The sequence below is a fragment of the Sulfurimonas sp. RIFOXYD2_FULL_34_21 genome (assembly GCF_001830805.1).
Classification (GTDB): Bacteria; Campylobacterota; Campylobacteria; order Campylobacterales; family Sulfurimonadaceae; genus Sulfurimonas.
The window spans coordinates 1-57,671 of record NZ_MICH01000001.1; the positions used below are offsets into that span (position 1 = coordinate 1).

A 57,671-nucleotide genomic window follows, 5' to 3' on the forward strand; every position below is an offset into this window, starting at 1 on the left:
AAAGGATTAAAATGGCTAAATCAGATGTTATCGAAGTTGATGGCAAGATTATAGAGGCTTTGCCAAATGCAACATTTCGTGTTGAGTTAGAAAATGGGCATATTATTTTATGTCACATTGCAGGTAAGATGCGTATGCACTATATTAAAATATTACCTGGTGATAAAGTTAAACTGGAGTTGACACCTTATTCACTTGATAAAGGTCGTATCACTTACAGATACAAATAAAAAGAGAGGTCTATACCTCTCACTTCTGCTTTTTACATGTAAAGAAAAAATTTAACTTTATATAAATTAAGTAACTACCTTGTATAATCATCCTAAATAGTTATGAAGGATTAACAATGCTAAACTCCCTCTTTTTTCGTATGCGCTTTGTGCACTATGTAGGCATAGTCTTGCTTTTAATTAATGGAACATTTTTTACGGATAATATAATTGGACAAGTGATTCAATATGTTATTGCGGTTGTCATACTTATACATGACTTAGATGAAAAATACAACGGTGTTGATATGACAAAATCTATGATTATGCAGCTTGAAAATCTTGAACATGGAGAAAAAATAGTTTTAAAAAATAACTATAATTCCGAGTTAAGTGAAGCAGTCGTTAGCATTAACAGATTTCAGACAATTTTCTTAGAGGCACAAGATACTAAAGAAAAATCACACACTATTGAGACAATAATAAATAAAATAAACAGTGACTATGAAAATACAAATAGTATAATAAGTAATGAAAGAGAGCTTTTAGCTACAGTTGTTTCAATAGGTCAAAAATTAAAGCTAGTGTTAAATGATGATTTAAGAGATACATGTAGAGCAAAAGAGAACATCGTAGAAATTAATAAAAATTTAAACAGTATTAAAAGTGAAATTTCAAGTATCGTTGATAAGCTTCAAGATGCATCAAGTTCGCAAAATAGCTTAGCTGAAGATTTAAGTAGAGTTTCTACTGATGCAAATCAAGTAAAAGAGGTTATTTTAGTTATTGCAGACATCGCAGATCAGACAAATCTTTTAGCACTAAATGCTGCAATTGAAGCGGCGCGAGCAGGTGAGCATGGACGTGGTTTTGCCGTAGTAGCGGACGAGGTGCGAAAACTTGCAGAAAGAACACAGAAATCTTTGACGGAGATAAACGCAACAATTAATATTGTTAGTCAATCTATAAACGATACAAGCACACAGATGAATGACAATAGTAAAATAATTGAGTCTTTGGCAGAAGTTTCTATTGAAGCATCACAAAGAATGGATAGTATTAGTCATGCTATAGATAACGGCGTTACTTTAGCAGAGAAAACAGTTTCTAGCTATACGCAAAATACTGCAACTACGGAAGAGATAATTAACAATATTATAAAAATTGATGAGTTGTCACAAAAAAGCAATGAAAGCGTTAAAATTATAAAAAATAGTGTTGAGGGTCTGAGTAAAATAATTTAATAAAGCCATTTTTGAAAAATGGCTTTATTACACAAGGAGCATTAAAATATTTGAGTATTTCTAAACTCGGATATTTCGGTTTCTACCATCTCATTTATCATAATTTTGAAAAGGTCAGAAATCATATTTGGAGAGACGTCGGCTTTTATTGCTGCATGGCGGACTTTTTGTAGTATAAAATCAACTCTATCTTCAGCTTTTACCTCTTCAATGCTATTTTTAAATAAGGCAGCTTGACGCACAAGATGACTTCTTTTTGAAATAAGCTCAACAATGGAATCATCAATCTTATCTATCTCTTCTCTAACTTCATTTAATGAACTACATTTTTTAATTTCTGACATGATGTTTTGCTCCATTTTTAATAAGACATATTATCTAAAAATAGATAATAGCTATTTAGTTAATATCTATTTACGCTATATTAAACTGCTCTTTATAACTATTTTCTAACGATATATTTCTATGTTTATAATCAATAACTTCTCCAACCTCTATCTCAATTATTTGCTCTTTACTAGAATCTTTTATTGCAGATTTTAATATTTTATCTGCTTTTGAGCGGATAAAAATAGGAAGAATCGGGAGTCTGTTTTTTAGTGCAATTATTTGGGAACCTTCTTTAAACTCGCTAATAACAAAGTTTGTATTGTTTCTTGTACCTTCGGGAAAAATAAAAATAGAACTTCCAGCCGCAACAGAAGTTTTTATATCTTTAAAAAATCCACTCATTTTAGAGGCTTCTCTATCTAGTAGAATTGTTCCTGAATTTCTAACAAACTTTCCAAAAAAAGCTGAGTTATAGAGTTCTTTTTTAGCAACCCAGTGTCCAAAAATATTAGTATTTTGCGTAGCAGTTTCTATGATTAGAGGGTCAATGATGCTTCTATGGTTTGATATCAAAAGGTACTGTCCATCACGAGGAAGTCTATCTTCATTTACAACTTTAATTTTTATATTTAGTTTATTTAACAATTTTGTAGAATATTCAATCCTTAACTTTTTTTTGTCACTGAACTTTTTAAATTTTGTCAGCTTAAATCCGTAGTAATTTGTAAGAATTGTTGAATAAATTGCCATTTTAATTTTATTGAATGTCAAAAAGATTCCTTATTATTAGTTTGGTTTGATGATTTTTTTTATCTCTTTTGGCAAATGGGCAAAAGGGATATTCTTTACTCCTTCTTTTATGCCGTTTTCAAAGACCATTACATCTACACTCATCTTTGTAGGAAAAAAGCGTATAACATTATATAAAGTACGCTCTAATGTAAAAGAGATTTTTTTATCAGATAATTCTATGCTTTTTTTCTCTTTTGCCATATTAGTTCTTTAGATATATGCCGCTATCTTTGACTTCAATCTCCCCACTATCTTGTAGAGCGGTTAAAGAGCGCTTATAGGCTTTTTTACTTAATCCAAAAACATTCTGAATTAATTCAGGGTCACTTTTATAGTTGTACGGCATTGCTCCGGCATTTTGTTTTAATAATGATAAAACTTTTTGACATGAAACATCTTTTTGTTTTACCCCGCCAGCTTGCAAGCTCAAATCTATACAGCCGTCTTTTCTGATAGTTTTTACATGTGCTTTTTTTTGGTTACCTATATCAATTTTTTCAAATATTTCGTTATGGTATATGAGACCTTCGTACTTACCTTCAACAAGACATTTAAAGCCAAGAGGAGTTTTTGTAATTATAGTTATATCTACCTCTTTATGCGGTACTATTCCTTTTGGCTTTTTATCAAAAATATTGCCTAGTTTTTCAGTTCCCACAAGGCGGTGAGTTTTTTCATCGTAAACTACTTTTAAAAATCTCTTATCGCCGATTTTAAATCTCTCTTTTTGAAACATATTTGGTACAAATAAATCTTTGGCAAGTCCCCAGTTTACAAATGCTCCAAACGGTGCCACATCGACAACTTCAAAAAGGGCAAACTCATCAAGCATCGCTTTTGGTTTAAGTGTTGTTGCAATTAATCTATCTTCTGAATCGGTATATAAAAAAACTTCCAAAAGTGTGTCGTCTTGCATTTCGTTTGTAACATAAGATTGCGGTAAAAGCACATCTTTTTCATCAAGTGACTCTAAAAATATACCATGCGGGGTATGTCTGTCAATTCGTAAGCAGTTTATTCGCCCCAATGTTAAATGTTCATTTTGTAGCAAACTATTTCCTCAAAAGCGAATTTTTTTGACATTATATCTGTTTAATATTTATTTATCGTAGAGATAGAGCTTGTTGTATTTAATCATACTGCTTAAATCTTGCGTATATTTTGCTCCGATTTCAGAGTATTTATCTAACTTTTGTACCAAAATCAGAGGGTCGTCTATTTCCATTTTAAGCTCTCTAAAATCTTTGTAGGCGCTTGAGCGGGCAAGTGTCTTATAGTAGTCTCTTACGGAATCTTTTATATTTGAGTATTTTTTAAGCCAAATTGTTTTTTCGCCTCTCATAAGAGAAGCTGCTATTCGCGGTTTATTTTCATTAATAGACCACATGCCAAAAAGATTGTTAGCTTCTTTAAAAAACCTTGATTTTCCCCATGCACTCTCTATCGCAGCTTGAGCGATAGCTATACTTATAGGATGCGGTTTTAGTGCCATAAGCAGTTCCTCATTACTCTCTACTTGATAAGATTTTTTTAAATCAGAAATTTTCTGGCTATACTCATCGTTTGTTAAATTTTCACAAATATCATAGTATTGAAGTTCAAGTTCATCATGAACTTCATTTATAGCAGGTACAATTAAGTTACAAAAATGCTCTTTTTTCTCAGATATGCTAACCACATCGCTAATTAATTTTTTTTCTACTTTTTTAATTTTAGTGACATGTGCTTTTGGCATTTCAGGTTGCGAAAAAGCATATTCAATATTAACAATAAGCAAAATTATTAAAAATGAGAGTATCGTATTTTCAGATAAAAATTTCAAATTAAAAACTCCATATCTAATTTCTTTGAGTAAGCTCCAAGCATCGCTCTTTCAAAATCGTTATTTGTTGAGTATTGGTATCCAAATGTCTTGCCCCACATTTCATGCTCTTCCATGCACAAATAGAAAAAAACATCATTATGCCATGGTTTAAAAGAGTCGTAAGCATGTTTAAACATCTCTACTTTTGTTTTATCGGGATAGGAGTTTTTGCCGCTTGCATTTTCAAATGGCATTTGGGTTATTTTGCTTTTAAACTCTCGTTTTCTTAACTGTTTAATAACAGGTTTTATAAAAGTCAGTGTGCCGAAACTAACTAGTACTACCTCGCTGCTTTTAAACTCTTTTATTAATCTTTTATAAACATCTTCATACTCGTTTAAGTAGTTTTCATATTCTACTATCGGATGAAAATGAAAACCGACTTTTATACCTTTGTCTGCAATATCTCTTGCCGCTTTTATACGTTTATTTAGTGAAGCCGTTAGATGCTCTTCGTTTTCTATAATTATTTGTGTATTAAGAGACCATGTGCATATTATATTTTTAGGCACCTCATTTTCTAAAAAGTATTTGATATTGTCAGACTTTGTTTTAAACTCTAATATAACATTTGGATTTGTTTTTGCAAAAAGAAACAGAGCATCTAAAATGCCCTCTTTGTTTCCCCATAAAAGAGAGTCTGAAGATTGACCTGTGCCGATATGGTAAGTTTTGCTTTTATCAAGATCTAAATTTTGCAGTTTTGTTGCAAAACTACTATCAAACGTAATCGTGTTTTGGTTATAAAATGATTGTATAGAGCAGTATGAGCAGTCAAAACCGCAACTCTGCACAGCATCAAGAGTCATAAGGTTACAGCATCTTGTTTTTTGGCTCGCAACCGGACATAATCCTAATCCAAAACCATCTTTGTCTTCTGTCTTAAAGCTAAATTTTTGTTCATCTCTTACATGTTTTAGTTCAAAATTTTTATATGAGTTTGGTTTTCTTCTTATATCTTCGTAAGTTTTTATAATTTTTTCAAAGATAACTTTTTTTTGAGTATGATTGGGAAAAATCTCTATAATTGTCTTTTCATTCCACATCCCCAAGTCTCTGGTGATATCGATTAGTTGTCTTATTTGTGAAAAAGAGAACTTAAATTCAATCGATTTTTCTTTTATAAACACCTGCTCGTTTACCGGAAGTTTATGAAAAATCGTACTTTTTATAGAGTTCTCAAATTTGATTAGATTTAAATTCATGGCGGAATTTTATCTAATTTTTTTGAATATTTACGTTTACAATTACTTATAGAGCTTTTTATTGTACATGTGATCTAGTGCTAAAACAAAAGAAAGAGCGTCTTTCTCTAGTTCTAAATCACTCTCGATTGGCGTTAAATGATTGCTTTTATCAAGATATGTTTTTGGATTTTTATATAAAAATGTAAGCGGTTTTTGTTCCGGTCTGACAATTGCTACTTTATCATCTACCCTTAGGGCATAGGAAGTGTGAAATTGCATTAAAGAGATATTTTGTTTTTCATTACTAAAGATAGAGTGACCCATAATCGGGTATTTTAAATCCAAGCCTATTAAATCTAGTGCCGTTGCTAACACGTCTGGTTGAGTAGCTATTTTATCATAAACTATAGGTTTTATTCCTTCGCCTAATATCATGGCGGGAATATGAAACATATCAACAGGAACCATGTCATCTCCGTAAACTCTTACATTATGATCTGCAACGACTACGAAAATAGTATCTTTATAGTACGGCTCTTTTTTTGCGAGTTCAAAAAAGCGCCCAATTGCATAGTCTGCATACTTGATTGCATTTTTAACGCTGTTGGCGGGAACATCTTTTATCAGTTCAATCTTTTCGCACGGAAACTCAAATGGTGAATGGTTTGACTGCGAGAACATAACGGTAGCAAACTTTTGCCCTTTTACATGTAGCTTTTTAAACTCTTCATTTGCTTTAACAACCAAATCCTCATCACAAACTCCCCATGGAGCTACAAAAGTCGGGTTTTCAAATTTTGGCTGATCTACAATCTCATCAAATCCGTTTCCTAGATACCAACCGCGCATATTGTCAAATCTGCTCTCTCCTCCGTAAATAAACGAGGTATGGTATCCAAAGGGTTTAAGAGCTGAAGCTATAGTAAAAAAATCGTTTTGTGATTTATTTCTTTTTAGTACTCCCACACCTGGAACTGCAAGATTTCCTGCACTGACTCCTGCAAGTCCTCTAACGCTTCTTGTTCCGTTAGAGTACAAATCCTTAAATAAAATAGCCTCTTTGCTTAGAGCGTTAAAGTGAGGAGTTATTCCATTTTCTCCGCCGACTGCATTTACAAATTGGTATCCCATGCTCTCTTGAACAAATATAACAAGATTTTTTGGCTTATCTGTCTTGAAGTTGCTTTTTACGACTCTTGAGAATGAAAAATTATCATTATCGTTTGACTCAATATTGAGTCTTTTTTTTACTCTATCAAACGCCTCTTTCATATCCATTTTGCCGTACTGTTTTACTTTCTTGCCTTCATGTACGTTATTGCTGTATATAGCATAACCTATGCTGTAGAGTGAATTTTTTGTTATCTCGTTTACCATTCTGTTTGTGCTGTACATAGCATCTGATATATTTGCCCCTCTATGTCCAAACGATGATCGTACACCGATAAAAAGAATTAATAAGATAGGTAAAAATAGTAATATACGTTTTTTATAGCCTATCTCCAATATATCTACGACACTATCTTTTGCATATTTCAAATATAAATAGATAAATATCCCAATCATACTAAAAGCGATAAAAAGCTCTAGTCTATAATCTGCAAATATCATTGAAAAAACTTCTTTAGGATATATGAGATACTCTACAAAAAGATAGTTAGGACGAACATCATATTGAGCTATAAAAGGAAAAGTCGCATTTTCTATATATATAAGAATTGATAAAACTATTAAAAAATAGTATTTTAGAAATTTGCTAGTAAAATATTTTAGTTTATTGGGAGTGAACGAGAGAAAAATAAGAGGAATTACCAAAAGTATAGAAGCTGTTATAGTGTCCATTCTAAGCCCATGGATAAAAGTTAGCCAATAGTTCACGTCGCTGTTTTTAAAATTGTCAAAATATAGTATAAAGAGAGACAGTCTTCCTATAAAAAATATTGATATCATGTAAAAATAATATTTTAATAATTGTTTAAACATTTATAATTTCTCCGTTGGTTTAAATATTACAAAGTATATCTTTTAAATAAACAAATATATAAACAATAGTTATAAATAAAGGTATTAAGGATAAAATTTCACACTTATAGTAACCAAGAGAGTAGTTATGTTGCACAAAAGAGGTTTGATATATATGAGAGTCGAAAAACAAATTCTAATTACATCATTTGTTTTGATAGGTATTTTCTTTTTATTTGAATTAAGCAATATTGATATATTTGTTCAAGAATTTTTTTACAATAGTACAACTCATAAGTGGTTGCTTGAACATGTAAAAGGAAGTATTTTAGATATTGTATTTTATAGCGGTATAAAAAAGGCAATTATTGTTTTTGGAGTTCTCATACTTTTTATATATATTTACTCTTTTAAAAGCGCATCTCCTCTTTTAAAAAGTTACAGAGGCGGTTTACTTATTGTTTGGTTAAGCATAGCTATTGTTCCGATGATAATAGGCACACTTAAGGCAAACACTAATGTGCCTTGTCCATGTGATTTTATGCATTTTGGCGGCGAATATCCATATATAAGAGCTCTTGATAGTATGCCCCAGGAGATTGTAAAAAAATTTAAATGTTATCCCGCAGGACATGCTAGCGGAGGATTTGCTCTTATGTCTCTCTTTTTTCTTTTTAAAGAGAAAAAGAACAGCTTTATCGCTTTTGGAGTTGCCATGATAATCGGATGGAGCATGGGGATTTATAAAATGCTAATAGGACACCATTATTTAAGCCACACTCTAATAACTATGATTTTGGCATGGTTGCTTATACTGGTAATTTATAAAATAACCAAACGCTACTCTTTATCGTAAAGTTATTTTAGTATAATCAAAGGTGTTATATTTTACATGTAGAGAGGGCAATAAAATGTTTAGATACATACTTATGTTGATAGGGTTGCTTGTTTTTATGACTGGATGTTCTTTAAAAAAAGCTGATATAGATTTTGACCCTGCATTTGATATCGGCAAATTAGAAACATTTAACGTGAATTATAAAAGTAGCGACGCTTTAGCTTCTTTAAATCAAGAGAGAATATCTGAGGCAATTAAAAACGAGATTGTATCAAAAGGATATATAAACAGACTAAATGACGGAGCTGACTTTTCTATAAAATTTGAGACTTCAGCAAAGATAGAGTTCTATCCAAATACAAGCCTCGGATTTGGTATCGGTACATTTTCAAGAAGAATGGCAGTATCAATGGGAAATAGTTACGATGTAACGCAGGAGAGGGAGAGTTTAAATATTAATATGATAGATACGAAAACAAATAAAATATTTTGGAGTTCTCTTTTAATATATGATACCTATGAGACAAAATCGCCAAAAGAGCGAATAGAGTATTTCAATAAAATAGTATCCAGAATGTTAGAGGAGTTTCCTTCTCGTTTAGTTCAAAGTAAAAAGTAACAATCTAATTTGTATTGCAATTTGTCATATTATTAATCATTTTTTATAAAAATAGTTAAGATACTGCTATTTTTAAATCTTTAGGAAAAGAGATGATTTTAGGAATATGTCCATATTGCGATGGCGGCAAAATTGAAGTAAGAGATAAAGAAGTAGGGGGCAAAAAAGTTAAGCTATACGCATGCTCAAATGCAAACTGGGAGACGCAAGACGGCGAGATGTTTGAACTGAGCAAAAAATCTACATGTAGTTTTAGAATTTGGCAAAACTCTCTCTCAAGATACGGAAAGTGGTTTACATATAAAGAGATAAGAGAACTTTTAGAGCAAAACAGTATAGAAGTAGAGTTTTTAAGTAAAAAATATGGCAAAAAAATATACTACAAAAAAGAATTAATCTTAGATAAAGAGTATGGAGTGAGTGTATTGTGGGATTAATTTGTAAAAAAAAGAGTTAATTCTTACTGAAATTGCATAAAATAAATCAACTTAATAAATCTTTTACATTTGTTTGTGTATAATCCTCATCCGCTTTGCTGTTTTGACATGATAGTTGAGTATTTTTACCTATATAGCAATATATAGATAAAAGTATTGGCAAGCAAAATTGTTTGCCTAAATGCAGCAAAGATTAAATAATAGGAGCTTTCTATGAAAGTACGTGCTTCAGTTAAGAAGATGTGTGATGATTGTAAAGTTATCAAAAGAAAAGGCATTGTAAGAGTAATCTGCAAAGTTAAAAAACATAAACAGAGACAAGGATAACCATGGCTCGTATTTCCGGTGTTGATTTACCTAAGAAAAAGAGAATAGAGTATGGACTAACATACGTATATGGAATTGGTCTGCATGCGTCACGTCTAATTTTAGATGCAACGGGTATAGACTATAATAAAAGAGTTTACGAACTAAGCGAAGATGACGTAGCGGCAATCACAAAAGAGATTCGTGCTAATCATGTTGTAGAGGGTGACCTTCGTAAACAAGTTGCAATGGACATTAAAGCACTTATGGACTTAGGTTCATACAGAGGTCTTCGTCACCGTCGTGGTCTTCCATGCCGTGGTCAAAAAACTAAGACAAATGCGCGTACTCGTAAGGGTAAACGTAAAACTGTCGGCGCAGCGTAAGGATTAACAGATGGCAAAAAGAAAAGCTGTTAGAAAAAAAATAGTAAAGAAAAATATTGCTCGCGGTATAGTTCATATCTCTGCATCATTTAACAATACTATTGTAACTATTACGGATGAAATGGGCAACATGATTGCTTGGTCTTCTGCTGGTAGTCTTGGTTTTAAAGGTAGCAAAAAATCTACTCCGTTTGCAGCTCAAGCAGCTGTTGAAGCAGCAGTAGAAAAAGCTCAAGTACATGGTATTAAAGAACTTGGTATTAAAGTTCAAGGTCCAGGTTCAGGTCGTGAAACTGCAACAAAAGCAGTAGGTTCTATTGAAGGTATCCGTGTTACGTTTATGAAAGACGTAACTCCACTACCACATAATGGTTGCCGCGCGCCTAAGCGTCGTAGAGTTTAAGGAGATTACTGATGGCAAGATATAGAGGTCCAGTAGAAAAAATCGAAAGAAGATTTGGAGTTAGCCTTAACCTAAAAGGGGAGCGTCGTTTAGCAGGTAAATCTGCATTAGAGAAACGTCCTTATGCTCCGGGTCAACATGGTCAGCGTCGTAAAAAAACGTCAGAGTACGGTTTACAATTAAATGAGAAGCAAAAAGCAAAATTCATGTATGGTGTATCTGAGAAGCAATTCCGTGCACTGTTTGTTGAAGCAAAAAGAAGAGAAGGTAATACGGGTACAAACCTTGTTACGCTAATCGAGCAAAGACTAGACAACGTAGTTTATCGTATGGGATTTGCAACGACTCGTCGTTTCGCACGCCAGCTTGTTACACACGGTCACCTTCTTGTTGACGGTGCTAAACTTGATATTCCTTCTTACCGTGTAAGACCGGGGCAAAAAATTGAGATTCGCGAGAGTAGCAAATCAAACGTTCAAATTACTCGTGCATTAGAGCTTACAAACCAAACTGGCTTAGCTCCATGGGTTGATATTGATGCTGATAAAAAATTCGGTATCTTTACTCGTTTACCTGAGCGTGAAGAAGTTGTTATACCTGTAGAAGAGCGTTTAATCGTTGAGCTTTACTCGAAATAATAGTTAAAAATATAAAAGGCGTAAGAGATATGAAAAAGATTAAAACTACTCCACTTGCTCCTCAAGAATTTGAGGTAGAGCAGATTAGTGAGAATGAAGCTAATGTTATGGCATATCCGTTTGAGACGGGTTATGCTATCTCTTTAGCTCATCCACTTCGCCGTTTCTTGTTAAGTAGCTCGGTTGGTTATGCTCCGATTGCTATTAAAATTGAGGGTGCTAAGCATGAATTTGATTCAGTTCGCGGTATGCTCGAAGACATTTCAGATTTTATATTAAATCTTAAAGAGATTCGCTTTAAATTGCTTGGCGGTGTTAGTGAATCGGAAATTCGCTACAGCTTTGCAGGTCCTTGTACTATTAAGGGAAGTGATCTTTCAAACAGTGAAGTAGAGATAGTGACTCCGGATGCTTATCTTGCTACATTAAATGAGGATTCTACACTTAATTTTAGTATTAAAGTTGCACAGGGCATTGGCTATGTTGCAAGTGAAGATACTCACGATGAACTTGAAGAGGGTTATATAGCACTTGACGCTTATTTCACTCCTGTTCGCAGTGCAACTTATAAGATTGAAAATGTACTTGTAGAAGATAATCCTAACTTTGAGAGAGTAATTATAAACATTAGAACTGACGGACAGATTTCCCCGCTAGATGCTTTTAGAAACTCTTTAGAGGTTATGTATGCTCAGTTAGCGGTATTTAATAGTGAAATCAGTGTAAAAGCACCGACAACTATTGAAAGAGCTGAAGAGAGTCCCGATCTTAAAAAACTTGCTATGCATATCGACAGTTTAGGTCTTAGTGCGAGAAGTTTTAATTGTCTTGATCGCTCAAGTATTAAACTAATAGGTGAAATAGCATTGATGAGTACAAACGATCTTAAAAATGTTAAAAATCTAGGTAAAAAATCATATGATGAGATTGTTGAAAAACTCCAAGAGTTCGGCTATGAAGTCGGCGGCGATCTTGCAGATGATGTTGTTAGTGCATTAAAAAAGAAAATAGAAGCTTTATAAGCTACATAGAGGAATTATAGATGAGACATCGTCATGGATACCGTAAACTAGGTCGTACAAGCTCGCATCGTGCAGCTTTACTTAAAAACCTAAGTATTTCGTTAATTGAACATGGTAAAATTGAGACTACTGTTGAAAAAGCAAAAGAGTTACGCTCTTATGTTGAAAAACTTATTACCGCTGCAGGAAAAGGTGATTCAAATGCTCATAAAGCAGTATTTGCGGCGCTTCAAAGTAAAGAAGCAACTAAAACTTTAGTAAATGAAATAGCTCCAAAATACGTTGATCGTCCAGGTGGCTATACTAGAATTACTAGAACACGTATTCGCCGTGGTGACGCTACTACTATGGCATTTATTGAATTAGTATAATTCAATACAAATAACAGTAAGCTCTGTCTTGCTGTTATCCCCTTATACTTCCACATCCCAAACTACTTAAAATAAGAAGTGAGACATTATGAGTAATTTCGCATTTGGAACCTACAGAATAAGTGATTTAAATCCTCTACATGTAGAAGCATTAAGAGAAGCGATTGAATCAGGTATAACAATGATAGACACCTCTTCAAACTATATGGATGGCTCTGCTGAGAGAGCTATTGCACTTGCATTTAGAGAGTTTGATAAAGATAAAAAGAATCAAGTTGAGATAATTAGCAAATTTGGATATATTCAAGGAACAAATTTGTTAAATTACAAAGAAAACACTTCTGCTCTTGATGAAAAAGAGATTGTAAAGTATAGTGAAGATTGTTATCACTCAATCTCTAAATCTTTTATGCGTCAGCAATTGAGCCAATCATTAAAAAGATTAGAGCTAGAAAAACTTGAGTGCTATTTAGTACATAATCCAGAGTACTATCTTTTAGACGCGATTAACAAGGGTATTTCTAAAGATGAGAGACTTGATGAGATGTATAGAAGATTGCAGGATACTTTCGTCGGATTGGAAGAAGAAGTAAAAAAGGGAAGAATCCTATCTTACGGCATTAGCTCAAACAGCTTTTCACTTTTAGCATCAGATGATGAGTTCTTGCCTTATGAAGATTTACTTACATTGGCACATAATGCGGCAAAAATTATTGGTAATGAAACTCATAGCTTTACGACTGTAGAGCTGCCGGTTAATATTTTAGAACAAGAGGGACTTAAATGTGCTTCATGGGCAAAAAAAAACGGTTTGAGAGTTTTGGTAAACAGAGCGCTCAATGCAAAGTATAATGATAGAATGTTTCGTTTGGCAGATTATGATGAGAGTAAAGAGTATTATAACTATTTAAATGAAATTCTGGAAATTTGTGATAATGAATCTCTCAAATTGCTCTATAATCTTATTGAGCAGCTTGATACCAATAAGCATAAATTCGGTTGGATAGGTGATTATGATATCTTCATGTTTACTCAAGTTATGCCACATGTAAAAAAAGCGTTAAGATTAAGAGATGAGAATGAAATTGAAGTTATACTTAATTTAATTGATTTGTATTTTCAAGAGCTTAGAAAAATGGTCTCTTATGAGTGTTCAAAAAAGACGAGAATTGAGTTAAAAGAGTTCTTTGATGAGTGTGTTTTGCCAATGCAAGAGTGTGCAATTAGGTTTTTAATGCAAAAAGAAAGTGTCGATTACATACTTGTAGGTATGAGAAAGCCTTTGTATGTGCATCAAATTCTTTTATTGCAGAGATAAACAATATTTTTTATCACTTGTTAAGCGATATTTTCATATCTTATGAATACAATAAACATATAAATTTTAAAGGATGGACATGATTCCATTTACAGACGAAGAGTTAATGAATCCAGTAAGAAACGTTATAGAGAAAGTTCGTCCTTCATTAGCGCTTGACGGCGGCGACATAGATTTTATAACGGTTAAAAATTCAAAAGTGTATATACAACTAAAAGGGTCTTGTATCGGCTGCGCAAGTAGCGGAACAACACTGAAATACGGTGTAGAGAGACAGCTTAAGATGGACATACATCCTGAATTAACAGTAATAAATGTACCTGTTGGTATGGAAAACGATATAGACAATTTATAAATAAGTGTAGAGATATTAATGGCAATAAGTAAATTTAAAACATTATCACAAGCAAAAGAGAGTTTCTCAAAGAGCGATTACAAAAATGCATTGGAGAAATTTGCGGCAGTTTTGCAAAATTTTCCTAATTCAAAAGAGGCTTATAACGGCGTTATTCTTTCTGAAATGGCTATGAGTGGAGAGGGCGGTGCAGAGGCTCTTTTTGATTATTATGAGATTTTAAAAGAGGAAGATAAGGAACAAGCTGACGTTATAATGACCAATATTTTACAAAATATGGACGGCTCTATGGAGAGACTAAAAGAGGTCTTTGCCGAGCCTTTGCGTGATAGACTAGAGTTTGAAGACGGGATTCTTTATAAAGATTTTAAAGCCTTAATAGATGAGGGCGGAAACTTTAAAGAGATATTTGAAAACATAATGTTTTCAACAAAAGTAATTATTACTCAAAAAGAGGATTTTATAGATTTTTTAGAAAATCTTATAGAATACGGCTTTGAAGAGATGGCTTTGACATATTTGGAAAACGCTTTGAGTGTTTATCCAAGCGATAAACTGCTTAAAAAACTGCTTAAAAAGTTGGCGGAAGGCAAAAAAATTGAAAATTGAATTTAGCAGTGAAAAGTTTAGGTACATAAGCGAAAACTCTGCAGAGTGCGACAAAGAGACGGCTTTCGTACTAACTCCGCAAAATGAAAAATTTCTTCAAGATGCCAAAGAGAGGGGTGCTCATTCAATTATAAATATTAAAGATGTTGCAAAGCTTTTTGGAATTGATAAAATAAAGATTGTCGGCATTACCGGTACAAACGGTAAAACAACGACAGCAAGTGCTATATACTCTTTTTTGCTTGATTTAGGATACAAAGCTGCTATGCAGGGAACACGCGGTTTTTTTATGAATGATGAGATGTGTGAAGGAAAAACACTTACAACTCCATCAGTGTTAAATACATACAAACACATATATCAAGCAGTACAGGCCGGTTGTGAGTTTTTTATTATGGAAGTAAGCTCACATGCTATCTCTCAAAAGAGAATAGAAGGCTTGAATTTTGAGTTAAAGATACTTACTAATATTACTCAAGATCATTTGGATTATCACAAAACTCTAGGTGAATATATAGCAGTAAAAAACAGTTTTTTTCAAGATGAAGGAAGAAAACTTATTAATAAGGATGAGCCAAAAGCATCGTTTAATTTTAAAAATACTTTTACCTACGGTATAGAAAACCCTGCTACATATAGACTTATCGCTTATTCGCTAAACAATGCGACAAGCGGAATAATTCAGCACTTTAAAGAGGTAGTCCCTTTTACTGCCGCACTACATGGTTTTTTTAATCTTTATAATCTTATGGCGGCAATCTCGGCAACGCACCTTTTAACCGGCAAGAAACTTGAGGATGTGTGCTCTGTTGTAGATAACTTTGCAGGTGTGAGCGGACGGATGGAGCAGGTAAGCGAAATTCCAAACGTAATAGTCGATTTTGCGCATACGCCTGATGGCATACAGCAAGTATTAAATGCACTAAAAGAGAAAGAGCTTTTGGTTGTGTTTGGTGCAGGCGGAGACAGAGATAGAACAAAAAGACCTTTGATGGGCAAAGTAGCCGCTAGTTTGGCAAAAAAACTCTATGTAACAAGCGACAACCCAAGAAATGAAGACCCGCAAGATATAGTAAATGATATTTTAGAGGGTATTGAGGATAAAAGTTTAGTTAATGTAGAGTTAAACAGAAAAAAAGCAATAGAGATGGCTCTTAAAGATCAACAAGAGGATGAAGTTGTCGTTATTTTAGGAAAAGGCGATGAATCTTTTCAAATTATTTATGATGAAAAGTTCCCTTTTGATGATAGAGAAATAGTCAGAGAGTTGCTGAAATTAAGATAATTTTACTCTTAATTATCAAAACTTCTTTTAATGCATTAGAGTATATGGGATTATTTTTGCTATAATTTCAAAAAATTTTTATAAGGGTGATATTTATGGGAATTCCTCAACCGGCATTTTATATATTTAAGTGTGAGCAATCAGCTCCTCCAGGTATGCCAAAACCCTCATGTGTTACGCCGGAAACTCAGGATTTATTTCAACATTTGGCACAAAAATTGATGAAAGAGGGCGTAATGGGAACTGTTCAGCCTATACGTACATCATGTTTAAATCGCTGCAGTTCAGGTCCAGTTATGCTTGTAGAACCGGGGCATTTTATGTATGCAGCACTTACAAAAGAAAAAATTGATAGAATAATAGAAGAACATATTATAGGTGGAAGTGTTGTTCAAGAGTATTTAATAGGCTCTGACATGTGGGATGAACCTATTTCTCCATGTGATATGAAAAAACAGATGGGAATGTAAAATGACGATTGAGATGTTGTACAGTAAAATTCATCGTGCTACCGTAACGGATGCTAACTTAAACTATGTTGGTTCAATTACAATAGACGAAGAGTTAATGGAAGCCGCTAAAATGAGGATTGGACAAAAAGTTGAAATTCTAAATATCAATAACGGTGAGAGATTTTCAACATATGTTATCTTAGGTGAGCGTGGAAAAAGAGATATCTGTTTAAACGGTGCGGCTGCTAGAAAAGTTCATAAAGGCGATAAAATAATTATTGTAGCTTATGCAACTTATGATGAAGCAGATTTGCTAACTTATAAGCCAAAAGTTGTGTTGGTAGATGAAAATAACGATATAGACCAAATACTAGAAGAGATTTGATATTATGTTTGGAAAAATAGGCGATATGAGTAAAATGCTTGAAGGAATGCAAGAGAATGCTCAAAAGCTTGAATCCGAGTTGGCATCAAAAATATTTAGAGTCAAAAGTGGCGGCGGTTTAGTTGAAGTGGTTATAAACGGTAAAGGCGAAGTCATCGATATTAATATTGATAATTCGCTACTTAATGATAAAGATTCACTGCAGATTTTACTAATTGGCGCACTAAACGATGCAAATAAAATGGTTGAACAAAATCGACAAAACAGCGCACTCGGAATACTAGGCGGTATAAATCCGTTTGGAATGGCTTAAATGTTACGGCTATTTATAGCTATCAACATACTTATACTAAATATATACGCATGCAAGGATGGTTTTGATGCATGCAAACTTAAAGTTATCGACTCAGAATCCATAGTAAACGAAACACTCCAAATACCTATTCAAAACAATCAAAGATTAATCTTCTCTACAACTCCTCCAAAATCAAAAATTATTAAGCATGACCCATATCTCTCGCTATACCTCATAGAAGATACAAAAAAATTCAAATACCCTTTTAGAATCAATATGAATATCTCTTCGGGGACAATAGGTATTGACGGCAAGAGCGTGATTGAGGGAAAAATTGTAAAAAATCAAGTTGGATTAAACAGTTTCGCAACATTTAGCGAACCTCTTAGTGCCCCGAGTTTGCTTTTAAATAGCTGTTGCGCATTAGAGGGAGTTGTTACACCGCTTGGGATAATAGAAAAAGAGTATATAGAGAGATTCTTAAAAGTAAAAGAGGTTTCATATTCCGATATCGGAATAAGAGTCAAAGACGATAAAAATATGGTTAAAGTTAGCGGCAGTAACCCTTTTATGAAAGATAATCCTTTTGAAATAGATGACATAATTTTGGAGCTTAACGGAAAAAAAGTGAAAAATAGTGCTTTGTTTATGAGAGAGATACTTTTTAGTAAAATCGGCTCAATTCATAAAGTTAAAATAAAAAGAGCCTCAAAACTATTTACTTTTGTAGTAAAGAGCCAAAATAGAAAGGGCGGCGGTTTTTTAAGCGATACTTTTTTGGAGTTCTTTGGAATATCTTTTGATAAAAATTTATGTATCATAAAAATAGAAAAGAATGCAGAGCATTACGGAGTTAAGTTGGGGGATAAACTTCTTGAAGTCAATATGAATAGAATTAAAAATGCTCAGGATATATCAGGGCTAGTAGATAATTGTAAAAAGTCTGTAAATCTTCTTTTTCAAAGAGAGCAATTTCAGTTTTTTGTGAAACTAAATTAGATAGAATTTCGTATGCAAAACTTTGAAAATTTCTTATTAAATCACTTGCCGATTTCAAAAAGCATTCACCCTACGTATGAGGAAGCACTGCAAAAAATGCTTCTTGCCGGCGGGAAGAGATTTCGTCCTGCACTTTTGTTAGGCGTTGTCGGTGCGTACAATCCTCTTTTGATAGGCGGAGCGTATCATGCCGCTTATGCAATCGAGCTTCTTCATACATATTCACTTATACATGATGATTTGCCTGCAATGGATAATTCACCGCTTCGCAGAGGTGAACCTACGCTACATGTACTTTTTGATGAAGTAACTGCAATCCTTGTGGGAGATGCTTTAAATACATACTCTTTTGAAGTTTTAAGTAATGCTCCTTTTTCTGACTATACTAAAGTTGCACTTATAAGGGAGTTATCGGTAAACGGTGGACTTAACGGAATGGTTTTAGGTCAAGCGATTGATTGTTATTTTGAAAACAGACCGCTTTGCTTGGAAGATGTAAAAACTCTGCATATAAATAAAACCGCTAAACTTATTGCCGCATCACTTAAAATGGGCGCTATTATAATCGGCAAAGAAGATTTGGGAGACGCTCTTTATGATTTTGGTATCAGACTTGGGCTTTTGTTTCAGATTCAAGATGATATCTTAGATGTTACTCAGAGTTCAGAGGAAGCAGGAAAGCTTACAAACAACGATGAAGCTAAGAATAGTTTTGTCACACTATTAGGTCTTGATGAGGCATTAAATCAAGCTAACGCTTTAGCGGATAAGTTAATGTTAGAGTTAAACGGTTTTGATGATAATTTAAAATCTGAACTTTCTACACTTCTTACACAATATATAAACAGACATAAATAAACATAACAAAGGTAATATAATGAGTAATGCAATGCGTCAAAAAATGGCAAACAGTATAAGATTTTTAGCTGCAGATATGGTTCAGTCAGCAAATTCCGGACATCCGGGCGCACCCATGGGGCTTGCGGATATTGCAGTAGTTTTAAGCGAACACTTAAATCACAATCCTAAAAATCCATTTTGGTTAAATCGCGACAGACTCGTTTTTTCAGGCGGACATGCAACAGGTCTTATATACTCTCTTTATTATCTCTGGGGATACGGTTTAGAGATTGATGATTTGAAAAACTTTCGTCAGTTAGACTCTAAAACACCGGGACATCCGGAGTTTGGACATACGGCAGGTATTGAGATTACTACGGGACCTCTAGGACAGGGTATTGCAAATGCAGTCGGTTTTGCAATGGCTTCTAAATTTGTAGGTGCTCAAACTAACTCTGAGACTGCTAAGTTAATTGACCATAATGTTTACTGTCTATGCGGTGACGGTGACTTGGAAGAGGGCGTAAGTTATGAAGCTTGTTCTATTGCAGGACATAACAAACTAGATAACTTGATTCTTATATATGATTCAAACCGAATTACAATTGAAGGTTCAACCGATTTAAGTATCAGTGAAAATATCCGCGGCAGATTTGAGTCTCAAGGCTGGGATGTACTGGAGTGCGACGGACATAACTTTGATGAGATAGATAGTGTAATTACCGCTGCAAAATCAAACTCTAAACCGACCATTATTATTGCAAACACTATGATTGCAAAAGGTGCAGGCATTATGGAAGGTTCACACCATGCGCACGGTGCACCTCTTGGAAAAGATGTAATTGCTCAGGCAAAAGAGGATGCAGGATTTGATACAACTAAAACTTTTCATGTTGACGAAGATGTAATGGCAAGATTTAGATGTGCGATTGAAAAGGGAGATTTGTTAGAGCGCGAATGGGTTCACTCACTTAAAACTCTTCCTCTGATGGAGCAAAATGAGGCTTTAGCTGCACTTCAAAATCCTGATTTTTCGCGTATTGAGTGGCCTACTTTTGAAAAAGCCGATGCTACTAGAAATACAAACGGCAAAATTATGAATGCTATAGCAAGAGCTATCCCTAGCTTTTTAGGCGGAAGCGCAGACCTTAGCCCGTCAAATAAAACTGAACTTGTTGACATGGGTGTTTATCCAAAAGGTAGAAATATCTACTTTGGTATCCGTGAACATGCAATGGCTTCAATTACCAATGCTATTGCACTATATGGTTCTTTAATGCCTTTTAGCGCTACATTTTTTGTTTTTTCTGACTACCTAAAACCTGCTGCTCGTATAGCGGCACTTACCGGAATTCAGCATTTTTTTGTATGGACGCATGACAGTATCGGTGTAGGCGAAGACGGACCTACTCATCAACCAATTGAGCATTTAAGTCAGTTTCGCTCACTTCCAAACTTTTATGTTTGGAGACCTGCTGATGGTGTTGAAAACGTTGAAGCTTGGAAAACGGCACTAGAGATGAAAAAATCTCCATCGGCATTTGTCTGCTCACGTCAAAATCTCTCAGTTCTTCCTCTTGCAGTAAAAGGAATTATAAGTAACGGCGGATACCTTCTCTCAAGCGATGAAAATGCTACAATAACTTTAATGGCAAGCGGTAGTGAAGTAGAACTTGCTCTTAAAGTTAAAACGGCATTAAATGAAAAGGGATTACATGTAAATGTAGTTTCTGTTCCGTGTTATGACCTTTTTGTAGAACAAGATAAATCATATATCGATACTATTATTAAACCAAATACCAGAAAAATAGCAATCGAAGCTGCTCGCGGTTTAGAGTGGTACAGATTTGCAGATGAAGTAATAGGTATGGATACATTCGGCGCATCTGCTCCGGCGGATAAGCTTTTTGAGAAGTTTGGTTTCTCCGTAGAGAGTGTTTTAGCTAAAATCATATAACTCTGTGTGACGGTAAAAAACACCCCATACCGTAAGGTTTTTTGGAGTAGTATTTTTTACCGTGTTCTACAATAAGAGCATGAAACTCTTGGTAAGTTATAAGAAGCTCTTTTTCATCTTTTATGCACTTTTTTAGGGAGTTTTGCATAAGAGACTTTATCTCAGCGTATTTTGCTCTCTCATCTACAAAGCCCAAATGAACAAGCATTCTCTTTGTATAGGCATCAACTTTAAACTCAAGTTGATTATAGCCGTATAAAAGCATAGAATCTGCCGTCTCTTCGCCGATACCTTTTACATGTAGAAGTGCTTCTCTTGTAGGAGTCTCACCGTTTAGGGTTTTGTAAAATTTGATAAACTCTAAAATATATTCTGCTTTTTGGTTGTAGTATCCAGATGGTCTGATGGCATCTTTTAGCTCATCTATATCCATTCTCTCAATCCTATCTACATGTAGAGCATTTTTAACATGTAGATTGTTTAACGATTTTACAACAGATGTAAAAGTTGTATTTTGCGTTAGAATCGAGCCTAAGCAGACTTCAAATTTCTCATCTTTATTTCTTGGAAACATATAATCGAGTTTATGGTATCCGTAAACTGTAATCGGCCACCAACCTTGTGCACCGTAAGTTTGATATAGAGTTTTGTACATGTTATATATTTTGCTCATAAATAGCCTAAAACCCTGATACCTATAAAAATCACGCCTAAAAAAAGAAGTGAGGAGATAAATACGAGTGCAGTTACAACTTTCGGTTTACAATCATAAAGAGAAGCAAAATTTACATTGGCAATTGCCAAAGGCATAAGAAGCTCTATAAAGATTATCCCTTTTATCATACTATCCATCTCAATACTATAAAGAATCAAAAAAGTAACTGCCGGTAAAAATAGAAATTTAATACCGATAACCCACAGTGTAAGTCGCTTACCAATCTCTTTTGCTTCACTGCCGTAAAGATAAAGACCAAATAACAAAAGCTGCATAACAATAGAAGTATAAGCTCCCATCATAAGAACTTTCATTATCTCATCACTCGGTTTATAGCCCTGCATACTAAGGATTATTGCCGCTGCTGCTGCCCATAAAATAGGGAGTTTAACTATATTTTTTAGTGAAGTTTTAACGTCAAAACTCCCTCTTGAGTAGTAGTAAACCCCGATAGTATATACCACAAACACGTTCATAAGATTTATAATAGTCGTGTAAGGGATGGACTCTTCTCCGAAAATAGCAATATTTAGAGGGATGCCCAAATTTCCAGTATTTCCTATAATAGCCGCAACTGTAGCAATGGAGTACTCTTTTTTATCCGAAAAAAGCTTTTTTGCAACAAGTGCTGAGATAACCAAAACAATAACAACTATAACGAAATATACGGACGGTGCATAAAGAAGCGTAACATCGACAGGGCGAATAAGCAGTCCCCAAAATGTTAAAAAAATCTGTAAAAAATAGACATTTATAAGTGTTATAGTCTTATCATCAATAGCTTCTTTGAAGCTCATCTTTGCGACAAAACCTATAACTATAAATATATATATGCCGAGTATGGAAAATATTATTGAACTCATAAAGGGATTATAACAGATAGTGTATAATTTCGTACCAAAAAAAGAGGTTTTAAACAATGCAAACAATAGAAAATATTAAAAAAACAATAGATGAAAACTTAGCCGTTGTGGTTTATTTTTCCGCACCTACATGTAACGTTTGTCATGCGCTAAAACCAAAGCTTTTAGAAGCGATAGAGAATAATTTTGAGAAGTTTGAAATAGTAAGTATAGACACTTCGATAGATCAAGAGATAGCCGCAAGTTTTAGCGTATTTGCAATTCCTACAGTTTTAATTTTTCTTGAGGGCAAAGAGTTTTTGAGAAAATCTCGTCACATGAGCATCGATGAGGTTATAAGAGAGATTAAACGACCGTATGAGATTATGATGTCATAATAGTTTTAAACTGTTATAATTTATTTTATTTTTATTATTAAGAGACTATAATTTAACAAATTATATTAAAGGAAGTTAAAATGAAGTTGTTATTATGGTTGTTAATTGGATTTACTCTCTCTTTTGGAGCAGTTGATATAAATAAAGCGGATAAAAAAGAGCTAATGAGTATTAAAGGCATTGGGGATAAAAAAGCGGATATGATTCTTGATTATAGAAAAGAGCATAACTGTTTTAAAAGTGTAGATGAGATAAAAGAGGTTAAAGGTTTTGGAGATAAGTTTTTAGAAAAAAATAGAACAAATCTTACTGCTAGCGAGTGTAAGAAAAAGTAGGTATCTAGTTATTTTTGCTCTAGTCTATTACGCCCTTTTGCCTTTGCCATGTAGAGTGCATTATCGGCTCTGGCAAAGGCACTGTCTGAATTAATATCATCATAAGACAGTGCCGTTAAACCTATGCTAACTGTAAAATTTATATCTTTTTTATCAATAGTTATTATTTTATTTGAAACTTCTTCTCTAATTCTATTTGCTAAAATTGAGGCATTTGTAATATCCGTATTTGGTAAAATCATAGCAAACTCCTCTCCGCCTACTCTTCCTGCTATATCTGTTTTACGCAGATTTTTTTTGATAATATCTGCAAACTTTTTTAGTACAAAGTCTCCCGTTAAATGACCAAGCGTATCATTGATTTGTTTAAATTTGTCCAAATCAAATATCATCAAAGAGGTTGTACTGTTTTTATCGCGCTTTATTTTTAAGACCTCTTCTTCTAAGCGGCTTGTAAAATATCTTCTGTTATAAAGCTCTGTAAGATAATCCATAGTAGCTTGTTTTTCAAGTTTTTCTTGCATCTCTTTTTGTGCCGTAATATCCAAAATACTCCATATCATCGCAGTTGAGTCTTTTGTCAACTCTATTTGAGAACCGACAAATTTGCACCAAATAAGTTTGCCGTCTTTTCTTTTTAACTGATGTTCCATGTTTATATAAGAACTTTTGTCGGTATTTAAAATTTTTTCTCTGGCGGTGTTGTAAGAGATATCATCTAAATAATAAATTATTGCATTTTGTCCTACAAGTTCAGATTTTGAAAAACCTATAATTTCGCAGAATCGTTTATTAGTCATCAAAATTTGGCAACTGTCGTCTATAAGCAATGTTCCAGATGCGTTATTTTCAAAAATCATTTCAAATTTTTGTTTTTCTAAAGATAGCTCGTCGAGAACAGATTGTCTTTCCAAAAATGAGCCTGCCCATCGAGATAACAACTTCATAAACTCATCATCTATTTTATTGTATTCTAAATGTCTGGCTTGTGCCGAAGAGAAGTTTATAGTTCCATATACTTTCGAGTTTACTCTGATTGGAGCACCTATGTATGATACAAGATTAAAATCTCTATGACATGGATGACCGATATATTTTGATTTTGTTACATCGGTAATTGCTAAAACATCATCTATCTCTAAAGTAGTTTTACAATATGTTGAGCCAAGCTCAAACAATTGTCCGTCAAATAGGGTATCAGGCGGTGATGATTGAACATCCACCGTATAATCTTCTCCCACTATATGGCTGACAATGCCAAACTCTAAACCAAAATACTCTTTTCCTATTTCTAAAGCTTTTCTCAGTGTCTCTAACGGGCTTATATCAGATATAGCTGCAATCTCGTTAAGTTGGTGCAATGCATTGTTTTGGCGTTCAATTATTTGTAGTTTATCAGGCAAAATATACATCCTATCACTCATTATATTAAAAGAGTAACAGAATATATCTATAAAATATATAAAAAAAGGTATATTTCATAGACTATATATAAGAAAAATGTTATTTCATAAAGGCAATGAGTGAAGCGGTAACAGCAACATTTAGTGATTCAACGCCTCTATTCATAGGGATACTTATTGAAGTGTTACATATTTTCTCAACTTCTTTGCTTACTCCTTCACTTTCGTTTCCCAAAATAAATATGGATTTGTCACTTTTTTGCATATCATATATACTGTTTTTGGCATGTGAAGATAGAAGATAGATTTTTGTATCTTTTAACTCTTTTAGGGCTTCATCTAAGGTATTGCAGTAATAAATCGGAAGTTTAAAAAGTGTTCCGGCACTCGCTTTTATAACAAGAGGAGAGATTTTTGCACTATTTTTCTTAGGAAGAATAATCCCATCGACATATCCTGCTGCACATGAACGTATAATCATTCCGAGGTTTTGAGGATTTTGGATACCGTCAAGTGCTATAAGTTTGAACTTTTTTAGAGTCTTTATCTCTTTTGCGTTTTTGTAAGACGAAGCAATAATATCTATCGCAACACCTTGATCCTGCTTTGCATTTTTGCTTATACGGCTTAATGCATTTTTATCATGATAGGTTACTTCAATGCCTCTTTTTTTTGCGAGAGAGAGTATAGTTTCAACTGCACCGTCGGTTTTATTGCTATTTGACATGTGGAGCTTGTGTATCTCTATAGTAGCATCTTGCAAAACCTCTATAATAACATTTCTGCCGTAAAGTGTGATTATCTTTTCAAAGTACGCTCTTTTTTCTAAATACTCTTTTGAATCTTGCAAATTGGCACCTTTTAGTTATATATGGAATTTTACACTATTTTTCTGTTTTATTTATTTGCGTAAAAAATGCTTAGTTGATAAAATAGTGCTATACTCTAAAAAAGAAAAGCGGATAATTTGTATGAGTACAAGAATAGATGAGATAGTAGCGCAAATAAAGAGCCTTGAAGATGAACTTGTGGAGGAACTTAGAAAAAAGCAGGATGAATTTCTTTATACGCTTGAGGATAAAAAGGTAAAATTTCAAGAGAGCGTTATAAAAGAGGGAAGGTCTAGAATTGTAAGTTCCATAAAATACTTATCCTCTTTTCCTGTTTTGGCGATTTTTACGATTCCCTTTATTTGGTCGATAATGATTCCCGCGTTTCTTGTCGATATCTTTGTTAGTATCTATCAAATAGTCTGTTTTCCTATATACAAAATACCAAAAGTTAAAAGAAGTGATTATGTAGTCATAGACAGATATAATCTTTTTTATTTGGATAGAGTTGAGAAGATAAATTGTTTGTATTGTGAATATTTTAATGGTGTAATAGGTTATACAAGAGAGGTAGCGGCAAGAAGCGAACAGTTTTGGTGTCCCATAAAACACTCAAAACCGCAATTGGATATGCACTCAAGATATGATAAATTTTTTGATTTTGGCGATTATATCACATATAGAAAAGAGCTTGAAGATAGAAGAGCAGATTTTAAAGATTTACAAGAGGAAACAGAAGTGACTCAATCTTAATTAAATAAGGATGGCAACAATATGAAGAGTGATTTAAATAAAAAACCCGTTCAGCTAAAAGATCCCGTTTGCGGTATGAATGTTTCTAATGATTCTAAATACTTTTATCATTACTTGGAAGATGATTACTATTTTTGCAGTGAACACTGCCTTACTAAATTTAAAGAAAATCCTCAAAAATATATACATGTTGATAACGAGCCAATCTGCACGGATGAGAATCTCTGCCATGTGAATGTTCAAGCTTCCCATAAAACAGACGACAAAGTAACTTATACATGTCCTATGCATCCCGAAATAGTTCAAGACCACCCTGGAAGCTGTCCTAAATGTGGTATGGCACTAGAACCTGTAGTTGCAAGAGCAGAGGAGAAAAATGAAGAACTCATAGATATGAGTCGTCGTTTCTGGGTTGGCACGGTTCTTTCTATTCCGGTCTTTGTTTTAGCAATGATTTCAGACTTATTGCCTGCATTACTGCCTGATGCGTTAAGCATGAAAATGATTCAATGGATAGAGTTCTTTCTAGCTACTCCTGTTGTGCTTTGGGGAGGTTGGCCATTTTTTGTCAGGGGTTACAAATCTCTGCAAACTATGAATCTAAATATGTTTACACTAATTGCTATAGGTGTTTTGGTTGCTTGGGTTTATAGCATAACAGCTCTGTTTATGCCGTATCTGTTTCCGCCAATGATGCAGATGAACGGTAGTGTACATGTCTATTTTGAAGCAGCAGCGGTAATAACAACGCTCGTGCTTTTAGGACAAGTTCTTGAACTTCGTGCCCGTTCACAAACAAATGATGCCATAAAACTTCTTCTTGAACTCTCTCCAAACGAAGCACATCTAGTTAAGGAAGATGGAAGCCAAGAGGATATAGCGCTGGAAAAGGTTCAAGTCGGAGATATTTTGCGTATTTTGCCCGGTGAAAAAATACCTGTTGACGGTATCGTAACTGAAGGCACAAGCAGTGTTGACGAGTCAATGGTCACCGGTGAACCGATTGCTGTTAAAAAGTTTGTCGGCGAGAAGCTTATAGGTGCAACTATTAACGCTAACGGCTCTTTGCTTATGCAAGCTGATAGAGTCGGTGCAGATACACTGCTTGCACAGATTATAGATATGGTTTCACATGCACAGCGTTCACGTGCACCTATACAACAACTAGCCGACAGAGTGTCCGGCTATTTTGTTCCTGCGGTACTCGGTATTAGTATAGTAACATTTTTTATCTGGTGGATGTGGGGAGCAGAGCCTCGTTTAGCGTATGGTATCGTCAGCGCAGTTTCGGTACTGATTATCGCATGTCCTTGCGCTCTTGGACTTGCTACTCCCATCTCTATAATGGTAGCAACCGGACGAGGAGCTATGGAGGGGGTATTAATAAAAAATGCTGAAGTTTTAGAGATAATGCAAAAGGTTGATACGTTAGTCGTTGATAAAACAGGAACGCTTACAGAGGGCAAACCGAGAGTTGTTGAAGTACATGTAGAAGATGGATTTGATGAGGATAAGCTTTTGCATTTAGCTGCAAGTTTAGAGATGCTTAGTGAGCACCCGCTCTCAAAGGCCGTTGTAGATAGAGCTAAAGAGAGAGATATCGATTTTGCTAAAGCTGTTAACTTTACATCCGTAAGTGGAATGGGAATTACAGGTAAAGTAGATGAAAAGATTGTCGCAGTCGGTAATACAAAACTACTGGAGAGCTTAAATATAGATACGGTAAAACTATCAAAACTCTCTGAAGAAAAGAGAGTTGAAGGCAAAATAGTCATGTTTGTCGCTATAGAATCGGTAGCGGCAGGTTTTATTGCACTAAGTGACCCCATAAAAGAGACAACGGCTAAAGCCATCAATGATTTACATGTAGAGGGGATGAGAGTCGTTATGCTAACAGGCGATAGTCGCACCACGGCGGAGATTGTAGCAAAAAAACTAGGCATTGATGAAGTACATGCAGAGGTGTTACCAGAACAAAAAGCAGAGGTAATAAAAGAGCTTCAAGCACATGGACGAGTTGTAGCTATGGCCGGAGATGGTATAAATGATGCACCTTCCCTTGCTCTTGCACATGTAGGCATAGCAATGGGAACCGGTACCGATGTTGCAATAGAGAGCGCCGGTATAACTTTGGTAAAAGGTGATTTGCGAGGTATAGTAAGAGCAAGACTCTTAAGCAGAGCAACAATGAAAAATATTAAACAAAATCTCTTTTTTGCATTTTTTTATAACTCTCTAGGAATCCCTATCGCCGCAGGAGTGCTGTATCCGTTCTTTGGGATACTTCTCTCTCCTATGATAGCCGCTGCAGCAATGAGTTTTAGTTCGGTATCGGTAATTAGCAACTCTCTTAGGCTTAAAAAGATAAAATTATGAGTTTAAAATATTATATGTAATCTCTGTTTTGTTTTTTATGATTTTAATTTCTGCTACACTTAAACCTTCTATTTCTAAAGTCATAAACTCTTCTAGTGAGTTTATGCAGTTTTGTGCAACTGCTCTTAAAACTAAACCTCTGTACGCTTTTGCCCAGTGACTCACGACTTTCCCCTCTTTTAAAAACTTCAGTGTCGAATATGGTTTTTTTATTTTGTAAAAGTTATCATAGTATCCTGCGCGAAGGTCTAAAATATCGCAATTTGCAAGGTAAAGATCCAGTTGATATGAAAATCTATCTCTGTAAAATTTGTCAGGAATAAGCTCACCTATGTTATTTCCCTGTTTAACTTTATAGTTTGCTATATTATCACCGCCAAGAAGTGAACCATATAGGTTAGAAAAAATAATTGTATTACTCTTTAGATACTCTTTTGCAATTTCATTTAGTGAATTAAAGTCAAGATATTCATACGCTACTCCGTCATATCTCTCAATGGCAGACATAAGAGGCGAGTTGAAAATATCATACATGTATGGTTCGCAATCACTAAATTTTTTAAATCCGAAAAGTTCTTTAATTGCATTCTCATCTTTAGAGTAAATTATGTTGTTGTATTCGTTTAAGATTTTTTCTCTTGCACTATTTGAGCCAAATAGCTCTTTTTTTATCTCTTTGCCGCCGCTTTTTTTATTTTCTGACGGAGAAAATAGTATTTTTAACATGTTGATTCAACCTTTTTAGTATGAATAAAATCAATAAAACAGGGGTAATAATAGCCAAATTTACATAAACTATTAGATATTTAAAATTTTTACATAAAAACTCTTGACATTGAAAATATATTGCACTATAATTCTGGCTCAAATTCGATGCCGACATAGCTCAGTTGGCTAGAGCAGCTGATTTGTAATCAGCAGGCCCGGGGTTCAAATCCTCGTGTCGGCACCATTGAATTCGAGAATATTAGAAACAGTGTTAGACCAGATAAATCTGGTGAGATAGTCAAGTGGCCAACGACGGCGGACTGTAAATCCGCTCCCTACGGGTTCAGAGGTTCGACTCCTCTTCTCACCACCATTTCAATGGCATATGCGGGCGTAGCTCAGTTGGCTAGAGCGTCAGCCTTCCAAGCTGAGGGTCGAGGGTTCGAGTCCCTTCACCCGCTCCATTGAAACATTCTGGAAGCTGAAGTACAATTTCAACTTACTTCATAATTATACTTTTTATATATATTAATATATAAATATTTATATAGCTTTCTGCACAAAATTCACTAATATTTAAAAATTATGCAATTATTGCTTGTTGTTTTTATTATACTTTATACTCTGCTCTCGTGGCTCAGGGGTAGAGCACTTCCTTGGTAAGGAAGAGGTCGGCGGTTCAAATCCGCTCGTGAGCTCCATATAATGAAGTATAGATAAAATTTAAGCAATAATTGAATAATTTTTTGGTACAATTCCATTTCTATTCACAAAATAAAGTCGGAGGACACAATGGCAAAAGAAAAGTTTGAGCGTAATAAACCTCACTGTAACATTGGTACAATCGGTCACGTTGACCATGGTAAAACTACTTTAACTGCTGCGATAACAGCGGTATTGGCAGTAACAAACGGTGCAAAAATGATGGATTATGATGCAATCGATAATGCTCCAGAAGAGAGAGAGCGTGGTATTACTATCGCAACTTCACATGTTGAGTACGAAACAGATAATCGTCACTATGCACACGTTGACTGCCCAGGTCACGCGGATTATGTTAAAAATATGATTACCGGTGCTGCACAAATGGACGGTGCTATTTTAGTTGTTTCTGCAGCTGATGGCCCGATGCCACAAACACGTGAGCACATTCTTCTTTCTAAGCAAGTTGGTGTTCCATATATCGTTGTTTTCATGAACAAAGAAGATATGGTTGACGATGAAGAACTATTAGAATTAGTTGAAATGGAAATTCGTGAATTATTAGATATGTACGATTTCCCGGGTGATGATACTCCAATCGTTGCCGGTTCAGCAAAAGAAGCACTAGAAGAAGCTAAAACTGGTACACTTGGACCATGGTCTGCTAAAATCCAAAAATTAATGGCTGAAGTTGATAGATATATTCCTCAACCAGTTCGTGAAACTGATAAAGATTTCTTAATGCCTGTTGAAGATGTTTTCTCGATTTCTGGACGTGGTACGGTTGTAACTGGTCGTATCGAGCGTGGTACAGTTAAAATCGGTGATGCTATTGAAATCGTAGGTATCCGTGATACTCAAAAAACTACTGTAACTGGTATTGAAATGTTCCGTAAAGAGATGACTGAGGGTGTTGCAGGGGATAACTGTGGTATTCTTGTTCGCGGTATCGGTAAAGATGATGTTGAGCGTGGTCAAGTACTTTGTAAGCCGGGTACTATTACTCCTCATACTAAGTTTACAGCTGAGATTTATGTACTAAGTAAAGATGAGGGTGGTCGTCATACTCCATTCTTCTCAAACTACCGTCCACAATTCTACGTTCGTACAACAGACGTAACTGGTGCTATTACTTTACCGGAAGGTACTGAGATGGTTATGCCTGGTGATAACGTGAGTATCACTGTTGAATTAATTCACCCAATCGCTATGGAAAAAGGTACTAAGTTCGCTATTCGTGAGGGTGGTAGAACAGTTGGTGCTGGTGTTGTAGCTGAGATTCTTGCATAATTCGGAACTTCCGAATTTGCAAAATCCTTTAAAAGGTTAATAACATGAGAGAAGCAATACATTTAGGATGTGAGAAGTGTACTCGTCGTAACTACCACACTACTAAAAACAAAAAAACTCATACTGAAAAATTTTCAGTAAAAAAATATTGTAAGTTTTGTCGTGAGCATACTCTTCACAAAGAGATGAAACTGTAATATAGTTGCAATTTAAGTTCAAGTCTTTTGACTTGGCTTTGTTGTTATATAATGTAGGCGTGTAGCTCCAATGGTAGAGCACCGGATTCCAAATCCGGGTGTTGGGGGTTCGAATCCCTCCACGCCTGCCACATTAATTATTTGTAGAGCTTTTGAGCTTTATAGATAATTAATGGCTATTAGGGAAGTTAAAATGAATCTAGGTACACATATCAAAAATGCAAGATTAGAGTTAAGTAAAGTTATTTTTCCTACCAAAGGTCAGGTTAAACAGGCTTATATTTCAGTCGTAATCGTTGTAAGCGCAATAGCTGCCTTTTTAGCTTTAGTCGATTTGGTTATGTCATCAATTATGTCACTAATCTTAGGATAGGGAGTAGCAGTGGAAAATAAAAAAAGCAATTATCAGTGGTACTCAATTCAGACATATGGAAATGAGAGAACTGTTCGTTTAGCAATTCTTAATATGATACAAGAGATGGGTCTTCAAGATGTTATAACAGATGTTATAGTTCCTACAGAAGACGTTATTGAAGTTAAAGAAGGTAAGAAAAAAATATCAGAGCGCTCTTTGTACTCAGGATATGTTTTTGCAAGAATTGACCTTAATACTGAAATTCAACACCTTATTCAGACTATTCCTAAAGTATCTGGATTTATCGGCGAAGCAAATACACCTACGCCCCTTAGTGAGCATGATATTAATGTAATACTAGACCGTGTACAAAATCGTGCAGCACCTAAGCCAAAAGTATTTTTTGACAGCGGTGAAACTGTACGTATAATAGATGGTCCATTTGCAAACTTTACTGCAACCGTAGATGAGTATGATTTAGAGCATGGAACTCTAAAACTTAACGTTTCAATTTTTGGTAGAGCAACTCCGGTTGATATCTCTTATACCCAAGTTGAAAAAATAATTTAAATCATAAAAAGGAAAAAAAATGGCAAAAAAAATCATGGGCTATATAAAGCTACAAATTGAAGCCGGCAAAGCAACACCTGCGCCACCGGTTGGACCAGCTTTAGGACAACGTGGTGTTAACATCATGGAATTTACTAAGGCTTTTAACGAAAAAACAAAAGATAAGATGGGATTTAAAGTTCCTGTAATTATCACTGTTTACACTGATAAGAGTTTTACTTTTATAACTAAACAACCGCCTGCGACTGCACTATTAATGAATGCTGCAGGAATAAAAAAAGGTTCGGATAATCCACTTAAAAATAAAATTGGAAAGATTACTCGCGCTCAATTAATGGAAGTTGTAAATAGAAAAATAGAAGATTTAAATACTGACGATAAAGAAGCTGCTGCAAAAACAATTGCAGGTTCTGCTCGCGCAATGGGTCTAGAGATTATAGACTAATATACAAATATCATCGACCACAATGATATAAAATTTTGTGGCAGAATTTCACAGGAGAATTTGATTATGAGTAAAAGATATAAGCAATTAATAGAAAAAATTGATATTACAAAAGCGTATAATGTTGATGAAGCATCAACAACGGTAAAAAATCTAGTTAGTGCAAAGTTTGACGAAACGGTTGAAGTAGCACTTAACTTAAATGTTGATCCAAGACATGCAGACCAGATGATTCGTGGTGCAATCGTACTTCCACACGGAACTGGTAAAACTGTTCGTGTTGCAGTTTTTGCAAAAGGTGTTAAAGCTGATGAAGCTAAAGCAGCAGGAGCTGATATTGTTGGAACTGATGATTTAGTTCAACAGATTAAAGATGGTGTTTTTAACTTTGATATCGTAGTTGCTGCACCAGATTGTATGGGTCTTGTTGGACAAATTGGTCGTATTTTAGGGCCAAAAGGTATGATGCCTAACCCTAAAACCGGTACTGTTACACCTGACGTTGCAACTGCGGTTAAAAATGTTAAAGGCGGTCAAGTAAATTTCCGTGTTGATAAAAAAGGAAATATACATGCAGGAATCGGTAAAGCAAGTTTTGATGCCGATAAAATAGCTGAAAATCTTGTATCTTTTGTTAAAGCAATTAATAAACATAAACCTGCTTCAGCAAAAGGTCGTTATATTAAAAATGCTGCGCTTAGTTTAACAATGAGTCCTGCTATTAAGCTTGATATTATGCAACTGGCAGATTTAAAATAATTAGTAATTTTTAGTGCTTTATTCGTAAAGCACTTTCAAGTTACTGCTTTGGTAACTGCATTTTATGGACTGAAGATATAGGAGCGAAAGCTTAATATGCCAACTAGGTGTTGGTGTTCCTGTTGAAGTGTTGTCTGGAAAGGAGATATTCTATGACAAAAACACAAAAAGCTGAAATTATTGAAGTACTTTCAAATGAATTTAAAGATGCTCAAAGCGTAATCTTTTGTGATTACAAAGGTTTGAGCGTTGCTAATCTTGAAAGCCTGAGAAAAATTGCTCGTGCTAAAGATGCAAAAGTTCAAGTTGTTAAAAATACTTTGGCAACGATAGCATTAAGTAATGCTGAACTTACAGGTGTTGAATTAAAAGACACTAACATTTTAGTATGGGGAGCTGATTCGGTTGCTACTTCTAAAGTAGTTGCTGATTTTGCAAAAGATAACGATAAATTTGTAATTAAGTCTGCTTACGTGGATCGTGCACCTGCAGATGCTGCTAAAGTTGAAGCATTTGCTAAACTTCCTGGTCGTGAGGAGCTTCTTGCTATGCTTGCTGCTACTTGGATGGCACCAGTTACATGTTTTACAATCGGATTAGATGCGTTAAGACAAAAAAAAGAGGAAGCTTAATTAGCTTTTAACAAGTATAATGATTTAAATCATTAAAATTAAATTTCATAATGGAGATATATTATGGCTATAACTAAAGAAGATGTATTAGAGTTTATCTCAGGACTTTCTGTATTAGAACTTTCTGAATTAGTAAAAGAGTTTGAAGAAAAATTTGGTGTTTCTGCACAGCCTGTTGCTGTTGCAGGTGGTGCTGTTGCAGCTGCTGCTGTTGAAGAGCAAACTGAATTCAACGTTATTATCACTGATGCCGGTGATAAAAAAATCAACGTAATTAAAGTTGTTCGTGCATTAACTGGTCTTGGACTAAAAGAAGCTAAAGATGCAACTGAAAATGTACCTTCAACAATTAAAGAAGGTGTTGATAAAGATACAGCTATGGATGCTAAAAAGCAACTTGAAGAAGCTGGTGCAAAAGTAGAAGTTAAATAATTTCTATATTTTGGCGTTTTGCATAGAGAGATTTATTTTCTCTTTGCATATTCGCATTTTTGGGCGCTTTTACGAAGAGATTTTAGTCACTTCGTAAAAGTGCCCTTATGTCGTTTATAAGCACTGTAAAAAAAGCTCTTATTTTTGAGCTAAAAATCATCTAGGGACGCCTAGATACGATAACCTTAATCTTAATGATTGGGTCTTAAAAACAACTCACCGAGGTAGCCTATGTTAAACACTTTATATTCCGGAAATCGTCTTCGTGTAGACTTCTCTAAAACTCCTCAACAGATAGAAGTACCGAACTTACTACAATTACAACAAAGCTCATACAGTAAATTTTTAATGCTTGATGAAAAAGATCGTGCACAGAGTGGTGTAGAGACAGTATTTCAATCAGTTTTTCCTATTCATGACACTCAAAATAGACTTACTGTTGAGTATATTGGTTCTGAAGTAGGAAAACCAAAATACACAGTTAGAGAGTGTATGGAACGCGGTCTTACTTATGCAGTAAGTTTAAGAATGAAAACTCGTCTGGTTCTTTGGGACAGAGATGAAAATACAAAAGAAAAATTAGGTGTTAAAGATATTAAGGAACAGAGTATATTTGTTCGTGATATTCCATTGATGACTGATAGAACATCATTTATTATAAACGGTGTTGAGAGAGTTGTTGTAAATCAGCTTCACCGATCACCGGGTGTTATTTTCAAAGAAGAAGAATCAACTACTTCAGGAAATAAGCTTATTTATACCGGTCAAATTATTCCTGATCGTGGTTCATGGTTATATTTTGAGTACGATCCTAAAGATATTCTGTATATGAGAATAAATAAACGTCGTAAAGTTCCGGTTACAATCATGTTCCGTGCACTTGGATATTCTAAACAAGATATATTGAAATTGTTTTACCCGATTCAAACTATCAATATTATAGATAATAAATTTTTAATGTCATTTAATCCAAATGATTACTCATCAAGATTAACTTATGATTTGATTGATAAAAACGGGAAAATACTTTTAGCTTCAGGAAAAAGATTATCAGGCAAAAAAGCTCAAAAGTTTATAGAAGATGGACTTAATGAAGTTGAATATCCTTTAGAAGTACTTTTAGATCGTTATTTGGCAAAACCTATTATAGACCCTGAAACAGGAGAAATACTTTTTGATACTATGACTCGTATCGATGAGACTAAGCTTAAAAAGATGGCTGAAATTGGTGTAAAAAGTTTTAGTATAGCGAATGATTTAGCTGATGGAGTTGATAGTTCAATTATCAATGCATTTAATGCTGATTCAGATTCACTGAAATTGTTAAAGCAGACAGAAGATATTGAAGATGAGAATGATCTTTCTGCTATTCGTATCTATAAAGTAATGAGACCGGGAGAACCTGTAACAAAAGAAGCTGCTAAAGTTTTTGTAAATCAGCTTTTCTTTGACCCAGAAAGATATGATTTGACAAAAGTCGGTCGTATGAAAATGAATCATAAATTAGGGCTTAATATTCCTGAATACGTAACAGTACTGACTCAAGAAGATATTATAGAATCTGTAAAATATGTAATTAAAGTTAAAAATGGTCAAGGTCATATAGATGACAGAGATCACTTGGGTAACCGTCGTATTCGTTCAATAGGCGAGTTGTTAGGAAATGAGCTTCATAATGGTCTAATAAAGATGCAAAAAGCTATCCGTGATAAACTCTCAACTATGAGCGGACCTATGAATGAACTTATGCCGCATGATTTAATCAATTCAAAAATGATTACGTCAACAATTATGGAGTTCTTCTCAGGCGGTCAACTTTCTCAGTTTATGGATCAAACAAATCCACTATCAGAAGTTACACATAAGCGTCGTCTATCGGCTCTTGGTGAAGGTGGTTTAGTTAAAGAAAGAGCAGGGTTTGAAGTACGTGACGTTCACCCTACGCACTATGGTAGAATTTGTCCGATTGAGACTCCTGAGGGTCAAAATATCGGTCTTATCAATACTCTTGCAACTTACTCAAAAGTAAATGAACATGGATTTATTGAAGCTCCATATAAAGTGATGAAAGAAGGAAAGATTCTTGATGAAGTTGTTTATTTAACAGCAACACAAGAAGAAGGTAAAAAAATTGCAGCCGCATCAAATAAAGTTGATGAAAATGGGCAATTTATAGATAAACTTGTTGTTACTAGAATAGATGGCGAAATACTTCATCGTCCTGCAACAGAGTGTGAATATGCAGACCTTTCATCACATATGGTTGTCGGCGTAGCCGCATCATTAATTCCATTTTTGGAACACGATGATGCTAACCGTGCGCTTATGGGTTCAAACATGCAACGTCAAGCAGTTCCGCTTATTAAGCCTGATGCTCCAATGGTAGGAACAGGTGTTGAGAAGCTTGTTGCACGTGATTCATGGGAATGTGTTAAAGCTAAACGTTCAGGCATTGTAGAAAAAGTTGATGGAAGACACATATATGTGATGGGCGATGATGATGGAGAGATATATATAGATTATTATCCATTACAAAAAAATCTTCGTACAAATCAAAATACCTCTTTTGCACAAAAACCTATTGTAAAAATAGGTCAAAGAGTAGAAATCGGTCAGGTAATTGCCGATGGTCCAAATATGGATCAAGGAGAACTAGCTCTTGGTGTAAATGCTATGGTTGCGTTTATGCCTTGGAATGGTTACAACTTTGAGGATGCAATTGTAATTTCTGAGCGTTTAATTCGCAAAGATGCATTTACTTCAGTTCATATTTATGAAAAAGAGGTTGAAGCAAGAGAATTAAAACATGGTGTTGAAGAGATTACTAGAGATATTCCTAATGTTAGAGATGATGAACTTGCTCATTTAGATGACAGCGGTATCGTTAAAATCGGTACAAATGTAACCGGAGGAATGATACTAGTAGGTAAAGTGTCTCCAAAAGGAGAAGTTAAACCTACCCCGGAAGAGAGACTTCTACGTGCAATTTTTGGCGAAAAAGCAGGACATGTAATAAATAAATCGCTTTACTGCCCTCCGTCAATGGAAGGTGTTGTTGTTGATGTTAAAATCTTTACAAAAAAAGGTTATGACAAAGATGCACGTGCATTAGAGTTAGAAAAAGAGGAGCGTGATTATTTAGAACGTGAGCATTATGACAGACTCCTTATGATTGATAAAGAGGAGATGCTTCGAGTTACTAAGCTTCTTACAAAAGAGCCTCTTATTGCTGATATTAAAATTGGCGATACTAGCTACAAGGTAGGAGATATAATAGACGGTAAAGATTTGGTTGAAGTAAACCGTTTTGCAATGAACGCGATTATAAAATCTTTTAGCGAAGATATTCAAGCTGAGTATAATAAAACTAAAAACTATTTTCAAAAAGAGAAAAGACTTTTCCGTGATGAGCATGAAGAGAAACTTAATATCTTAGAAAAAGATGACATTTTACCAAACGGCGTTGTTAAGTATGTAAAAATTTATATTGCCACTAAGCGTCAACTTAAAGTCGGTGATAAAATGGCAGGACGTCATGGAAATAAAGGTATTGTCTCTACAATAGTACCTGAAGTTGATATGCCTTACATGGAAGACGGAAGAAGCGTTGATGTTTGTCTAAATCCTCTTGGTGTTCCATCTCGTATGAATATAGGTCAAATCTTAGAGATGCATTTAGGTATGGCAGGTCGTGAGCTTGGTAATCAAATTTTAGAGCAATTTAACTCTAAGCAAAAAGATTTTATCCAAAATCTTCGCGCTAAGATGATTGAAATAGCTGACGTTGCAGGTATGATGAATGCTGTACATGTTATTGGCAATATGGCTGATGATGAATTTTTACATTATGCTCGTGATTGGTCAAAAGGTGTTAAATTTGCATCCCCTATATTTGAAGGCGTAAATGCCGTAGAGTTTGCAAAACTTTTTGCTCTGGCTAAAATGGATACAGACGGTAAAACTGTACTCTACAACGGTTTAACGGGAGAGAAGATAAAAGAGCGCGTAAATGTCGGCTACATGTATATTCTTAAACTGCATCACTTAGTTGATGAAAAAATTCATGCCCGTTCAACTGGACCATACTCTTTAGTTACTCAACAGCCTGTTGGAGGTAAAGCACTCTTTGGTGGTCAAAGATTTGGAGAGATGGAGGTTTGGGCTCTTGAAGCTTATGGGGCAAGTGCTGTGCTTAAAGAGATGCTTACAATCAAATCTGATGATGTTGATGGACGTGTTCGTGCATATAAAGCAATTACAAAAGGTGAGCTAGTGCCGGAATCCGGTATTCCTGAAACACTATTCGTATTAACAAAAGAGCTTCAATCACTTGCTCTTGATGTAGAAATTTTTGACGAGGTAGAAGACAATGAGTAAATTAGTACCTATTGAAGTAACTGAAGAGAAAAGACCGACTGATATAAAACAGATACAGTTCCGTTTGGCCGCTCCTGAGAAGGTGTTGTCATGGAGTCACGGTGAAGTAAAAAAACCTGAGACTATTAACTACCGTACGCTGAAACCTGAGCGTGACGGTCTTTTTTGTGCAAAAATTTTCGGTCCTGTAAGAGATTATGAGTGTCTTTGCGGTAAATACAAAAAAATGCGTTATAAAGGCGTTGTTTGTGAAAAATGTGGTGTTGAAGTTACATCAACTAAAGTTCGCCGTATTCGTATGGGTCATATCGAGCTTGTAACCCCCGTAGCACATATTTGGTATGTTAGTTCACTACCTTCACGAATCGGAACTCTTCTTGGTATCAAGATGAAAGACCTTGAACGTGTACTTTATTATGAGGCATACATTGTTGAGAGCGGTGGAGAGGCGTACTACGATGCAGAAGCTAAAACTCCTGTTTTAAAATATGATGTTTTAAATGAGGAACAATATCGTACTTTAGTTCAAAGATTTGGTGAATTAGGCTTCAAAGCTCGTATGGGTGGTGAAGTAGTTCGCGATTTACTTGACTCTATCGACCTGGTTGATGCATTTACACAGCTAAAAGAAGATATTGAACTAACAAAAAGCGAAGCAAAAAGAAAAACTATTGCTAAAAGACTTAAGGTAATTGAATCGTTTTTAAATTCTGGCAACAATCCTGCATGGATGATGTTAACGGTACTTCCTGTTCTTCCGCCTGATTTAAGACCTCTTGTAAGTCTTGATGGGGGCAAGTTCGCAGTTTCTGATGTAAATGACCTTTACCGTCGTGTTATTAACCGTAACCAAAGACTCAAACGTCTTGTTGAACTTGAAGCTCCTGAAATAATTGTTAGAAATGAGAAACGTATGCTTCAAGAGTCTGTTGATGCTCTTTTTGATAACGGTCGTCGTGCTAACGCAGTTAAAGGTGCCAATAAACGTCCTCTTAAATCTTTAAGTGAAATTATTAAAGGTAAGCAGGGACGTTTTAGACAAAACTTACTTGGTAAGCGTGTTGACTTTTCAGGACGTTCAGTAATCGTTGTCGGACCAAAATTATCTATGGATGAGTGCGGATTACCTAAGAAAATGGCACTTGAACTATTTAAGCCACACTTGATTGCAAAACTTGAAGATAAAGGTTATGCAACTACGGTTAAAGCTGCTAAGAAAATGATTGAAGACAAAACAAACGAAGTTTGGGAGTGTCTTGCGGAGATAGTTGATGGTTATCCGGTACTATTAAATCGTGCACCGACACTTCACAAACTTTCAATTCAAGCATTTCATCCTAAATTGATTGACGGAAAAGCTATTCAGCTTCATCCGTTAGTTTGTGCTGCTTTTAATGCCGACTTTGACGGTGACCAGATGGCTGTTCATATACCTTTAAGTTCTGCTGCAATAGCAGAAGCTAAGGTTCTTATGATGGCTTCAATGAATATTCTTCTTCCTGCATCAGGTAAAGCTATTGCTACGCCTTCACAGGATATGGTTCTTGGAATCTACTATATTACTTTAGAAAAAAATGGTGTAAAAGGTTCTAATAAACTTTTTGCAAATGTGGATGAAGTAAGAATTGCTATTGAACATGATGCACTTGATTTACATGCAAAAGTAAGAACTAGAGATGATGGAAGAATTATTCATACAACAGCCGGTCGTATGCTTTTAAAAGCGATTTTACCGGATTTTGTTCCTGCAGAGCTTTGGAATAGAGTCATGAAGAAAAAAGCTATTAATGAAATTGTTGATTATGTTCAAAAACATGGCGGTATAGGTATAACAGCAGGTTTCCTTGACAGACTTAAAAACCTTGGTTTTAAGCATGCAACAGAATCAGGAGTTTCAATATCTATTGATGATATTAAAATTCCTGTAGGAAAAGAAGCTAAAATTGCTGAATCTAAAAATAGAGTATTTGAGATTCAAAAACAGTATGAAGCAGGTCTTTTAACTGAACAAGAGAGATACAATAAAATTATTGACGTTTGGACTGATACAAACAATACGTTAGCGACTCAAATGATGGATTTAGTTCAAACAGACAAAAACGGCTTTAACTCGATTCATATGATGGCAGATTCAGGTGCTCGTGGTTCAGCTGCTCAGATTCGTCAGCTAGCAGGTATGAGGGGACTTATGGCTAAGCCAAGCGGTGAGATTATTGAAACTCCGATTATCTCTAACTTTAAAGAGGGTCTAAACGTAATTGAGTACTTTATTTCAACTCACGGTGCTAGAAAAGGTCTTGCCGATACTGCACTTAAAACGGCAAATGCGGGTTACCTTACTCGTAAGCTTGTTGACGTTGCACAAAATGTTAAAGTTGTTGAGCACGACTGCCATACTCACGAAGGTATAGAGATATCTGATATTTCTGATCAAAATACTCTGATTGAGTCGTTGGAAGACAGACTTAACGGTAGAGTTCTTGCTGATGACGTTATTGATCCTATCAGTAATGAAATACTATACGCTGAGGGAACTTTAATTGATGAAGTAAGTGCTAAAGTAATTTCTGAAGCAGGAATAAAAACAGCATATATTAGAACACCTACTACATGTAAGAGTGAAAACGGTATCTGCGCACTTTGTTACGGTGTGAATCTTGCAACCGGTCATATAGTTCGTAGAGGAGAAGCTGTAGGTATTATTGCTGCTCAGTCAATCGGTGAGCCTGGTACTCAGCTTACTCTTAGAACATTCCACGTTGGGGGAACTGCAAGTTCTACTGCACAAGAGAGACAAGTTGTTGCTGAAAAAGAGGGTTTTATACGTTACTACAATCTTAGAACATATGCTTCTAAAGAGGGTAAAAATATAGTTGCAAATCGTAGAAATGCAGCCGTACTTTTAGTTGAACCTAAAATTAAAGCTCCTTTTGCAGGTAAAATTGATATTCAGACTGTACATGATGAAGTTATTATTAGTGTTATCTCTAAAACTGAGACTATTCGCTATTCGCTTCGTAAAAATGAGATTGCTAAGCCGAATGAGCTAGCCGGTGTCGGCGGACAAATTGAAGGGAAATATTACTTCCCGTATGAGAGTGGCTCAGAAGTAAAAGAGTTAGAATCTATAGTTGAAACTATTAAAGATGGCTGGAATGTTCCTAGCCGTATTCCATATGCATCTGAAGTGTTGGTTGCAAACGGAGCGCCTGTTACTCAAAAAATTCTTGCAAAAGAAGAGGGTACTGTTAAGTATTTCCTACTAAAGGGCGACTACTTAGAGAGATTTGATGGGCTTAAATCAGGTTATGAGGTAGTTGAAAAAGGCCTTTTTGCTACCGTAGTTGATAGTAATAACCGTGAAGCTGTACGTCACTATATTGCTCGTGGATCTGTGATTGTAACTGAAGATGATGCTATTGTTGATTCAAAAACAATTATAGCTAAGCCAAAAACAGATGAATCAACAGTAATTGCTGAGTGGGATCCATACTCTAATCCAGTTATTTCTGAGACAAACGGTGTGGTTAAGTTTGAAGATATTATAATCGGTACGACTGCAACAGAGCAGTATGATGAGCTAACAGGTAAAACACGTTTAATGATAAACGACCATATCTCTGCTGATTATAAGCCTACAATTGTTCTTGCTAGTGAAGATGGTGAACTTTTAAGATATCAAGTTCAAGCAAAAACATCTATATACGTAGAAGACGGTGCAAGAGTAAAAGTAGCTGATATTATTGCTAAAACACCAAAAGCTCTTCAAAAATCAAGCGATATTACAGGAGGTCTTCCTCGTGTAAGTGAACTTTTTGAAGGTCGTCGTCCAAAAGCAACGGCACTAATATCTGAAATAGACGGTGTTGTGAGTTTCGGCAAGCTTCTTCGTGGGAAAGTAAGAATTTTAGTTACATCAGACAGCGGCATAATTAAAGAGTATTTTGTTGATAAATCTCATTCACCTGTTGTAAATACCGGCGACTTTGTTCATGCTGGTGAGAGACTTACGACTGGTATTATCTCTTCACATGAGCTACTTCGTATTATGGGTGTAAAAGCACTTTATAATTATTTAGTAAGTGAAGTTCAGCAAGTTTACCGCTCACAAGGGGTTAATATCGCCGATAAGCACATAGAAGTAATTTTTACACAGATGCTTAGACAAATTAAAATTGTTAAATCTGGCGATACTAAGTTTATTGAAGGTGATTTAATATCTAAAGCTAAATTTGCGCAAGAGAATGAAAAAATTATTAAACTTGGCGGTCGTCCGGCAATTGCTGAACCATTCTTAGTTGGTATAACACGTGCTGCAGTTTCAGCTGATTCGATTATATCTGCTGCATCATTTCAAGATACTACCAAAGTATTAACAGAAGCTGCGGTTAGTGCTAAGATAGATGATCTTAACGATCTTAAAGAAAACGTAATTATCGGTCGTACAATTCCTGTTGGAACTGGTATTTATAAAAACCAAGAGATAATTTTTGGTACTAAAGAAGGGTAATTAACAATTACCCTATAAAATAATAGCTACTATCAAAGTAGCTATTATTTCTCATATAAAATCCCATATATTAATTAATACTTAAAATAAGCTAACTTTTATTATAATTTTATTATAATCACGCGTCTATAACTCCCTAAAAATAGAGAGTTAAATTCTACTGGAAAAATTAAGTAAAGGAATTGTATGCCTACAATCAATCAGTTGATTCGCAATGAGCGTAAAAAAGTGGTTAAAAAATCAAAATCACCTGCTCTTGTATCATGTCCACAACGTCGTGGTGTTTGTACTCGTGTTTACACGACAACACCTAAAAAACCTAACTCGGCTTTAAGAAAAGTTGCAAAAGTTCGTTTAACTTCAGGTTTTGAAGTTATTTCTTATATCGGTGGTGAGGGTCACAACCTTCAAGAGCACTCAATAGTTCTTGTCCGTGGCGGTCGTATTAAAGATTTACCCGGTGTTAAGTACCATATCGTTCGTGGTGCACTAGATACTGCAGGTGTAACAGGTCGTAAGGTTGCTCGTTCTAAATACGGAACAAAAAAAGCAAAAGCAAAAAAATAGCCATCTATTAGTGCGCAAAACTAACAAGTGCGTTTCACTACGCTAACGCTAAGTTCACTTCAGCAGTGACTCATGAAACTAGTTTCATTTTGAAATTGTGTTTTGTGCTAAAAGCTGAAAACTATTCAAGCACACAGGATAGCTCTTTAGTGAGATATTTTGAGTAAATTTGAAAAAAAATTGAAGTAAGGAAAATTACAAATGAGAAGAAGAAAAGCTCCCGTTCGTGAAATTATGCCAGACCCAGTTTATGGAAGCAAAGTTTTAACGAAATTTATAAATAAAATTATGTACGACGGTAAAAAAAGTACAGCTGAAAAAATTATTTACAGCGCTTTAGATATCGTAAGTTCTCGTGGTGAGAAAACAGGTATTGACACATTCAATAGTGCAATTGAAAATATTAAGCCTATTATTGAAGTTAAGAGTCGCCGTGTTGGTGGTGCTACTTATCAAGTTCCAGTAGAAGTGCGCCCAGTGCGTCAGCTTTCTCTAGCTATTAGATGGTTAGTTGATGCTTCTCGCAAAAGAAATGAGAGAACAATGGCTGAGAGATTGGCAAATGAGTTTATGGATGCGGCATCTGATAAAGGTAATGCATTTAAGAAAAAAGAGGATACTTACCGTATGGCTGAAGCAAATAAAGCATTTGCTCACTATCGTTGGTAATAGGAAAATATTATGGCAAGATCACATAAATTAGAAGACGTTAGAAATATTGGTATTGCTGCTCACATTGATGCGGGTAAAACTACAACGACTGAAAGAATTCTGTTCTATACAGGTCGTGAGCATAAAATAGGTGAAGTACATGACGGTGCTGCAACTATGGACTGGATGGAGCAAGAGCAAGAGCGTGGTATTACTATTACTTCTGCTGCAACTACATGTGAATGGGCTGGAAAACAGATTAATATAATTGATACTCCGGGTCACGTTGACTTTACTATCGAAGTTGAGCGTTCAATGCGTGTCCTTGATGGTGCAGTTTCTGTATTTTGTGCAGTTGGCGGTGTTCAACCACAATCTGAAACAGTTTGGAGACAAAGAAATCGTTATGGCGTGCCATCTATTGTTTTTGTTAACAAAATGGACAGAACAGGTGCAAACTTTTACGTTGTTGAAGAGCAAATTCGTACACGTCTTAAAGGTAATCCGGTTCCAATTCAATTGCCAATCGGCGAAGAAGAGCGTTTTGCGGGTATAGTTGACCTTGTTACTATGAAAGCTATCGTTTGGGATCAAGATGCTGCGATGGGTTCAAATTACCATGTAGAAGAGATTCCTGCTGATATGCTAGACAAAGCTGCAGAGTACCGTGAAAAAATGATTGAATCTATCTCTGAAGTTGACGGTAACGAACACCTTGCTGAGAAGTATTTAGAGGGTGAAGAGTTAACAGAAGATGAAATTATTGCAGGTATTAAAGCTGCTACAATCGGTATGCATATTGTTCCTATGACGGCAGGTACCGCATTTAAAAACAAAGGTGTTCAAACTCTGCTTGACGCTGTTGTTGCTTATCTTCCTGCTCCAACAGAATGTGCTCCAATTAAGGGCACGATGATGGATGATGAGGATGAAGAAGTTGTTGTTCCATCAACTGATAATGGGGAATTTGCATCATTGGCATTTAAAATTATGACTGACCCGTTTGTTGGAACATTAACTTTTATTCGCGTCTATCGTGGATCACTAGAAGCTGGATCATTTGTTCATAACTCTACTAAAGATAAAAAAGAGAGAATTGGGCGTATTGTAAAGATGCATGCTATCAAGCGTGAAGAAGTTAAAGAGATTTATGCCGGTGAAATCGGGGCTGTTGTTGGTCTAAAATATACGACTACCGGAGATACTTTATGTTCAGAAGGTGATAAAGTTATATTAGAGCGCATGACATTCCCAGAGCCTGTTATCTCTGTTGCTGTTGAGCCAAAAACTAAGGCTGACCAAGAAAAAATGGGATTAGCTTTAGGTAAACTTGCTGCTGAAGATCCATCTTTTAGAGTTCATACTGATGAAGAGACAGGTCAAACAATTATTTCTGGTATGGGTGAACTTCACCTCGAGATTCTTGTTGATCGTATGAAGCGTGAGTTTAAAGTAGAAGCTGAAGTTGGCGCGCCACAAGTTTCTTACCGTGAAACTATTAGAGAAACAGTTAACCAAGAATACAAATATGCTAAACAATCTGGTGGTCGTGGTGCATTTGGACATGTTTATCTTACTATCAAACCGGGTGTTGCAGGAACAGGTTTTGTATTTCACAATGAAATCAAAGGTGGGGTAATTCCAAAAGAGTATATTCCAGCTGTTGAAAAAGGTTGTGCGGAGACTATGAGTAATGGTGTTCTTGCCGGCTACCCTATGGAAGATATCGATATCACTCTTTACGACGGTTCATATCATGAGGTTGACTCTAATGAGATGGCATTCAAACTTGCTGCTTCAATGGGTTTTAAAGAGGGTTGTAGAAAAGCAAAACCTGCTATTTTAGAGCCGCTAATGAAAGTTGAAGTTGAAGTTCCTGAAGATTATATGGGTGATGTTATCGGTGACCTTAACCGTCGTCGTGGACAAGTTACAAATATGAGTGACAGAAGCGGAAACAAAATTGTAGATGCATTTGTGCCACTTGCTGAGATGTTCGGTTACTCAACCGACCTTCGTTCTGCTACACAAGGACGTGCTACATACTCAATGGAATTCGATCACTATGAGGAAGTTCCAAGAAATGTATCTGAAGAGATCATTAAAAAGAGAAACGGCTAAGCCAGTCAAATATATACTTTCCCTAAAGGGAAAGTATTACCCACATTTACTCAATCTTCAAATCACTTACATTAGCTCTTTTTATTTTTTAAATAAAGAATATACTTAATAATAAGTCTTACTAAGATAACAATTATATATAGTCCAGAAGCCCAAATCAATGGATGAAGATAGTTTCCTTTTTCTGACATTAAGTTAATTCTCGCTATAGGAGAGTGCAATAAATCAGAGTGTTGAAGCAATGCTAAAAGTAACAGTATAAGCAAAAAGTAGATAAGTTCATTTTTTATTATTTTAATCATGGAGATAATTATATCTGGTATATTTTAAAAACTAAAAAGTATAAGAAAAATTATAAAAAAAATTCATAACTGTATCATTTCTACAACATTCGAAATATAAATAACCTATTTTATTGCCAGATAGGGTTTTCATATATATCAGGTCTTCCCTGTAATGTTAAATATGGCTTATATTGTGATTTGTATGAAAGAGATTGACACTCTTGTACATAGTAGCCCAGATATATCCATTTTTTTTGGCTTTTTTTTGCAAACATAATTTGATTATATAGAGATAGTTTGCCTAGTGAATATTGTTCATAATCAGGGTCATAGTAGAAGTAGATAGATGATACGCCGTTTTGTAATATATCGATTAAGTCAACACCGATTAGAGTGTTATCTATATAGTATAAAACTTCATAACCAAATTCATTATGTGCATCTACAAAAGAATTATAATAGCTTTGTACACTAGAAGCGCTATATTCCCACCCTTTTTTGTCTTTCATAAAAAGATGATATTTTTCAAAAAGTTCTAAATGTGTCTTACTTATAGTAGGTTTTTGAATATAGCTCTTTATATTAGAAGCTTTTCTTATCACTCTTCTTTGTGATTTGGAAAAATGGAAGTTTTGAACATCTATTTTTATACTTTTGCACTCATCACAATCAAAACATATCGGTCTGAAATACATCTTTCCAAATCTTCTATAGCCTAGCTCTATAAGCTCTTCACAGTATGACAAAGAGCACTCCGAAATTATCTTGTAGTAGGTGCTTTGATTTTTATTGGGTAAGTATGAGCATTTGCTGTCAACGCTAAATTCTTTAAGTATATTCATATTAGAAGTTTGACATAATTTCCTTTATAAAAGGTACATAATGAAAGAGATAATAATAAAAAATAAGATACTAATTTTTCGAGTGTTGGGCGGTTTAATGCTTTTTATAAGTTTTATAGTCTATTTTTGGGTAACTCCTGATGAAGTACTTAGCGAAAATGAGATTGCTGCCGCAAATATTGCAAGAATTGAAGCAAGTGCATTAGGAAGCGGCAAAACAAGTTCAAAAGCATCCTCTAAGCCTGAAACTTCGCCATTTATGGAAGAGTTCAAGAACGCTCAAAAAAAACAGCTTGAGTACTTAATAATAGTAAGTATGCTTATGGGAATAGGTTTCTTGGGGTATAGTTTTATAAACAGATCTAAGAACGATTCTGAGCAATAAGCACATCTTCTATCATTTTATCAATATCGCCGTCAAGAATGGCACTAATATTTGAATACGCTTCGTTACTTCTGGTATCTTTAATTTGCTGATAAGGTTGCATGACATAAGAACGAATTTGATGTCCCCAACCTATCTCACTTTTTGCAATACCTGCAATTTCTGCTTTTTGATTTTCAAGTTCTAACTCATAGAGCCTCGATTTTAACATTTTCATAGCAGTCGCTCTATTTTTATGTTGACTTCTATCATTTTGACACTGCACAACTACATTGGTTGCTATATGTGTAATACGAATGGCAGACTCTGTTTTATTTACATGTTGTCCACCGGCACCGCTTGAACGATACGTGTCAACACGAATATCTTTATCTTCTATCACTATATTTATGTCATCATCAACTTCAGGAGAAACCATGACGGAGCTAAAAGATGTATGTCTTTTTGCGTTAGAGTCAAAAGGAGAGATGCGAACAAGTCTATGAATGCCATTTTCTGCTTTTAGATAACCATAAGCATTTTCCCCGGAGATAAGTAAAGATACATCTTTTATACCTGCTTCATCTCCGGTTTGATAGTCAAGAACTTCAACGCTCCATCCACGTCTCTCTGCAAATCTTTTATACATTCTAAGAAGTATAGAAGCCCAATCTTGAGACTCTGTTCCACCCGCCCCCGGATGGATTGAAAGAATAGCGTTATTGCCATCCGTTTCTTCACTTAGTAAAACTTCAATCTCCATTGTACGGATAAGGTCTTCTAAATGTTGGGCACCACTAAAACACTCTGATATTAAATCCTCATCATTTTCTTCTTTTGCCATCTCATAAAGCTCTTTTGCATCTTCAAGGGCATTTTTTGCAAGAGAGTATTTTTTAAGTTTTCTCTCACATTGAGTTTTCTCTTTTTGAATTACAGCGGCATTTGCTGCATCACTCCAAAAATCTTGAGAGTTTTCAAGTTCATCAATCTCTTTTAGACGTGCTTGAAGTTTATGAGGTTCAACAACACCCGTAATATTGTTCATTTTTTTTGAAATATTTTTTAAAAGTTCCGTATATTCGTAATTATCCATAAAATTAATCCAATAGTGTATAATTGCGATTATATTAAATTGAGGCTTAAAATGAAGATTATTTCTAGTCCGTTAGAATTAAAAAACTATTTAAGAGAAACAAGCAAAGCCATGAGTACTCAAAATGATTTCTCTATCGGTTTTGTTCCTACTATGGGTGCATTGCATGGGGGGCATATTTCTCTTATTAAAAAAGCAAAAGAGCAAAACAAATTAGTCGTTGTCTCTATATTTTTAAATCCTACGCAATTTTTAAAGGGTGAAGATTTAGATAAATATCCAAAAAAGGATGAAGCTGATAAAAAAATATGTGAGTTAAGCGGAGTTGATATTTTGTTCTTTCCTCAAGCCGAAGATATATACGGCATTGATGAAGTTTCAATACTTGCACCAAAGGTAAGAGGGTATGTTTTGGAAGGGCAGAGCAGACCTGGACATTTTAATGGCGTTTTAACTGTGGTTATGAAACTTCTAAATATAGTAAATCCAACAAGAGCATACTTTGGAAAAAAAGATGCGCAGCAGCTAAATCTTATATCTTTAATGGTTAAACAACTTTTTATGAGTGTAGAAATAGTTCCGGTAGATACAGTAAGAGAAAAAGACGGTTTGGCACTTAGTAGCAGAAATGCCTACTTAATACCCAAAGAGAGAGAAGAAGCGCTAAAGATATCATCATCACTCCGAAAAGCCAGTGCTATGGTTAGTAAAGGAGAGTTGAATGCAAAAGAGATAATAACAAGTATGATAGAAATTTTAGAACCGTTAGAGATTCATTATGTCGAGATAGTAAGCCGTGATTTTAACCAGCTCTTACATGTAGAGCTTGGAAATAGTGTAATTTTAGTGGAGGCTAGTGTCGGGGGTACTAGGTTGCTCGATAATATCTGGCTTTAAATAACCCTCTTCAACCAATATATCAACTGCATTTTTGAAAACAGGCACGGCAGTCTGAGATGCAAACTGGCTCTTTTTAGGTTTTATAACTACGGAGCCAATTACATATTTGTTCTCTTTATCGTTTGCAAAACCTATAAATGAGGTATTATATTTATTAACATACTCTGCATCTTCAACTATATGGGCAGTTCCGGTTTTTCCACCGATTTCTAATCCTTCAGACTTCGCCTTTACCCCTGTACCCTCGTTTACTGTTTTTATGAGAATACTTTTTACTCTTTGTGCAGTCGAGCTTTTAATAACTTGAATCTGCTCTTCATTCGGGACGACTAACTCTTTTTTTTGATTATTAATAAAGCAGTTTACTATTTTTGGAGTAATTGTTCTTCCGTTATTATTAAAAGCGCTATATGCTTTTATAAGCTGCATAAGATTTACACGTATTCCATATCCGTAAGAACAAGTTGCTTTGTAAATTTCGTTATTTAGTTGCATAGCATCAGGAACAGAGCCTGCTCTTTCATAAATGAGGTCAGGCGTAGATTTTACGGAAAATCCAAAATCAATAAGTCCTTTATTAAAATCGGCACCCGAGAGTTTTTGAGATAGTTTTACTATACCGACATTTGATGAGTGAACTATAATATCTTCAGCACTTAACCATTCGTATTTATGTTCATCCGTAATAGTCTTTCTTCCTACGTTAAAACGTCCATTATTAACATTAACCATATCATAAGGATTAACAAGACCTTTATCTAAAAGAAGAGAGAATGTTACCGTTTTTATAACACTTCCAGGTTCAAAGCTGTACTCTATCATTCCGCTATTTAGCGATGAATAATCATCTTTTTGAATATATTTTGGTAAAAATCTGTTTGAACTCGCCATAGCTATAACTTTGCCGTTTTTTGAGTTCATAATCGTAATCATAATCTCCTGGGCATCTAAATCTTTTTTCATATCATCAAGCATTCTCTCAATGCGTATTTGAAGAGCAACAGGAATATTTAGCTTTATGTCAAGACCGTTTATCTCAGGCTTAGTAAAACTATCTTTGTTTAAAATTATGTAACTGTTCACATCTCGTAAGCCTTGACTGAGTTCATCCTGTTTTGCTTGAAGCTCATTTTCAAACTTTTTTTCTATACCCTTTACGCCTTTTACAAACGTATAGCCATCCTCTTCAACCTTGTGAGGATACCCTATAATAGGAGTTAATAGTTTGTCGTATGCATACTCTCTGCTCTCGCCGCTCTCAATGATATTGAGTCCTATAACCGAAGTTTTACCGGTTATAGGATTTTTTCTCTCAACAAATACTTTAAATCTTCTAAGCTCATAAGCTAGTTGCTTTAGATATTGAGCTTGTTTTTGTGGAATGTTGTAACTAAGAACAACAATTCCTTTTTGTTTGCTCAATTTATCTTTAAGTTCATTAACATCAATCCCTGAATATATGCTAAAAAGTTCTACAAAGAGTTCCTTTTTTTTAGGGTCTATATAGTATGTATTTATAACTGCTTTGTAGAGTTTTATTGTAGTGGCTATGTGAAATCCGTCCGCACTGATTATAGAACCGCGAACTGCTTTTGATGTGTCTTTTGCATAAAGAGAAGGAATGTCTCTCGCTTTGAGGGTCGTAATAAGCATTACGCTTAAAAATATAAAAAAGCCGATACCTATCAATGAAAATAGAAGAAATATTTTTTTACTTTTGTTTTGATTATTCATTTTTTAAGTATCTTAATTTTTAAGAGGATTATAACATTTTGCACACTAATTATATCTGTGTTCTGCCTAACTCTTTATAAGCACTGAGTGCCTTGTTTCTAATCTCAAGCATAAGTTTCATACTTGTTTCAGCTTTTCCAATAGCAAGAGCTGCCTGATGAAGGTCTTTAACCTGTCCGGTAGCCATATCGCCAAGGGCTACTTCGCTATTTTGTTGAAGCTCATTTACCTCATTTAGTGCAGACTTTAAATGCTCGGCAAAATCAACACCGCCCTCTTCAATTTTACTCTTTTGTTTTAATAAGTCGGCCGTCGATGTGCCTGAAATACCACTTATGCTACTCATAACTTGCCTTTTTTACTATTGTAACAGTGAAATAGCACTGTTTGCCATATTTTTAGAACTCTCAAAAGCGGCAACATTTGCCTGATAACTTCTGGTTGCTTCTACTAAATCGGCCATTTCTATAACAGGATTAATATTTGGATACGCAACGTAGCCGTTTGCATCTGCATCAGGATGGGCTGGATCAAACTTCATCTTAGGTTCCCTATCATCACGTGAAATTTTATCAACTACTACGCTCATTATAGCGGGATTTACCTTTTTGCCAAAATCGCCCTCATTTAGCGGGTCCTCATACTTAGCACTCTCAGTCATAGCATTGATTGCTTTATTAAATTGTTCGTTAAAGTCAATAGCTTTAAAAACAACCTCTTTTCTTCTGTAAGGTCCACCTTCATCAGTTCTGGTTGTTTGTGCATTTGCAATGTTTTGAGAGATGGTGTTTACACGAACCCGTTGAGCAGAGAGTCCGTAACCGCTGATATCAAAACTGCTTAAAAAATTACTCATCTTTTAATCCTTAACTGATTTTTGAAGAGGCGTCTATAACGCTTCTGTAAATCATAGTGTCTTTTTTATTGGCATTAATCAGAGCATTAAACATAACCGAGTTTTTACTCATTTCTGTTGTTTCAACATCTAAATCAACGCTGTTTCCGTCATTTCTTGCCATATGCCCGTCTCTAAAAAATGTTTTCGGTTTATATGACGTTTGCTCATCTTGCAGTGCTATATGAGCGCCATCTGTTTGAGCCATTTGAAGTTTTGAACTATTTTGATTTAATATCTTTGCCTTTTCTTGAGCCAAAGCAGCTTCAAAACTTATATCTCTAGGTTTATAAAACGGAGTATCGGCATTGGCAATATTTGAGGATATCATATCCTGACGTATAGACCTATAATCAAGTGCTTTTGCAATTAGGTTATGCGTTCTAGAAATTTCAATGCTCACAACATACTCCTTATTAAATTTATATATCATAAGCAATTAGAGTTCCAAAAAAAAGAATTCCTATTATTTAAGCGGCTATTAATCTCATCTGTTTCATAATGGCACGATGGTTGCGTTGCAAGTGTGGCCCGATTTTTTAATACATGTAGGGAGTTCTTATGAGAAGAGCCGGTTTTACTATGATAGAGTTGATTTTCGTTATTGTTATTTTAGGTATTTTAGCGGCGGTTGCGTTGCCAAAATTTGTTGGTGTATCTGAACAAGCAGAAGCGGGAAATTGTAAATCTGTAGTAGGAACATTAAACAGAACTATTGGACCCGTTCTTTGGTCAAAGTCTTTAAATGATGGAGATGGTGGTGCCATTGACGCTGCTGATATCACTGCTATTACTACTACGCATATGCCTGATTATGATTCCGCAAAATGTGGTACTATACCTCATGCAGATGGAAACGGAACAGCAGGTACAATGGGTACGGTTTCTATGATAAGTGACGGTAGTGCTACGGCTGCTCCGGTTTGGTCATTTACTGCTAACTAATGTTTTTCCACGCTTTGCGTGGGAATAAAATAGTAGTAATTTTCAAGCTATCTTTGGATATTTTAAAAATTATTATTTAGGGTTGTTATGAAGTACTCGCGCGCTTTTACCATGATAGAGTTGATTTTTGTTATTGTTGTTTTGGGTATTTTAGCAGCTGTTGCTCTTCCTAAATTTAGCGATACTAGAGTACAAGCAGATATAGCAAAAGGACGTGCAGATATAGCCACTATAAGAGCTGCTATAGTTAACGAGAGACAAACTCAAGTAATTAAGGGAATTAGTACATATATTACAAAACTCTCTCCTTCAACGTCTTCTACGACACTTTTTACAGGTGATGGCGGTACAAGAACACTTCTTACTTACGGTATAAAAGCGGGAACATCTTCAGGTTATTGGGCAATAACAAGCGATACTGTTTATACGTACAACATCAACGGAAGCACAAACACTTTTACTTATACGCCAAATGATGGAAAATTTATGTGTACGTCAGGTTCCGAGTGTTCACAACTAACCGATTAGTTATTTGGTTGTAAAGAAGTTGCATTACTATAATATATCTCTTTTAAATTCTCCGCTAGAACCGTTTACATACCATAGTCTAAAAAGCATAGATATCGGTACAAAAGTAAGTATTAAAGTTAAAAACAGAGTAGTTGAGGGCGTAGTTATATCTACATGTCAGAAGCCCGATTTTAAAACGGTAGAAATTTTAGAAATTTATGACTATTTTTACTCTGCAAAACAGATTGAACTCTCAAAGTTTATATCTGTTTATTATGTTTGTTCTTTAGGAGAAGCGCTTTCTCTTATGGTTGCGTATTGCAAAAACGGTAGTGATGGCGAATATGAATTTAACTCTAAGATAGAAGATATCCATTTGTCAAATAGACAAAAAGAGGCGTTTGAATTTTTGCAAAAGCATAAAGTCTCACTTCTCTTTGGCGATACCGGCAGCGGAAAAACAGAGATTTACATGTACTATTTTGCAGAGATGATTAAACAGAACAGACGCTCTATTTTTCTTATGCCTGAAATTTCATTGACTCCGCAGATGAGCAAAAGATTACATAACCATTTTGGGGATGAAGTCGTTATGTGGCACTCTAAACTTACTCCTTTGCAGAAGAAAAAAGCGCTTGAGAAAATATATGACGGCTCCGCAAAAATAATTGCAGGGCCGCGCTCGGCTCTATTTTTACCCATAAAAGATTTAGGCTTAATTGTAGTTGACGAGGAGCATGACGATAGTTATAAATCATCTTCAAAACCTCGTTATAATGCAAGAGATATAGCGATATATATGGGAAAACTTTACGATATACATGTAGTTTTAGGAAGTGCCACTCCGAGTCTTGGCAGTTATGTTAAATTTCCGCATGTAAGACTAAAGGGCGGATACTTTAACTCAAAAAGAGAGTTTATATATGAAGCACGAGTCGAGAGTATATCACCTTTGATTTTGCAAAATATAAAAAACAATTTACAAAAAAAAGAGCAAAGTATCATATTTTTGCCTACACGGGCAAACTTTAAATATTTGATATGTGCCGATTGCGGGCATACTTACAAGTGTGTTTTTTGCAGTGTAGGAATGAGCGTTCATCAAAAATCAAGAGCGCTTAAATGCCACTACTGTAATTTTACTCAAGCTATACCGCAGAGATGTTCAGAATGTGGCAGCGAGAACCTTACAAGCTCAAGGCTTGGAACGGCAGAAGTCGTAAAAGAGTTACAAAATGAGTATAGTGATGCATTTGTTGAACAGTTTGACAGAGACGTCATTACAACTTCAAATAAGTTAAAAAAAGCTCTAAAGAGATTTAACGATAAAGAGACAGATATCCTCGTGGGAACGCAGATGATAAGCAAAGGGCATGATTATCACGGAGTTACCTTAGCCGTAATCTTTGGACTTGATAACATGTTAAATATGAGTGATTATAGAGCTAGAGAAAAAGCACTCTCGACTCTGATTCAAGTATCTGGGCGAAGCGGAAGAAAAGAGAGTGCAAAAGTGCTGGTTCAGAGTTTTAACGAGGAGTTTTTTAAAACTTATGTAAACAGTTATGAAGAGTTTTTGGAAGCTGAGAAGGAGTATAGAAAAGATTTATATCCTCCATATAAGAAACTTTGCAGGATTTTATTCTCACATAAAAACGGCATAAAAGCAGGGGAAGAGATGAATAAAATGCTTCAAATGCTCTATCAATTTTCAGAAATCGAAGTAGTCGGTTTTGGAAAGTGTGCCATAGAGAGAGTTAGCGATAAATACAGGTTTGAGATACTTTTACGAGCTGAAAAAAGCACGGAGATTATAAAAGCTGTATCTACATGTAGGGTTGATTCGGCACAGATAGATATGGACCCTATTGAATTTTCATAACATTGTCAAAAAACCAGTAAAACGACATTAAAACACCTGTCGTCTTTTGGTAGGATTCATCAAACATAAAACTTTTAGCTTCATTTACAGGTATATAAACAACCTCAATCTCCTCATCATGTAAACCGCCGCCCTCGCTTACTCTCATGCTCTCATCGCAAGATGCATAATATATGGTCTGATGTGTTCCGGATATTCCTACACTTGTGTAAAATGAGCCGATTTTTTGTAGATTTTCTAAAGGTACGTCATATCCGCACTCCTCTAAAATCTCCTCTTTTGCTATTTCGATATTTGATTTGTCTTTATCAACTATGCCTGCGCAAAGCTCATACATCATTCCGTTGTTTTTATTTTTATTCAGCACTGTAGCACGAAGCTGTTTTACAAGCACGAAAGCATTCTTTTGGCTATGCCAAAGAAGTACGGCAACACTGTCATGTGTTACTACCGCTTCCCACTTTTTTTCTACTCCAAACTCAGAATAGTTAATCAGTATCGGTTTTATAAATTTTGGATTTTCAAGTATCTGAATCGATTTTATCTTGTACACAGACTTCCCCGTCATAAAAGTAGCACTCAGTTTCATATATTGATACTCTTGGAAACTTTGTTTCATTATTAACATGAAGATTTATGCTCTGTTCATAATTTGATTTAAGTTTTAAAAATGCAACTCTCTCATTGCCTTTTAATTTTTTTGTAGCAACTTGAACAACTCTTTGCGGATCGATTGCTTGACCGTCTTTATAGAGTCCAAAATGAAGATGAGGACCCGTTGAGAGACCAGTGTTTCCCACATATCCTATAATCTGCCCTTTTTTAACAACAGAGCCGTTTTTAAGAGAGCCTTTAAAAGATTTTTGATGGGCATATAGCGTTAGATAACCGTCGCTATGCTGTATTTTTGTCAAGTTTCCGTAACCTCTTGTAGTACCTATAAACGTTATTCTGCCGCTTCCTGCAGCAGCAATCGGTGTTCCTCTGCCGGCAGCATAATCAATTCCTAGATGAGCACGATATTTTTTCAAAATAGGGTGAAATCTTCTTTTTGTAAATTGTGAAGATATTCGCGCACCTTTAACCGGAGTTGCAAGTAAAAATCCTTCAACCTCATTTCCATCTTCATTATAAAATCTATCATCACT

Annotated in this window: 63 protein-coding genes and 5 tRNA genes (1 of these 68 running past the window's edge); 48 read left to right on the top strand and 20 right to left on the bottom strand. The window is 35.1% G+C overall.

The window, feature by feature from the left end; genetic code table 11:
* Nucleotides 1-11 precede the first annotated feature (11 nt).
* Together infA and A2530_RS00010 are read left to right on the top strand one after the other, a co-directional pair.
* Complete coding sequence (gene infA / locus A2530_RS00005; RefSeq protein WP_008338996.1) at nt 12-230, top strand: translation initiation factor IF-1; 219 nt, start codon at nt 12-14, stop codon at nt 228-230.
* A gap of 116 nt (nt 231-346) precedes the next feature.
* Nucleotides 347-1,453 (top strand): methyl-accepting chemotaxis protein, encoded by a 1,107-nt coding sequence (locus tag A2530_RS00010; RefSeq protein ID WP_294883744.1) that lies wholly within the window; start codon nt 347-349, stop codon nt 1,451-1,453.
* 41 nt (nt 1,454-1,494) lie between these two features.
* Here the strand turns inward: A2530_RS00010 and A2530_RS00015 are convergent, their stop codons facing one another.
* The 7 genes from A2530_RS00015 to A2530_RS00045 all read right to left on the bottom strand — a co-directional run bounded on the left by A2530_RS00015 (nt 1,495) and on the right by A2530_RS00045 (nt 7,609).
* A complete protein-coding gene (locus A2530_RS00015) occupies nt 1,495-1,797 on the bottom strand; it encodes a chorismate mutase (protein WP_294883745.1) in 303 nt (100 codons plus the stop codon).
* Between the two features lie 70 nt (nt 1,798-1,867).
* Nucleotides 1,868-2,554 (bottom strand): lysophospholipid acyltransferase family protein, encoded by a 687-nt coding sequence (locus A2530_RS00020; protein ID WP_294883747.1) that lies wholly within the window; start codon nt 2,552-2,554, stop codon nt 1,868-1,870.
* A gap of 15 nt (nt 2,555-2,569) precedes the next feature.
* Nucleotides 2,570-2,776: a hypothetical protein gene (locus A2530_RS00025; protein ID WP_294883748.1), complete on the bottom strand. Its 207-nt coding sequence runs from the start codon at nt 2,774-2,776 to the stop codon at nt 2,570-2,572.
* A gap of 1 nt (nt 2,777) precedes the next feature.
* A complete protein-coding gene (locus A2530_RS00030) occupies nt 2,778-3,626 on the bottom strand; it encodes a S1-like domain-containing RNA-binding protein (protein ID WP_294883749.1) in 849 nt (282 codons plus the stop codon).
* A gap of 48 nt (nt 3,627-3,674) precedes the next feature.
* The gene (locus A2530_RS00035) at nt 3,675-4,397 is read right to left on the bottom strand and encodes a glucosaminidase domain-containing protein (RefSeq protein ID WP_294883751.1); all 723 of its coding nucleotides are present in this window, start codon (nt 4,395-4,397) and stop codon (nt 3,675-3,677) included.
* Nucleotides 4,394-5,644 (bottom strand): spore photoproduct lyase family protein, encoded by a 1,251-nt coding sequence (locus tag A2530_RS00040; protein WP_294883753.1) that lies wholly within the window; start codon nt 5,642-5,644, stop codon nt 4,394-4,396. Before A2530_RS00040 ends, A2530_RS00035 begins: the two co-directional genes overlap by 4 nt.
* A 42-nt stretch (nt 5,645-5,686) precedes the next feature.
* A complete protein-coding gene (locus tag A2530_RS00045; RefSeq protein ID WP_294883754.1) occupies nt 5,687-7,609 on the bottom strand; it encodes an LTA synthase family protein in 1,923 nt (640 codons plus the stop codon).
* 154 nt (nt 7,610-7,763) lie between these two features.
* Between A2530_RS00045 and A2530_RS00050 the strand changes: the two genes are divergently transcribed.
* The 19 genes from A2530_RS00050 (at nt 7,764) to tkt (ending at nt 21,103) form a co-directional block, all read left to right on the top strand.
* Nucleotides 7,764-8,444, top strand: coding sequence for a phosphatase PAP2 family protein (locus A2530_RS00050; protein WP_294883755.1), 681 nt, complete (start codon nt 7,764-7,766; stop codon nt 8,442-8,444).
* Nucleotides 8,445-8,499: 55 nt separating this feature from the next.
* Nucleotides 8,500-9,045, top strand: coding sequence for a DUF4136 domain-containing protein (locus tag A2530_RS00055; protein WP_294883757.1), 546 nt, complete (start codon nt 8,500-8,502; stop codon nt 9,043-9,045).
* A 92-nt stretch (nt 9,046-9,137) separates the two neighbouring features.
* Nucleotides 9,138-9,482: a hypothetical protein gene (locus A2530_RS00060; protein ID WP_294883758.1), complete on the top strand. Its 345-nt coding sequence runs from the start codon at nt 9,138-9,140 to the stop codon at nt 9,480-9,482.
* A 213-nt stretch (nt 9,483-9,695) separates the two neighbouring features.
* Nucleotides 9,696-9,809, top strand: coding sequence for a 50S ribosomal protein L36 (gene rpmJ, locus A2530_RS00065; protein WP_008338806.1), 114 nt, complete (start codon nt 9,696-9,698; stop codon nt 9,807-9,809).
* Between the two features lie 2 nt (nt 9,810-9,811).
* Complete coding sequence (gene rpsM, locus A2530_RS00070) at nt 9,812-10,174, top strand: 30S ribosomal protein S13 (protein WP_294883760.1); 363 nt, start codon at nt 9,812-9,814, stop codon at nt 10,172-10,174.
* Nucleotides 10,175-10,184: 10 nt separating this feature from the next.
* Entirely contained in the window at nt 10,185-10,577 is a 393-nt protein-coding gene (gene rpsK / locus A2530_RS00075; RefSeq protein ID WP_294877787.1) for a 30S ribosomal protein S11, read from the top strand.
* Between the two features lie 11 nt (nt 10,578-10,588).
* Nucleotides 10,589-11,215: a 30S ribosomal protein S4 gene (rpsD, locus tag A2530_RS00080; RefSeq protein WP_294883762.1), complete on the top strand. Its 627-nt coding sequence runs from the start codon at nt 10,589-10,591 to the stop codon at nt 11,213-11,215.
* A gap of 29 nt (nt 11,216-11,244) precedes the next feature.
* Nucleotides 11,245-12,237 carry a DNA-directed RNA polymerase subunit alpha gene (locus A2530_RS00085; protein WP_294883764.1) on the top strand — a complete coding sequence of 331 codons (993 nt, stop codon included), beginning with the start codon at nt 11,245-11,247 and terminating at the stop codon, nt 12,235-12,237.
* Nucleotides 12,238-12,257: 20 nt separating this feature from the next.
* Nucleotides 12,258-12,608, top strand: a complete 351-nt coding sequence (gene rplQ / locus A2530_RS00090) for a 50S ribosomal protein L17 (RefSeq protein ID WP_294883766.1) — start codon at nt 12,258-12,260, stop codon at nt 12,606-12,608.
* 88 nt (nt 12,609-12,696) lie between these two features.
* A complete protein-coding gene (locus A2530_RS00095) occupies nt 12,697-13,926 on the top strand; it encodes an aldo/keto reductase (RefSeq protein ID WP_294883768.1) in 1,230 nt (409 codons plus the stop codon).
* 79 nt (nt 13,927-14,005) lie between these two features.
* On the top strand, nt 14,006-14,281 hold the full coding sequence (locus A2530_RS00100; RefSeq protein WP_294883770.1) for a NifU family protein: 276 nt from the start codon (nt 14,006-14,008) through the stop codon (nt 14,279-14,281).
* 18 nt (nt 14,282-14,299) lie between these two features.
* On the top strand, nt 14,300-14,890 hold the full coding sequence (locus A2530_RS00105) for a hypothetical protein (protein WP_294883772.1): 591 nt from the start codon (nt 14,300-14,302) through the stop codon (nt 14,888-14,890).
* Nucleotides 14,880-16,175 (top strand): UDP-N-acetylmuramoyl-L-alanyl-D-glutamate--2,6-diaminopimelate ligase, encoded by a 1,296-nt coding sequence (locus A2530_RS00110; RefSeq protein WP_294883774.1) that lies wholly within the window; start codon nt 14,880-14,882, stop codon nt 16,173-16,175. Before A2530_RS00105 ends, A2530_RS00110 begins: the two co-directional genes overlap by 11 nt.
* A 95-nt stretch (nt 16,176-16,270) precedes the next feature.
* Complete coding sequence (locus tag A2530_RS00115; RefSeq protein ID WP_294883776.1) at nt 16,271-16,645, top strand: (2Fe-2S) ferredoxin domain-containing protein; 375 nt, start codon at nt 16,271-16,273, stop codon at nt 16,643-16,645.
* Nucleotide 16,646: 1 nt separating this feature from the next.
* Nucleotides 16,647-17,012, top strand: coding sequence for an aspartate 1-decarboxylase (panD, locus tag A2530_RS00120; protein ID WP_294883778.1), 366 nt, complete (start codon nt 16,647-16,649; stop codon nt 17,010-17,012).
* 4 nt (nt 17,013-17,016) lie between these two features.
* Entirely contained in the window at nt 17,017-17,325 is a 309-nt protein-coding gene (locus A2530_RS00125; protein WP_294883781.1) for a YbaB/EbfC family nucleoid-associated protein, read from the top strand.
* Nucleotides 17,326-18,306, top strand: a complete 981-nt coding sequence (locus A2530_RS00130) for a PDZ domain-containing protein (RefSeq protein WP_294883783.1) — start codon at nt 17,326-17,328, stop codon at nt 18,304-18,306.
* Nucleotides 18,307-18,318: 12 nt separating this feature from the next.
* Complete coding sequence (locus tag A2530_RS00135; protein WP_294883784.1) at nt 18,319-19,164, top strand: polyprenyl synthetase family protein; 846 nt, start codon at nt 18,319-18,321, stop codon at nt 19,162-19,164.
* 19 nt (nt 19,165-19,183) lie between these two features.
* Nucleotides 19,184-21,103: a transketolase gene (gene tkt / locus A2530_RS00140; RefSeq protein ID WP_294883785.1), complete on the top strand. Its 1,920-nt coding sequence runs from the start codon at nt 19,184-19,186 to the stop codon at nt 21,101-21,103.
* On the opposite strand, the gene A2530_RS00145 is transcribed toward tkt, so the two are convergent.
* The gene (locus A2530_RS00145; RefSeq protein ID WP_294883787.1) at nt 21,096-21,776 is read right to left on the bottom strand and encodes an endonuclease III domain-containing protein; all 681 of its coding nucleotides are present in this window, start codon (nt 21,774-21,776) and stop codon (nt 21,096-21,098) included. The genes tkt and A2530_RS00145 overlap by 8 nt on opposite strands.
* Nucleotides 21,773-22,681, bottom strand: coding sequence for an AEC family transporter (locus A2530_RS00150; protein WP_294883788.1), 909 nt, complete (start codon nt 22,679-22,681; stop codon nt 21,773-21,775). Before A2530_RS00150 ends, A2530_RS00145 begins: the two co-directional genes overlap by 4 nt.
* 56 nt (nt 22,682-22,737) lie before the next feature.
* On the opposite strand from A2530_RS00150, the gene A2530_RS00155 reads away from it, so the two are divergent.
* Entirely contained in the window at nt 22,738-23,058 is a 321-nt protein-coding gene (locus A2530_RS00155; RefSeq protein ID WP_294883790.1) for a co-chaperone YbbN, read from the top strand.
* Nucleotides 23,059-23,138: 80 nt separating this feature from the next.
* Entirely contained in the window at nt 23,139-23,393 is a 255-nt protein-coding gene (locus A2530_RS00160; RefSeq protein ID WP_294883791.1) for a helix-hairpin-helix domain-containing protein, read from the top strand.
* Nucleotides 23,394-23,401: 8 nt separating this feature from the next.
* On the opposite strand, the gene A2530_RS00165 is transcribed toward A2530_RS00160, so the two are convergent.
* Both A2530_RS00165 and rlmB read right to left on the bottom strand, forming a co-directional pair.
* Complete coding sequence (locus tag A2530_RS00165; protein ID WP_294883792.1) at nt 23,402-24,796, bottom strand: diguanylate cyclase; 1,395 nt, start codon at nt 24,794-24,796, stop codon at nt 23,402-23,404.
* 100 nt (nt 24,797-24,896) lie between these two features.
* On the bottom strand, nt 24,897-25,646 hold the full coding sequence (gene rlmB / locus A2530_RS00170; RefSeq protein ID WP_294883793.1) for a 23S rRNA (guanosine(2251)-2'-O)-methyltransferase RlmB: 750 nt from the start codon (nt 25,644-25,646) through the stop codon (nt 24,897-24,899).
* A gap of 121 nt (nt 25,647-25,767) precedes the next feature.
* Between rlmB and A2530_RS00175 the strand changes: the two genes are divergently transcribed.
* Nucleotides 25,768-26,379: a hypothetical protein gene (locus A2530_RS00175; RefSeq protein ID WP_294883795.1), complete on the top strand. Its 612-nt coding sequence runs from the start codon at nt 25,768-25,770 to the stop codon at nt 26,377-26,379.
* Between the two features lie 21 nt (nt 26,380-26,400).
* Nucleotides 26,401-28,755 carry a heavy metal translocating P-type ATPase gene (locus A2530_RS00180; RefSeq protein ID WP_294883796.1) on the top strand — a complete coding sequence of 785 codons (2,355 nt, stop codon included), beginning with the start codon at nt 26,401-26,403 and terminating at the stop codon, nt 28,753-28,755.
* On the opposite strand, the gene A2530_RS00185 is transcribed toward A2530_RS00180, so the two are convergent.
* On the bottom strand, nt 28,750-29,481 hold the full coding sequence (locus A2530_RS00185) for a YaaA family protein (protein WP_294883797.1): 732 nt from the start codon (nt 29,479-29,481) through the stop codon (nt 28,750-28,752). The two genes, A2530_RS00180 and A2530_RS00185, sit on opposite strands and share 6 nt — an antisense overlap.
* 149 nt (nt 29,482-29,630) lie before the next feature.
* Between A2530_RS00185 and A2530_RS00190 the strand changes: the two genes are divergently transcribed.
* The 18 genes from A2530_RS00190 (at nt 29,631) to fusA (ending at nt 47,071) form a co-directional block, all read left to right on the top strand.
* Nucleotides 29,631-29,707: transfer RNA gene (locus A2530_RS00190), tRNA-Thr, on the top strand.
* A 44-nt stretch (nt 29,708-29,751) separates the two neighbouring features.
* A tRNA-Tyr gene (locus A2530_RS00195) sits at nt 29,752-29,836 on the top strand.
* A 14-nt stretch (nt 29,837-29,850) separates the two neighbouring features.
* Nucleotides 29,851-29,927: transfer RNA gene (locus A2530_RS00200), tRNA-Gly, on the top strand.
* A gap of 162 nt (nt 29,928-30,089) precedes the next feature.
* Nucleotides 30,090-30,164 (top strand) — tRNA-Thr (locus A2530_RS00205).
* Between the two features lie 91 nt (nt 30,165-30,255).
* On the top strand, nt 30,256-31,455 hold the full coding sequence (gene tuf / locus A2530_RS00210) for an elongation factor Tu (RefSeq protein WP_294883799.1): 1,200 nt from the start codon (nt 30,256-30,258) through the stop codon (nt 31,453-31,455).
* Nucleotides 31,456-31,499: 44 nt separating this feature from the next.
* Entirely contained in the window at nt 31,500-31,652 is a 153-nt protein-coding gene (rpmG, locus tag A2530_RS00215) for a 50S ribosomal protein L33 (protein ID WP_011371981.1), read from the top strand.
* 55 nt (nt 31,653-31,707) lie between these two features.
* Nucleotides 31,708-31,783 (top strand) — tRNA-Trp (locus A2530_RS00220).
* Between the two features lie 62 nt (nt 31,784-31,845).
* On the top strand, nt 31,846-32,025 hold the full coding sequence (secE, locus tag A2530_RS00225; RefSeq protein ID WP_294883801.1) for a preprotein translocase subunit SecE: 180 nt from the start codon (nt 31,846-31,848) through the stop codon (nt 32,023-32,025).
* Between the two features lie 9 nt (nt 32,026-32,034).
* On the top strand, nt 32,035-32,577 hold the full coding sequence (gene nusG, locus A2530_RS00230) for a transcription termination/antitermination protein NusG (protein ID WP_294883803.1): 543 nt from the start codon (nt 32,035-32,037) through the stop codon (nt 32,575-32,577).
* 19 nt (nt 32,578-32,596) lie between these two features.
* A complete protein-coding gene (rplK, locus tag A2530_RS00235) occupies nt 32,597-33,022 on the top strand; it encodes a 50S ribosomal protein L11 (RefSeq protein ID WP_294883805.1) in 426 nt (141 codons plus the stop codon).
* A 66-nt stretch (nt 33,023-33,088) separates the two neighbouring features.
* Nucleotides 33,089-33,781, top strand: coding sequence for a 50S ribosomal protein L1 (rplA, locus tag A2530_RS00240; protein WP_294883806.1), 693 nt, complete (start codon nt 33,089-33,091; stop codon nt 33,779-33,781).
* Between the two features lie 152 nt (nt 33,782-33,933).
* The gene (gene rplJ / locus A2530_RS00245) at nt 33,934-34,413 is read left to right on the top strand and encodes a 50S ribosomal protein L10 (RefSeq protein WP_294883808.1); all 480 of its coding nucleotides are present in this window, start codon (nt 33,934-33,936) and stop codon (nt 34,411-34,413) included.
* Between the two features lie 63 nt (nt 34,414-34,476).
* Nucleotides 34,477-34,845, top strand: coding sequence for a 50S ribosomal protein L7/L12 (gene rplL, locus A2530_RS00250; protein ID WP_294883810.1), 369 nt, complete (start codon nt 34,477-34,479; stop codon nt 34,843-34,845).
* Between the two features lie 231 nt (nt 34,846-35,076).
* Nucleotides 35,077-39,222 carry a DNA-directed RNA polymerase subunit beta gene (rpoB, locus tag A2530_RS00255; RefSeq protein WP_294883811.1) on the top strand — a complete coding sequence of 1,382 codons (4,146 nt, stop codon included), beginning with the start codon at nt 35,077-35,079 and terminating at the stop codon, nt 39,220-39,222.
* The gene (gene rpoC / locus A2530_RS00260) at nt 39,215-43,732 is read left to right on the top strand and encodes a DNA-directed RNA polymerase subunit beta' (RefSeq protein ID WP_294883813.1); all 4,518 of its coding nucleotides are present in this window, start codon (nt 39,215-39,217) and stop codon (nt 43,730-43,732) included. The genes rpoB and rpoC overlap by 8 nt, the downstream gene beginning before the upstream one ends.
* Before the next feature lie 186 nt (nt 43,733-43,918).
* Complete coding sequence (gene rpsL / locus A2530_RS00265; protein ID WP_294883815.1) at nt 43,919-44,299, top strand: 30S ribosomal protein S12; 381 nt, start codon at nt 43,919-43,921, stop codon at nt 44,297-44,299.
* A 201-nt stretch (nt 44,300-44,500) separates the two neighbouring features.
* Nucleotides 44,501-44,968, top strand: coding sequence for a 30S ribosomal protein S7 (rpsG, locus tag A2530_RS00270; RefSeq protein WP_294883817.1), 468 nt, complete (start codon nt 44,501-44,503; stop codon nt 44,966-44,968).
* 12 nt (nt 44,969-44,980) lie between these two features.
* Nucleotides 44,981-47,071 (top strand): elongation factor G, encoded by a 2,091-nt coding sequence (gene fusA, locus A2530_RS00275; protein ID WP_294883819.1) that lies wholly within the window; start codon nt 44,981-44,983, stop codon nt 47,069-47,071.
* A gap of 412 nt (nt 47,072-47,483) precedes the next feature.
* Here the strand turns inward: fusA and A2530_RS00280 are convergent, their stop codons facing one another.
* Entirely contained in the window at nt 47,484-48,197 is a 714-nt protein-coding gene (locus A2530_RS00280) for an arginyltransferase (RefSeq protein ID WP_294883820.1), read from the bottom strand.
* Between the two features lie 40 nt (nt 48,198-48,237).
* On the opposite strand from A2530_RS00280, the gene A2530_RS00285 reads away from it, so the two are divergent.
* A complete protein-coding gene (locus A2530_RS00285; protein ID WP_294883822.1) occupies nt 48,238-48,582 on the top strand; it encodes a hypothetical protein in 345 nt (114 codons plus the stop codon).
* Here A2530_RS00285 and prfB read toward each other — a convergent pair.
* The gene (gene prfB, locus A2530_RS00290) at nt 48,560-49,657 is read right to left on the bottom strand and encodes a peptide chain release factor 2 (protein ID WP_294883824.1); all 1,098 of its coding nucleotides are present in this window, start codon (nt 49,655-49,657) and stop codon (nt 48,560-48,562) included. The genes A2530_RS00285 and prfB overlap by 23 nt on opposite strands.
* Nucleotides 49,658-49,708: 51 nt before the next feature.
* On the opposite strand from prfB, the gene panC reads away from it, so the two are divergent.
* Nucleotides 49,709-50,554: a pantoate--beta-alanine ligase gene (panC, locus tag A2530_RS00295; RefSeq protein ID WP_294883825.1), complete on the top strand. Its 846-nt coding sequence runs from the start codon at nt 49,709-49,711 to the stop codon at nt 50,552-50,554.
* On the opposite strand, the gene A2530_RS00300 is transcribed toward panC, so the two are convergent.
* From A2530_RS00300 to flgB, 4 genes are read right to left on the bottom strand one after another with little or no spacing between them, the layout of a single operon-like run.
* Nucleotides 50,501-52,291: a penicillin-binding protein 2 gene (locus A2530_RS00300; RefSeq protein ID WP_294883827.1), complete on the bottom strand. Its 1,791-nt coding sequence runs from the start codon at nt 52,289-52,291 to the stop codon at nt 50,501-50,503. The two genes, panC and A2530_RS00300, sit on opposite strands and share 54 nt — an antisense overlap.
* A gap of 49 nt (nt 52,292-52,340) precedes the next feature.
* On the bottom strand, nt 52,341-52,637 hold the full coding sequence (gene fliE, locus A2530_RS00305; protein ID WP_294883828.1) for a flagellar hook-basal body complex protein FliE: 297 nt from the start codon (nt 52,635-52,637) through the stop codon (nt 52,341-52,343).
* A gap of 15 nt (nt 52,638-52,652) precedes the next feature.
* Nucleotides 52,653-53,147 (bottom strand): flagellar basal body rod protein FlgC, encoded by a 495-nt coding sequence (flgC, locus tag A2530_RS00310; RefSeq protein WP_294883829.1) that lies wholly within the window; start codon nt 53,145-53,147, stop codon nt 52,653-52,655.
* Nucleotides 53,148-53,157: 10 nt separating this feature from the next.
* Nucleotides 53,158-53,589 carry a flagellar basal body rod protein FlgB gene (flgB, locus tag A2530_RS00315; RefSeq protein WP_294883830.1) on the bottom strand — a complete coding sequence of 144 codons (432 nt, stop codon included), beginning with the start codon at nt 53,587-53,589 and terminating at the stop codon, nt 53,158-53,160.
* A gap of 158 nt (nt 53,590-53,747) precedes the next feature.
* On the opposite strand from flgB, the gene A2530_RS00320 reads away from it, so the two are divergent.
* The 3 genes from A2530_RS00320 (at nt 53,748) to A2530_RS00330 (ending at nt 56,523) form a co-directional block, all read left to right on the top strand.
* Nucleotides 53,748-54,131 carry a type II secretion system protein gene (locus tag A2530_RS00320; RefSeq protein WP_294883832.1) on the top strand — a complete coding sequence of 128 codons (384 nt, stop codon included), beginning with the start codon at nt 53,748-53,750 and terminating at the stop codon, nt 54,129-54,131.
* An 87-nt stretch (nt 54,132-54,218) separates the two neighbouring features.
* Entirely contained in the window at nt 54,219-54,659 is a 441-nt protein-coding gene (locus A2530_RS00325; RefSeq protein ID WP_294883833.1) for a type II secretion system protein, read from the top strand.
* Nucleotides 54,660-54,678: 19 nt separating this feature from the next.
* Nucleotides 54,679-56,523, top strand: a complete 1,845-nt coding sequence (locus tag A2530_RS00330; protein ID WP_294883835.1) for a primosomal protein N' — start codon at nt 54,679-54,681, stop codon at nt 56,521-56,523.
* On the opposite strand, the gene A2530_RS00335 is transcribed toward A2530_RS00330, so the two are convergent.
* Complete coding sequence (locus A2530_RS00335) at nt 56,507-57,076, bottom strand: NUDIX hydrolase (RefSeq protein WP_294883836.1); 570 nt, start codon at nt 57,074-57,076, stop codon at nt 56,507-56,509. The two genes, A2530_RS00330 and A2530_RS00335, sit on opposite strands and share 17 nt — an antisense overlap.
* On the bottom strand, nt 57,045-57,671 hold the 3' portion of the coding sequence (locus A2530_RS00340; protein ID WP_294883838.1) for a peptidoglycan DD-metalloendopeptidase family protein. It continues 582 nt past the right edge of the window; 627 of the gene's 1,209 nt are visible here — the last part of the coding sequence; its start codon lies off the right edge, out of view; the stop codon is at nt 57,045-57,047. The genes A2530_RS00335 and A2530_RS00340 overlap by 32 nt, the downstream gene beginning before the upstream one ends.

Bases quoted from the DNA above. Each gene is read 5' to 3' on its own strand.
- A2530_RS00145 (WP_294883787.1), bottom strand. From the start codon at position 21,776: ATGAGCAAAATATATAACATGTACAAAACTCTATATCAAACTTACGGT.
- A2530_RS00100 (WP_294883770.1), top strand. From the start codon at position 14,006: ATGATTCCATTTACAGACGAAGAGTTAATGAATCCAGTAAGAAACGTT.
- rpoB (WP_294883811.1), top strand. From the start codon at position 35,077: ATGTTAAACACTTTATATTCCGGAAATCGTCTTCGTGTAGACTTCTCT.
- fliE (WP_294883828.1), bottom strand. From the start codon at position 52,637: ATGAGTAGCATAAGTGGTATTTCAGGCACATCGACGGCCGACTTATTA.
- tkt (WP_294883785.1), top strand. From the start codon at position 19,184: ATGAGTAATGCAATGCGTCAAAAAATGGCAAACAGTATAAGATTTTTA.
- secE (WP_294883801.1), top strand. From the start codon at position 31,846: ATGAATCTAGGTACACATATCAAAAATGCAAGATTAGAGTTAAGTAAA.
- A2530_RS00155 (WP_294883790.1), top strand. From the start codon at position 22,738: ATGCAAACAATAGAAAATATTAAAAAAACAATAGATGAAAACTTAGCC.
- rplL (WP_294883810.1), top strand. From the start codon at position 34,477: ATGGCTATAACTAAAGAAGATGTATTAGAGTTTATCTCAGGACTTTCT.
- A2530_RS00055 (WP_294883757.1), top strand. From the start codon at position 8,500: ATGTTTAGATACATACTTATGTTGATAGGGTTGCTTGTTTTTATGACT.
- A2530_RS00180 (WP_294883796.1), top strand. From the start codon at position 26,401: ATGAAGAGTGATTTAAATAAAAAACCCGTTCAGCTAAAAGATCCCGTT.
- A2530_RS00150 (WP_294883788.1), bottom strand. From the start codon at position 22,681: ATGAGTTCAATAATATTTTCCATACTCGGCATATATATATTTATAGTT.
- A2530_RS00175 (WP_294883795.1), top strand. From the start codon at position 25,768: ATGAGTACAAGAATAGATGAGATAGTAGCGCAAATAAAGAGCCTTGAA.
- A2530_RS00060 (WP_294883758.1), top strand. From the start codon at position 9,138: ATGATTTTAGGAATATGTCCATATTGCGATGGCGGCAAAATTGAAGTA.
- A2530_RS00280 (WP_294883820.1), bottom strand. From the start codon at position 48,197: ATGAATATACTTAAAGAATTTAGCGTTGACAGCAAATGCTCATACTTA.
- A2530_RS00185 (WP_294883797.1), bottom strand. From the start codon at position 29,481: ATGTTAAAAATACTATTTTCTCCGTCAGAAAATAAAAAAAGCGGCGGC.
- A2530_RS00325 (WP_294883833.1), top strand. From the start codon at position 54,219: ATGAAGTACTCGCGCGCTTTTACCATGATAGAGTTGATTTTTGTTATT.
- flgC (WP_294883829.1), bottom strand. From the start codon at position 53,147: ATGAGTAATTTTTTAAGCAGTTTTGATATCAGCGGTTACGGACTCTCT.
- A2530_RS00125 (WP_294883781.1), top strand. From the start codon at position 17,017: ATGTTTGGAAAAATAGGCGATATGAGTAAAATGCTTGAAGGAATGCAA.
- rplJ (WP_294883808.1), top strand. From the start codon at position 33,934: ATGACAAAAACACAAAAAGCTGAAATTATTGAAGTACTTTCAAATGAA.
- rpsM (WP_294883760.1), top strand. From the start codon at position 9,812: ATGGCTCGTATTTCCGGTGTTGATTTACCTAAGAAAAAGAGAATAGAG.
- A2530_RS00300 (WP_294883827.1), bottom strand. From the start codon at position 52,291: ATGAATAATCAAAACAAAAGTAAAAAAATATTTCTTCTATTTTCATTG.
- A2530_RS00320 (WP_294883832.1), top strand. From the start codon at position 53,748: ATGAGAAGAGCCGGTTTTACTATGATAGAGTTGATTTTCGTTATTGTT.
- A2530_RS00025 (WP_294883748.1), bottom strand. From the start codon at position 2,776: ATGGCAAAAGAGAAAAAAAGCATAGAATTATCTGATAAAAAAATCTCT.
- prfB (WP_294883824.1), bottom strand. From the start codon at position 49,657: ATGGATAATTACGAATATACGGAACTTTTAAAAAATATTTCAAAAAAA.
- rpsL (WP_294883815.1), top strand. From the start codon at position 43,919: ATGCCTACAATCAATCAGTTGATTCGCAATGAGCGTAAAAAAGTGGTT.
- rplQ (WP_294883766.1), top strand. From the start codon at position 12,258: ATGAGACATCGTCATGGATACCGTAAACTAGGTCGTACAAGCTCGCAT.
- A2530_RS00115 (WP_294883776.1), top strand. From the start codon at position 16,271: ATGGGAATTCCTCAACCGGCATTTTATATATTTAAGTGTGAGCAATCA.
- A2530_RS00105 (WP_294883772.1), top strand. From the start codon at position 14,300: ATGGCAATAAGTAAATTTAAAACATTATCACAAGCAAAAGAGAGTTTC.
- fusA (WP_294883819.1), top strand. From the start codon at position 44,981: ATGGCAAGATCACATAAATTAGAAGACGTTAGAAATATTGGTATTGCT.
- A2530_RS00160 (WP_294883791.1), top strand. From the start codon at position 23,139: ATGAAGTTGTTATTATGGTTGTTAATTGGATTTACTCTCTCTTTTGGA.
- tuf (WP_294883799.1), top strand. From the start codon at position 30,256: ATGGCAAAAGAAAAGTTTGAGCGTAATAAACCTCACTGTAACATTGGT.
- A2530_RS00045 (WP_294883754.1), bottom strand. From the start codon at position 7,609: ATGTTTAAACAATTATTAAAATATTATTTTTACATGATATCAATATTT.
- rpmJ (WP_008338806.1), top strand. From the start codon at position 9,696: ATGAAAGTACGTGCTTCAGTTAAGAAGATGTGTGATGATTGTAAAGTT.
- A2530_RS00050 (WP_294883755.1), top strand. From the start codon at position 7,764: ATGAGAGTCGAAAAACAAATTCTAATTACATCATTTGTTTTGATAGGT.
- rplA (WP_294883806.1), top strand. From the start codon at position 33,089: ATGAGTAAAAGATATAAGCAATTAATAGAAAAAATTGATATTACAAAA.
- A2530_RS00095 (WP_294883768.1), top strand. From the start codon at position 12,697: ATGAGTAATTTCGCATTTGGAACCTACAGAATAAGTGATTTAAATCCT.
- rplK (WP_294883805.1), top strand. From the start codon at position 32,597: ATGGCAAAAAAAATCATGGGCTATATAAAGCTACAAATTGAAGCCGGC.
- A2530_RS00085 (WP_294883764.1), top strand. From the start codon at position 11,245: ATGAAAAAGATTAAAACTACTCCACTTGCTCCTCAAGAATTTGAGGTA.
- A2530_RS00010 (WP_294883744.1), top strand. From the start codon at position 347: ATGCTAAACTCCCTCTTTTTTCGTATGCGCTTTGTGCACTATGTAGGC.
- rpsK (WP_294877787.1), top strand. From the start codon at position 10,185: ATGGCAAAAAGAAAAGCTGTTAGAAAAAAAATAGTAAAGAAAAATATT.
- panD (WP_294883778.1), top strand. From the start codon at position 16,647: ATGACGATTGAGATGTTGTACAGTAAAATTCATCGTGCTACCGTAACG.
- A2530_RS00015 (WP_294883745.1), bottom strand. From the start codon at position 1,797: ATGTCAGAAATTAAAAAATGTAGTTCATTAAATGAAGTTAGAGAAGAG.
- rpsD (WP_294883762.1), top strand. From the start codon at position 10,589: ATGGCAAGATATAGAGGTCCAGTAGAAAAAATCGAAAGAAGATTTGGA.
- rpoC (WP_294883813.1), top strand. From the start codon at position 39,215: ATGAGTAAATTAGTACCTATTGAAGTAACTGAAGAGAAAAGACCGACT.
- A2530_RS00135 (WP_294883784.1), top strand. From the start codon at position 18,319: ATGCAAAACTTTGAAAATTTCTTATTAAATCACTTGCCGATTTCAAAA.
- infA (WP_008338996.1), top strand. From the start codon at position 12: ATGGCTAAATCAGATGTTATCGAAGTTGATGGCAAGATTATAGAGGCT.
- rpmG (WP_011371981.1), top strand. From the start codon at position 31,500: ATGAGAGAAGCAATACATTTAGGATGTGAGAAGTGTACTCGTCGTAAC.
- panC (WP_294883825.1), top strand. From the start codon at position 49,709: ATGAAGATTATTTCTAGTCCGTTAGAATTAAAAAACTATTTAAGAGAA.
- A2530_RS00130 (WP_294883783.1), top strand. From the start codon at position 17,326: ATGTTACGGCTATTTATAGCTATCAACATACTTATACTAAATATATAC.
- A2530_RS00285 (WP_294883822.1), top strand. From the start codon at position 48,238: ATGAAAGAGATAATAATAAAAAATAAGATACTAATTTTTCGAGTGTTG.
- A2530_RS00040 (WP_294883753.1), bottom strand. From the start codon at position 5,644: ATGAATTTAAATCTAATCAAATTTGAGAACTCTATAAAAAGTACGATT.
- rpsG (WP_294883817.1), top strand. From the start codon at position 44,501: ATGAGAAGAAGAAAAGCTCCCGTTCGTGAAATTATGCCAGACCCAGTT.